Here is a 57,671-nt window from a genome sequence, read left to right as displayed (position 1 = left end):
GCACGATCGCGCTCTGCGCGGTCTGGGGCTCGATCGGCAGTGAGCCGGTGCGCGGCCCGCCCCCCGCGGTACCGGACGGGCCCCCGACCGGAGTGGCGGGCTCTGCCGGCGGGACCCGCCCTGCTGCCACTGCCTGCCCCCGACCGCCACCAGCGGCCGGAACCGCGCCGGGGTAGGGCGCCGGGCTCACGGACGGTACGGGACCCGCGGGACCTGACGGACCGGGCCGCCACGCCTGGCCTGGCTGACCGAAGTTCCCCGGCTGGCCGAAGTTCCCCGGCTGACCGGGCGGTGGCGCCTGGGCCGGGGCGCCGCCCGGCCACGCGGCGGCCGGCGGCGGGCCGGGCTGAGCCGGCGGGGCGGCGCCGGAGCCGTGGCTGGGCGCGGTGCCGGGGCTGACCGTCGCCGCGGGGGTGAGGGCCACCTCGGGGCCGTCCGCCGCTCCGAGCCGGAACCGCAGCTCCGCCGAGACGGGGGTGGTTTCGCCCATCCGGCGGCCTTCCTGCCACAGGCCGTTGGCGCTGGTGTCCCGCACCTGCCAGCCGCCGGCGACCGGCTCCAGCACCAGGTGGCTGCGGGACACCCGACCGTCGTTGATGACGATGTCCGACGTTCGGCCGCGGCCGACCACGCACGGTGCGTCGCCCGTCAGCGTCGTCCGACCCGCCGGGGTGATCACGCTCAGCGTGGTCCGGTCCACCTGTAACTCCTCTGGCCTGCCCGCTGTGTCTGCTTCCGCCTACCCGATCACAGGGATTCTCCACCGAACCGGGACTTGTCCGGAAGGCGACCGGGTGAAAGGGCCACCGCGAGGGCCGTCGGGACCGGAGGCCGGAGCCCGCGGTCGGGTCAGAGACGCCGGTAGCGGGCCTCGACGAAGGAGTAGGCGCCGAACAGGACGAGGCCGACGGCGGCGCACATCAGCAGCACCTGGCCGTAGGTCTGGTCGGCGATGGTCCGCAGCGTGCCGTCGAAGCCCTTGGCCTCGTTGGGATCGAAGTCGATCGCCGCCTTGACCACGAAGACGCCGGCGAGCCCGAAGACGATCCCGCGAGCGACGTATCCCACCCGGCCGATCACACGGGCGGCGCGAAGCACCGCCTGGCTCATCTCGCCGCGCTTCAGCTTCTCCTCGAACTTCGTCGTCATGCCCTTCACCAACATGCCGACGCCGACGACGACGACGACCAGGCCGACGGCGCCCACCAGCCAACGCCCGCCGGTGTGGTCCATCACCCGCGCGGTGTAGGGCGCGGGCTCGCCGGAGCCACCCGCGCCGGAATCAGAGCCGCCCGAGGCGAGAAAGGCAATGGTGCTGCCGGTGATGGCCAGATAGATCACGCCCCGCAGAAACGACACCACCCGCTTCGCCGTGCGCTTCCTCTCGTCGCTTTCGTCGCGGTGCCCGACCGCTCCCTCCAGCAGTCGCCACAGCGCGTAGCCGGCGAAACCGACGGCGACCAGGACCAGAAGCGCTGTGCCGAAAGGCTTGTCCGCGATCTCGCGCAGCGCGCCCGGCCGGTTCGCCTGCTCGCCTGAGCTTCCGACGGCGATCTGGACGGCAATCACACCGATCAGCACATAGACGAGCCCGCGGGCGGCGAAACCGAGCCGCGCGGTGATGTCGACCGCACGGCTGTTCCGGGTTCGGTGGGCTGCGGACCCGCCCGCGGACGCAGCCGTGCGGCCCGCCCGGGCCACGCTGTCAACGGACACGTTCCCTCCTCGGCAATGCTGTACCGGGCACAATGCCCATACAGCGCCTGCCCGCCCGGAGGGCGACAAAACGGGTGGACGTCCTGCCTTTCGGCGACCGTCACCGCAGCGCGCCGCGGCGGTCACGCCGCGACGGCGACGATCACGGCATCCGATAACGCAGGAGAACCATGTCGCCGAGCTGACGGACCTCGGCGAGACGCAGCCGGTGGGCCGCGTCGAAAGGAAAGGAACCAGGCCCCACGAATGTGGGTGCCGCCGCGTCGCCGACGAAGAACGGTGCCACCACCAGGTGCAGTTCGTCGACCAGACCAGCGGTGAGGAACGCCGTGTGGAGGGTCGTGCCGCCTTCCACGAGCAGCCGCCGCACGCCCCGGCCGTGCAGGTCCCGCAGGAGGTTCTCCACGACCGGGTCGACGAGGTCGACCAGCGTGGCAGCCGTGCCAGGTGCTGATGGCACTGGTAGCGCCGGTACCTGCGCCGGGCGGGCGCGGTAGACGATCCGTTCCGCGCCGTCCAGGAAGAAGCGTGCCGCCGGATCGAGAGCGCCCTGCCCGGTGAGGACGGCACGCAGCGGTGTCGCCGGCCGCCCCGCGGCCAGCCGGGCCGCGCGCCGGTCCGCCGAGCGGACGGCCAGGCCGGGGTTGTCCCGCCGGACGGTCCGCGCACCGACCAGGATCGCGTCGCAACCGGCGCGGACCTCGTCCACGCGGTCGAGATCCGCCGGGCTGGACAGGACGAGGCGGTCCGGCGAGCAGTCGTCGATGCGCCCGTCGAGCGACATCGCACAGCTCAGCAGCACGTACGGACGCCCGGCTCCGGCCGGGGCCTCAGTCTCAGTCGTCGCCCTGCCCGCCGTCGTCGTCACCCGCCCCCTGGTCCTCGCCGCCGCCATCGCCGGCACCACCATCGCCGGCACCACTGCCGCTGCCGGAACCACTGCCGCTGCCGGCACCGCCGCCGCCAACCGTGCCCCCGCAGCGGTCGGCCACCCAGTCGGCCAGCTGTGCACGCGGGCTGAGCGCTGTCGGGTCCTCGGCGACCCGGCCGGCGAGATCCTTGATGTTCTGCTCGGGAGCGAGATCCCGGACGATCAGCGCCACCAGGCGGGCCGAGTCGGGATTCTGCTGGATCTCACTCGGCTCGACCCTGATCTGCGAGCACAGGACGGTCCCCCCGGCGGCGCGGGTCTCCTCGGAGACCTGGTCGCAGCCGGTGAGACCGGCCGCGCCTGCCGCGAACGCCATGGCGACGGCGAATCTCGGTCTGCCGATCAGCTTGCTCCCCGTGGGAGCGGACATCCGCCTCATGCCTCCGAGGATGTCACGCACCGGTCCGTGCGGGGATTCGTCGTAGGTGAGGACTACCGTCTGACGGTGTGCGGATCGCGACCTGGAACATCAACTCGGCCAAGGCCCGGCAGGCCCGCCTGATCGAATGGCTCGACCGGGCGAGTCCCGACGTGCTCTGCCTGCAGGAGACCAAGCTGTCGGACGACGCGTTCCTGGAGCTCTTCGACGAGGACCTGTTCCGCCGCGGCTACCGGGTCGCCCATCACGGCGACGGCCGGTGGAACGGCGTGGCGGTCCTGTCCCGCGCCGGGCTGGAGGATGTGCAGCGTGGGCTGCCCGGCGATCCGGGCTTCCCGGAGCCCGAGCCGCGGGCGATCGCGGCGACCTGCGGGGGCATCCGGGTCTGGTCGCTGTACGTGCCCAACGGGCGCACCGTCGACGACCCGCACTACGCCTACAAGCTGGCGTGGCTGGCCGCGCTGCGTGAGGTGGTGCACGCGCAGGCGCCGGCGGGGCCGGTGATGACACTCGGCGATTTCAACATCGCCCCGACCGACGCCGACGTGTGGGACATCGCCGCCTTCGACGGCGCGACGCACGTGACCGAGCCGGAGCGTGCCGCCCTCGGCGCGCTGCACGACGTGGGTCTGGTCGACGTGATGCGCGCGCGGTGGCCGGTAGAGACGGTCTACACCTACTGGGACTACCGCCAGCTCTGCTTCCCCAAGAACTACGGGATGCGGATCGACCTGGCCCTGGCCACGGCCGATGTCGCGACCCGCGCGCGTGCCGTCTGGGTTGACCGGGCGGCCCGCAAGGGCACCGGCACGAGCGACCACGCCCCGGTCGTGGTCGATCTGGACGAGGCACCCGACGGCGATATCGGGCCGATGGTGCCACCGCCGTCGGCCCGTGGTGCCGGGTCCCGAGGTGGTTCCTCCCGCGCAGGAAGCGGCACCCGCCGCGGCACCGGCGCCTGACGGGCCTTTGCCGGGCGGGTGACCAGGCCGGAGGGCGGGTGTGGTCCCGCCCGGGGCACCCCGGCCGCGCCTGGGCGGGACCCCACCCGCGGGTGCCGTCGCCGGACCCGCGGGTGGGGGTGTGGGGGTCACCGGGCGCGCCCGGCCCACCGCGTCAGGAGGCGGTGGGCTCCCCGCCGGTGGGCTCGGCGCCATGCTGCGAAGCCCCGGCCTGGGGCGCGGCGGCGGCGGTCCCCGGCTCGTCCGCTGTCGCCGGCAGCGCCGCGGCCGCGGCCGTTCCGTTGACGGGGATCCGGGTGCTGCGCGGTGCCGCGGCCGCACCGGCCAGCCGCACGGTCAGCACACCGCGGTCATAGCGGGCGCTGATCGCTGTCGCGTCGACGTTCTCCGGCAGCGCGAACTCACGACGGAACGATCCGTGCCACCGCTCCCGGTGGACGCGCCCGTTCACCGTCTCCTCGTGCGCTGACGCGCGCTCGCCGCGGACGACGAGAGCGCCGCGGTCGATCTCCACCGTGACGTCCTTCTCGACGTCGACCCCCGGCAGCTCCAGGTTGATCAGGACGTCGTCACCCGCCACCAGGACATCGGCGGACGGCACGACGTTCTGCGGCCGGGGGGTGGCGCGCAGCGGACGCACCGAGCGTTCCCGCGAGCCCCACGAGCGCCGGACGATCTCGTTGAACTCGCGGTCCATGCGCTCGAACGCGGCGAACGGGTCCCACAGGTAGGTGCTCATTGTCGTATGACTCCCCTCTGGGCGGTGCCTTCGCTGTGAAGCCTCTCGTTGTCTCGGCCCTACCGGCCCGCCCGAACAGTTCATGAGTCTAGGAGACTCAACCTTATGAAGGCAAGAGGACTAAGCAAGATGCATGCCTGCCTCACGCTGAACCATGCTCCGACCTGACGCCGCTTCGCGATCGCAGACACGGCCTGCCACCGCCCCGGCCAGGCGCTACGCGGCCGCGGGTACGCCAGGGTCATCCGCGTTACGGCGTGGACGTCCGGCAAACCTCACACCACGGTGAGAAACGCCACCCCGCCGGCGCCGCGGGGCGGGACCTCGGTCGGGCGAAACCTCGATACCGGGCCCGGACAAGTGCCGTGACCTGCGTGGATACGCGAAGGCCCCGCCAGGAGATCGTTCCTGACGGGGCCTTCGGCTGTTGCCCCGGAAGTGCCGGTGCGACGGCGACGCCGCGGTCACCGCTCTGCTCCGGCGGTCACCGGTCCAGTGGTCACCGGTCCGCTCCGGCGGTCACTGCCCGGCGCGAGCCGTCAGCGCGCATCCGCGCCGGTGACCACCACGACACGAGGCACAGTCCGGGCAGCCCGGACAGCCCGGGTGGTCCGGGTGGTCCGGGTGGTCAGCGCGGGTCCGGGGCGTAGTTGACCGTGACGTCGGTGAAGCCGAGAGCACCGAGAAGCCCACGCAGCATGGCTGTCGTGTTCGTCCTGGCGAGTTCGAGCACCTGCCCGTCGGCCTGGGCCGCCTCGGCGATCTTGCCGGCGGCCGTTCGGTAGAGCTCGGAGTCGTTCCCCTGCCCCCCGAAGAGGCCCCCGATGCGGTCCAGGGCGCCGCGTTGGCGGGCCACCACGTAGCTCCTGTCCAGGTCGAGGTTCGGATCCGACAGGGTCGGCGCGGGCAGCGTGATGGTCACCGAACGCCGGTCCTCCGAGACGCTCACGGCGTTGTCGCCGAGCGCGCCGAAGTCCACGACGGCGTCGATGCTGCCGACACCGACGAACAGGGTGCGTTCGCCGCGCAGCGCGGAGGGGATCCAGCGGCTGTCGTCCTCGAGGTCCACGACGACCTCCATGTGGGCGCTGCCCGCGTGGTACTCACTGAGATCCTCCAGCGACCGCAGCACGGCGGGTGAGCTGCGGTCGATGGTCCGCTCCTCGAACGGGTTGGGGATCGAGGGTCGCCAGCCGGTGATGAGGGCGAGGCCCGACAGCACGAGAACGGCCAGCACGACATAGGCGATCAGGCGGACCGGGCTGAAGCGGGACCGCGGGGCGCGGAAGCGCCGCGTGCCGGAAGGCTCGTCCCGCACGCTGGTACCGCCCCGCTCGGGGGCGGTCGCGCCCTTGAGCGCGGAACCGGACTCGTCAGTCATGGCGGATATGTACCCGACGAAGATTCCGTGACGCATCGACCGCGCCATCGCTCCGCCGACAGTGCCAATTGCCCGATTTGCGCTACTTTTCCTCAGCGATTCGTGCGCGCGATGACGATCGCGGTGCGGTCGTCGCTCGGGCGGCCCGAAGCGTGCCGGCGGACCACCTCGAAAGCGTCGTCCAGAAGCTCGGTCGGTCCGCGGTGCGCGTCCCGCAGCAGCTCGGCGACCAGGCGGTCGACGCCGAACTGCTGGTTCTCCTCGTCGCGAGCCTCCACCAGGCCGTCGGTGTAGACGAACAGGACGTCCCCCGGCTCGAGGCACAGGGTGTCGGTCCGCCACGCCCCGTCGGCGGCGACCAGGCTCGACATCATCGGCCCGGTGGAGGCCAGCAGGGTCACCTCGGTGCGCCGGCCGCCCCCCGACCCCGACCCGGTGGCGGCCTGGACGGCGTCCACAGCCGCGCCCGCCCCGGCCCGGGCCGTCGTGCTCGCGGCGGTGCCCCCGGCGCCCGCGCTGCCCGCGCTGCCGGTCAGGGGCGCCGCAGCCGCTTCCCGCTCCGGCGGCACGGTGGTCAGGACGGCGTGGCCTCCGGTGTGACCTCCGGCGTGGCTGCCGGCTCCTGGCGCGCGTTGCGTCGCCGTGCGCCGCAGCAGCAGGACGTCGGGATGGCCGGCGTTGGCGATGCGGACCTCGCCGTTGGTCGGGTCGACCACCGCCACGACGGCGGTGGCGAACATCTCGTCCGTCTCGCCGAGACTGCTGACAACCCACTCGACCGCCTGGCCGGGATCGGCACCACGGGTGAGCGCTGCGTCCAGCAGCTGTTTGAGACGCAATGCGAAGACACCGGCGACCGCACCGTGGCCGGAAACGTCGCCGACGACGATGCCGACCCGCCCGTCAGGCAGCTGAAAGGAGTCGTACCAGTCGCCGGCGAGCTCGCCGCGCGCCGGGTCCACCCGCCCCCGCAGCAGCAGGCCCGGTGCGCGCAGGACGGACGGGGTGAGCGCGTCCCGCAGGGCCATCACGGCGGGCCCCTCCTGCGCCAGCGCCTCCCACGACCGCTCGTTCTGCCGCACCAGCTGGACGAGCTGGGCGCGCATCGCCTCGATGTTCCCGCCGAGTTCGACGATCTCGGACGGCCCGACCGCCGGGATCCGGGTGTCGTAGCGCCCGGCGGCCACCGCGTTCACCGCCCGCCGGAGCGCGTCGATCGGCCGCAGCAGCCAGCGACGCAGCACGTTCATCACCGTGAAGACCACAGCGAGGATCACGACCGCAGCGCTCGCCAGCGAGCTGAGGAGCAGGACGGCGGCGCTCTCAAGCCGCCCGGACGCCGTCGTCTGCTCGGCGGCGATCGCCATCCCGAGGTCCGCGACCCGGCCACGCAGCTCGTTGAACCGCACCCGACCGCTGGATTTCTCGATCTCCCGCGCGCCCCGCACGTCGCCGGCCTCCATCGCGGTGACCTCCGGCTCCGCGACGTCGCTGCGCCAGGCCTGGTAGGCCGTCCCGACCGCGGCGGTGTCCCTCAGCAGATCGGGAAAGTCCGCCAGCAGCTGCTGCAGGCGGTTCATCTGCTGCGGGATGGTCCGGTCGGATTCGCTGTACGGGCCGAGAACGTTCGGCTGTTCGGTGATCAGGTAGCCGCGGACAGCGCTCTCCTGATCGACGAAGTCCGCAAGGAGCAGCGCCGTGGTCGTCGCCGCCGGGTCGAGACGGTCACCGCGCTCGGCGGTCGCGTCGCTGGCCCGGAGCGCGGCCACGATCGCGAGCGCGAGCATCACGGCGACCGCGAGCGTCGAGACGGCGACGAGCACGCGGATGCCGCTGCGCAGGCCCGCCGACTCCCCCACGGGTCTCCCTCCGGCGCGCTGCCGCGCACATCACCACGACCACAGCAGACTCACTGTCCCTACGGGACATTGTCGTCCAGGTCGAATGACACCCCGCCATCGGCCGCCCGGAGGGCAATCTGCCCGAGCCGGGCCCGCCACCAGCCGATCTGTTCCCACCCCGAACCGGCACGGCGCTGCGGCCACCATGCCCGAAACACCTCCGCACGACCCGGCCATCTGGCGCCGCTGCCCCGAAGGTGCTCATGCCGGGCCTCGGCGCGCTCCGGAGCACGAACCGGAGGGCTGCGGCCGGGCGGGGCCTGTCTGGTCGTCAGCCGGCCGACTGTCGCCGGACCAGTCCTCACCAGGCCCGCCGTCGGCAGGCCGGATCACGGAAACCGAAAGGTCCGGGAACGGTTCGGCCCACGGGCGTGGTCGCACGGGCCGCGGGCCGCTGCGGTAGGCCCGCGCCCGCACACCCCAGCCGACGATCATCGCGAGCGCGGCACCCAGGAGGGGACCCGCCAGCTCCCGCCGCAGCGGATGCGTGGTCGGACCTGCGCCGCCGAGCAGCACCCGCCCGGCCGCCGCACCGGCGAGAGCACCGAGGACGCCCAGGACAGCGGCTGTCCCGAGGGTCAGCGGGCGGCGCCCGGGAAGGAGCGCGCGGGCCGCGACCGCCACCGGAAGCCCGACCGCGAGTGAGGTGAGCACGAACCAAAGCATGGGGCGCCCCCCGCCGACCACTGCCCGCCGCGGGACGCGGCCCGGGCATACCGAGGTCGCGCTGAGATACCCGAACGGCATCGACGGAAAACCACAGCCCCGTGATGTCGGATGAGCCACACCTGTGGCCGGCACGGAACCTCCGACCGGGCTGGCACTAACGCAGAGCGCAGGGCTGTGCAGGCGAATCCGGCTGCGGAAAGCCACCCGAACAGACCTGGCCGAAACAGGGCGAGGCCCCTTAATCAGCCCGCTCCGGCCGCCCCGTTCTTCACGTATGTCCGTTCAACACCGCGCCTCCGCGCGAGCGCCCCTGTGCTATTGCGGGCCGCCCGGCAGGACACCGTCCGGAACATTCGGCTACCGTGCGTTCGTTCAACGATCCGAGGGTCACACAAAGGCACCCCTGAACCCGGTCTGCCGATGAGGCACGCGCCACGCCGGTCACTCTCCGGCGCAGGGCTTCTTTCCGCTCCGGCGACTGCTGCGGTTAGCGGGTGGTGAGACCGGCTGCGCCGCCTCGGTTCCCGCCAGCTCCGACAGAGAACGCCGGCGTCACGCCGCCGGAGCCCGCGAGCCGCCAGACATCAAGCGAAGGAGACCATTCCGACGATGCCCACGACCGCGACAGCCAGGCCATGACGTCAGGTATCCCCGCGATGCCGGCGCAGAACCGGCACGCCCCTGCCGGCCCGGTGACGGATACCGGCCACGCCCAGGGCCACGGCCAGGGCCAGGGCCACGGCCAGGGCCACGGCCACGCCGGGCCCGTCCTGCCGGTCGCCCCGTTGGCCGGTGATCTGCCCGGCAGCGCGAGCTCGGTGCCGCAGACCGCTCCGTGCCAGTCGCAGACCGCGGGCCGGCCGGGTACCCGGCCCGGCATCCGGCAGCGGCCGGGCGGGTCCGAACCCGCGCCCGCCGACGCGGCGGTGTGGACGCGTGGGCTGACCAAGCAGTACGGGCAGCGACGCGTGGTCGACCAGCTGGACCTGCTGATCCCCGCGGGGGCGCTCTCCGGGTTCGTCGGGCCCAACGGCGCAGGCAAGTCGACGACACTGCGCATGCTGCTCGGGCTGGTCCGCCCGAGTGCGGGCAGCGCCCGGGTACTCGGGGAGCCGGTGAGCGCACCCGACCGGTATCTGGGCCGCACCGGTGCGATGATCGAGGGACCGACGTTCCATCCGGGCCTGTCCGCGCGGCGCAATCTGGAGCAGCTCGCGCTGTTGCGCGGTGTGGGCACCCGTGCCGGCGGCGCGCGCCGCAGCCAGCGGGGCCGGCGCGCCCGGTGGGAGCGGATCGACGAGGTTCTGCACCAGGTCGGGCTGACCAGCCGCGCGGACGACCCGTTCGGGTCGTATTCGCTGGGCATGAAGCAGCGGCTCGGTATCGCCGCCGCGCTGCTGCCGCGCCCGAAACTGCTGATTCTGGACGAGCCGACGAACGGGCTCGACCCGGCCGGCATCCGGGAGATCCGCACCCTGCTGAGGGATCTCGCCGGGACCGGCATGACCGTCTTCGTCTCCAGCCATCTGCTGTCCGAGGTGGAGCAGATCTGCGACCACCTGGTGATGATCCGCAGTGGTCGGATGCTCTTCCAGGGGCATGTCGCCGACCTGTTGGCGGCAGAGGACCCGCGCATTCTGCTAGTGCCTGAACGCGATGACGACGCGGTCCGACTGGCGGGGGTTCTCGGTTCCGCCGGGCTGCGCATCGAGATCGAGATGACGGACGAGTCCTGTTTCGTGCCCACGCTGGTCGAACGGCATCCGGTCGTGGTGGCGCACGCCCCCGGAGGGCTGGCGGCGGACATCAACCGGCTGGCGATGCGGGCCGGCATCACCCTCCGGTCGATCCGGACCCATCGGCCGAACCTGGAGGAGACGTTCCTGAAAGCGACCGGGGATGTCGACGGCGACCTGACCATGCGAGGCGGTGCCACATGATCAATGCATTCCGGGCCGAATGGGTGCCGCTGCTGCGCCGGCGCTTTCTCGTCGGCACACTGGCGGCGGTCTCCGCCGTGGCCGCGCTGGGGGCAGTGCTGACGATCTTCTCGGCGGGCCGCACCGACTTCGACGGTGACCCGGTGACGGTCTCCATGCTCGCCGCGCCGGCGGGAGTCGCCGAGGGCCTGGTGTCGGTCACGATCCTGCTGGGCGTCGTCGCCCTGTCGGTGACGGCCGCGGCGCTCGCCGGCGAGTACTCCCGCGGGACGCTGCGGACCCAGCTGATCGCGCAGCCGCACCGGCTGCGCCTGCTGGGTGGCAAGGCACTGGCACTGGCACTTTTCGTGGTACTGGTGGTCGCCGTGGCAGCGTTCGTCGCGGTGGCTCTGTCGTTCGCGCTGGCACCGGTGAAGGGCGTTCCGACGGATCAGTGGCGGACCTGGGAGGGAATGGCGACAGTCGGCCGGAGCCTGGTCAATGTGTCACTCGGGTCCCTGGGGTACGCCGTCGTCGGCGCGCTGGCCGCCGTGGTGCTGCGCTCGCCGGCCGCGGCGATCGCCGTCGGGCTCGCCTACGCCCTGCCGGTGGAGATGCTCGTCGGACGGATCTACGACCCGGCCGGCGGCTGGCTGCCCGCCCACCTGATGGAGATCATGGCTGTCGGCGGGACGGGCCACGCCACCCCGTGGGCGGACGCCGGCCTGCGGGTGCTGGCCTTCTGCGCGGTGTCCGTACTGATCACGGCAGTGCTGTTCCGCCGCCGTGATGTCACCGCCTGACCGGGCATCACCGCCTGACCGGGTGCCACCGGCCTGACCGGGTGCCACCGCCTGCTGCGCGGCTCAGTCCTCCAACAGGACGTCCAGGTTCACCCGCAGCAGCCACTGGTCGAGTTTGAACGGCGGGTAGGGCCAGGGAATGCCGTCCAGCACCAGCTGGTTCACCGGCAGCCACAGGATGCGCCGACGGGCGTCGATCGCGCCGCGGCGCAGGCCGACATAGCGGGTCGCCGGGCCGCGCAGGCGGTCGAGGCCCACGTCGAGCGGCTCGAGCATGCGGAACGTCATGCGGGCCCCGGTGCCTGCGGGTCGCACCGCTGTGACCGTGCCGTTCAGCCCGGCCAGCAGGACGGCTCCGGTCTCGGGGTCGATGGTCAGGCTGCGGACGAGCCCGCCACGTTCGGTGCCGGGGACGAGGAAGTCCGGCCGGTTCTCGGCGCCCCAGGTCTCGACGGGCCAGTTGCCGGTGGCCGGGGTGCGGGTGACGAGGCCCCGCTCCCGGCCGAGTTTCGGATAGACGGCGAGGGTGTCCGCGCGCAGGCCGTCGGCCCTCGTCCGGGCGACGTAGAGGGTGCCGTCGGCGCCGAAGGCGGCGGTCTCCATCCGGGACCGGTCCTGCACGGCGCGCACGGCCGTGCTCTTCGGCGTGATCCGTCCGGTCGAGGCCTGGTAGGAGAACTCCTGGATCGGAAACGGCAGAGTGGCGTGGTTCGCGTCCCGGCAGTCGCTGATCAGGACGAAGCGCTCGTCGTCGACCTCGCTGGTCGGGTCGGCAGCCACCTCCCGCGGGTTGACCACGAGGGGGACGCCCAGTGGCCGGACCTGCGGATACTGCCAGTAGGCCCGCACACGCCCGTCGAGGTCGAGCACGATCAGGGCCCCGTTGTCGGTGCCGCCCTGCCCGGTGCCGAGGTACTGCGCGACCACCAGATGCCCGCTGCGTGGGAGCCGGGCGATGGATGTCAGGCCGCGCGCCGACCGTGGCTGGCCTCCCTGGCCGGGCGGGAACGCGTTGGCGGCGACCCAGGGCTCGACGGTGGCCGCGAGCGCGTCGCCGGTGCGGGAGAGCCCGGGGTCGTAGACCCAGTTGCCGCCGGCGCCGGCGCGGCCACTGATCCCGCCGGCACCGTTGCGGCGCAGCTGCCCGAAGGCCGGGAGCTGGCCGTAGCTGCGGACGTCCCAGAAGTAGTAGGGGATCAGCGAGACGAAGACTGCCCGCTCGCCCTGCTCGCCGGCCGGCGCGGGCACGACGACGACGTCCGACACGTCGCCGCCGCCGATGCCGGAGAAGAGCGGGTCCGGCCGCGGCTGGGTCTCCCGGCCGGTGGACGACGGGATGGCGAGCCGGGTGAAGCTGCGCTCTTCCGGCTCGAACAGGCCCAGTTCCATACCGGTGCCGGTGAGCTTGGACTGGTCGTCGGTGAAGGGGGTGGTCCCGATGAACACCGTCCCGTCGGCGGCGACCGCCGACATGAAGGCGGCCTGGCCCGGGCCGAAGCCCCAGCCGGGGACGTCCACCGTGCTGATCGGCGACGAATCGTCCAGCTCGCCGAAGCTGCCCGGAGCACCGAAGATCGACAGCAGGCCGCGAGGGATCTTGCGGGACGGGACGGGCGGCACGGGAGTGGATCCCCCTCCCGGGCCGGCCTGGTCGGTCGGTGCCGACGGCCAGGGCTGATCGTCCGGGCCGCCCGCGGTCAGCCGCCAGGCGGCAGCACCCCCCGCGGCGACGGCGGCCAGGCCGCCGGCGCCGGCGATCAGGCGACGGCGACTGACGCCGCTGTCCGTCCGGCCCGGAGGTCTCGCCGGTGGCCAGTGTTGCGGCTGAGCCTGTGACCGTCGCGTGGCGGCGGGGCCGAACTCGTTCGTCGCGTCCGGGTCACGGTGGGCGGCGTCCGTGGATTCGGGCATCAGACCAGGTCGACCATGGGCCGCCGGGACCCGGCGGCCGGCGCCGGCGGGACGACAGAGGACAGGGGCCGGGGCGGACCGCCGCCGCCTGGCGGGCCTGGCGGGCCTGGCGGACCTGGCGGGCCTGGCGGGCCCGGCGGGCCCGGCGGGCCCGGCGAGCGCTCGACAAGCAGACTGATGAGAACCACGTGGTCTCCGTTTCGTCGGGAACGCCGCTCCCACAGTTTCTCTGGCGGTGGTGCATACCCGGGACAACGGGTTCCAGGGCCGACATCCGGTCAGCGATGGAACGGCGGCGATGAGCGCCTGGTCACCAGACGCCGGCGGGCCGTACCCCGCCGGCACCGCTGCCGGGTGGGGCCTGCTCCGGGCGGATGCCACCCGCGCCGTCCCTTGCTCCTGCAGCCTGCGCCACTCCTGCAGCCTGCGCCCGCCCCACTGCCGGTGACGACGCGGGCCTCCCCGTCGCGGACGGCGGGACCGCACCGGCCGCCGCCGGAGCCGGCGAGGGCGTCTTGGTGACGGGGGCGGACCCGCGCGCGTCGGCCCGGTGCACGAGGTGCACGACCACACCGAGCGCGACAGCGGTCACGGCCTGGCTGGCCAGCACCATCACCGCCGTGCGCATGGCGTCGCCGCCGGCACCGCCGATGGCCGCCGCCGACCCGCAGGCGCAGACCGCCAGGACCACGACCACCCGCCGTTGGGCCGCTCCGAGCAGGTAGGTCGCGAACATCAGCGTCACGGCCAGGCAGGTCATGCCGAGCGCCAGGATGGACAGGGCGGACGACGCGCCGGCCAGCTCCGAGCCGAAGACCAGCGACAGCAGGGGTTCGGCCGCGACCGCGCCGGCGGCGGCGAGCGCGAGGCCCGGTGCCACGACGAGGGCGAGGGCTACACCGAGCGCGGCCGCGGCGCCGTGGCCCTCGGCACGGCGCCGCGCGGCCTCGGGCAGCAGGAAGTTCGCCACCGCCAGGCCGATGAACACCGGCACCTTGCACGCGGTGGCGATCGCCGCGTACTCGCCGGCGCCGTCGTGGTTCAGCCAGCCGACGATCACGACGTCCATGTTCTGCAGCAGGGCCAGCGGGATCAGGGCGCCGAGCGCGACCCAGGTGCTGGCGAGCAGCCCCGCCCGGCGGACGACCTGTGCCTGACGGATCGTCAGCGGCCCGGTCGAGGCCAGGGCCGCCGTGCTGGCAGCGCGGCGGGACACCGGCAGGGCCCGGGGCACCTTCGCGAGGCCCTTGCGGGCATGGTCGGTGGCCAGCGCGGTGCCCAGCACGAGCCCGAGGCCGGCTCCGTTCACCCCGAGGCCCGCGACGACGAGGACGACGATGAGGCTGACCCGGATCGCGGCCTCGACCATGAAGTTGGCCGCGAGCCGCTGGTAGGCCCCGCGGGCCTGGAGCACGCCGCGTTCCACGCACAGCAGCGTCCACACCGCCGCGCCGATGACGGCCTCGGCGACGGCCAGGGGATGCGCGTAGGAGAGCAGCATGGCCGCCGGGCGGCAGACCACCATCGCCACCACCGCGGCGATGAGGACACCGACGAGACACCGGCGGCGCAACCGGCGGATCCAGGCCCACTGCTCGCGCCGGCTGTCGCCGTCCGCCGCGGTCTCCTTCTGCACGACCGCGATGAGCAGCGCGTTGCCACCCACCGAGAGCACCATGAAGATGCTCACCTGGACGACCACCGCCCCGTAGGCCGACGGGTCGAGAACCCGCGCGAGCACGAGGTTCATCACCAGGTTGAGTCCGTTGGCTGCCGCGCCGGCGACCGCGAGCGCAGCCGGCCCGGCCACCAACCCCGCGATGGTCGCCCGAGCGCGGGTCACCATGGGCCTCTCCCGGTTCCGGTCGTCGGCTGCGCGGCCGGGTGGCGCACCACCCGGGACGTGAGGCAGGTCACCGGCGATGATGACATGAATTGTCGCAATGGTACGGCTCTGGCATCACCGGCGGGGTCCTGGCCACGTTCAGGGGCACCGAGAGTGGGGCCCGGGTCGGACCGCGCGCGCCCGGGACCGGTCGCGGCCGCGACGAGAGCTGTCAGTAAGTTCTCGGCAGACAGCCGCCGACCGAACCGGTGAGGAGAGTGATCCGGTGACACGAGTTCCGGGGTCCGGTGATCCGGTGACGACGGCCGCGCGACGGCCGCTCCAAGCCCTGGCAGGTCGCCACCTGGTCTTTCTGAACTGGCGGGACAACGAGCATCCGCAGGCCGGCGGAGCCGAGCTGTTCTGTCACTCCATCGCGGAGCGGTTCGCCGCGGCCGGGGTCCGGGTCACGCTGCTCACCTCCCGCCCGCCGGGGGCCGCCGCGGAAAGCCACGCGAAGGGTGTCGCCGTCCGCCGGGGCGGTGGCACCTTCGGGGTATACCCGTCGGTGCTCGCGCGCCTCGCGCGGATGGCCCGCTCGGCCGAGGGCGTCGACGCGGTCGTCGACTGCCAGAACGGGATCCCCTTCTTCAGCCCGCTGGTGCTCCCGCCGCGGATCCCGGTGGTGCAGGTGCTGCACCACGTTCACCAGAAGCAGTTCCCGCTGTACTTCCCGGGCCCGGTCGCCCGCGTCGGCCAACTCCTGGAAGCGCCGGGCAGCCGCTGGATCTACCGGCGGCGACCGGTCGCCGTGGTTTCTCCGTCCACCCGGGACGAGGCCCGCGGCGTGCTGGCTCTGCCCGGCGCGCGCTTCCTCGTCCCCAACGGCGTGGCCGCCGGCAGCCCCGCCTCAGCGGGCACCCCGGCGGGCGACCCGCTCCCGGGCGGCCACGCCGAACTCCCGGAGCGGGCCGTGCGGCCGACCATCGTGTGCGTCGGCCGGCTCGTCCCGCACAAGCGCCTGCACCTGCTGATCGAGACGCTCCCCGCGCTGCTCGCGCGGCACCCGGGCCTGTGCGTGCACCTCGTCGGGGACGGTCCGGACCGCGAGCGGCTCACCGGCATCGCCGAACGGCTCGGGCTCACCCAGGGAGACAGCTCCTCGGACGCGGTCATCCGGTGGCACGGCTTCGCCAGCCCCGAGGTCCGCGACGCCGTTCTCGCCTCGGCCTGGCTGACGGTGAACCCGTCCCACGGTGAGGGCTGGGGCCTGTCGGTGCTGGAGGCCAACGGGCTCGGCGTGCCCGCCGTGGCCTTCCGGGTGCCAGGCCTGCGCGACTCCGTCCGCGACGGGGTGACCGGCTGGCTCGTGGACGAACCCGGGCACCTGGTCGATGCCATCGACCGCGCGCTCGGCCTGCTCTCCGATCCGGCCCGCGCCCGCACCCTGCGTGCGGCGGCCCGCGACTGGGCGGGCGGTTTCAGCTGGGACGGCAGCGCCGACCTGCTCGCCGGTGTCATCGCCTCCGAGCTCGACCTCCTCGGTGGGGGCCGCGCGCTGTCGGAACCGGGGCCCGGTGAGCCCCCTGCCGGGCGCGGCCGGCGGCTCGCCCTGTCGGCGCGTCCGGGCGCACGCACGGCGGCAGGCCCGGGCCTGCCGGCTCGCGACCGGCGGCGCGCCGACGACCAGACGACACTGGTCGAGTTCGAGCTGGCGGCCGGCGCCGAGCCGCCCGTGTTCCGTCGCACGGACCTGCTGTTCGAACTGTCACCGTCGACCGCCGGCATCGGGCAACCGGGTCTCCACCCGGAGGAGCCGGGCGCAGGCCCGGGCACTCGACGACTGGTCGCGCTCTTCTACGGAGCGGACAACACCGGTGCCCGGGCGGCGCTCGCCCGCCGTGGGCTGCGCCCAGCCACCCGCCCACGCCCCGCCACCGGCGAGGATCTGCTGCTCGCGGCGGCACGTGCGCGCAGCCACGCCAGCACCTAGGAGCGGGCCTCCTCGGTGATCAGGGCCAGGCTCTCCCGGTAGATCTGCGCGAACCGGGCCACTCCGGCCGGGTCGAACAGGTGCCGGTGGTGGCAGAAGGTCAGGCGCAGGCGGTCGCCGTTGCCCGCGACGCAGATGATGAGGCCCTGGGGCATGCCGCTGGTGCCGACGAAGGACAGGCCCGAGATCCGTGGCCGGTCCGGCTCCGGCACCGCGTCGACGTCGACCCGCCCGATGTTGCTCACTGCCAGGCTCGGGGTGAGGAACGGGCGGGCCGCCGTGACGGCGCAGTGCAGGACCGCCGTCCGCAGCGACCGGGGAACGGCTGCCGTCGCCGTCCTCACGGCCACGGTCATTCCCGCCCCGGCCCACCCGGTCGGCCTCTGCTTGGCGGCGCGGGTCTGATCGACCACCGCGCCGGACAGCAGCGGCGCCGCCGCGCGTTCGGCGGCCGTCGATGTGATCATCACCTGGCCGGAGCGGTTTCCCAGGTCACCGCTCGCCCGCGAGCCCTCGGACGCCGGTGCGAGGGGCATCCGCACCCGCAGCGTCCGGCTGCGGCGGCCGTGTTCGGTGTTCCAGCGTTCGGCGGCCAGATGCGCGGCGGCGAGCAGCAGATCGTTCACGGTCATCCGCCGGCCGTCGGCCAGCGTCACCGGCCCGGGGACAGGCAGGTCCATCGGGTGGATGCCGTACCCCTGCGCGAGAGAGGGACCGCACGGGACGAGGTGGCGCATCGTCCAGCGGCGGGCCGCCCGTGGGCGGGGCGCCGCCTCCGACCCCGCCCGCGTTCCCCTGCCCGCACCCGCCGGGCTGGCCGGGCTGGCTGGGCCCACTGCCCCGTCCGCGCTCGGGTCCGCGCCTTTCCCGGAGCCTCGCACGGTGGCTGCCGGCAGGCGGGAGTCCACAGCGCAGCCGGCGATGATCTCCTGGAGAAGAGCCAGGACGCTCACTCCGTCAAGTGCCGCGTGGTGGGCGACGAGGCCGATCGCGTCGCCGGTCGGGCGGTGCGCGAGCAGCAGACGGACCGGGGGCTCCGACCGCAGGTTGAACGGGCGGGAGCACAGGGATTCCAGCGCGCGCCAGATGGCCGGGTCCATGCCCTCCTCGTCCTGGGGGCCGGCCTGGATCTCGTGGATCAGGTCGGGGGGCATACCGGATTCGGCGGGGAAGTCCCAGCCGGTGGCGGTACCGAAGCCGCCGGCGATACGCGCCCGGGCGATCGGGTGGTTACGCAGGGAGCGGTAGAGCGCGCCACGCAGCCGGGCCGTGTGGACGGCGGCGTCCGTCTCGGCGAGGACGCCGACGGTGAGGGGCGATCGGCGGCGGTCCGAGGCGAGGATGAGCTCCTCGTCAAGCTCCAGCGCCCGTCGTTGTCGGACCACCGGCGTGGGCGGCTTCGGCCGCGCCGCGGTGGACGTCCCGGGTCGCCTGCCGCCGCCGGATCCAGGCGTCGGACCAGATCCGCCCTGCGGGTCGGGACAGGTCGCCCCTCTCCGGGTCTCGCCGGGGGTCGGGCGGATGTCCACCGTCGCATGCAGGTGCCTTGTTTCAAGGCCGCCGCGACGCGTTTCCACACGGGCGGAGCCGAACCCGGTGCGCAGCGTGCCTTTGCCCGAGGGAGACATTCACCTGCCCTTTCAGATCAGTGTGCGATCACACCCCGCGGCGTCCGGAGTACCCGCGGTGCGGGAGCGCCCGCGGGAGCGGGATCGTCTCCGCGCCGTTCAGGGCGTTGTCGGAGACGTGCCGGGGCTCGCGCGGGGGCGGTTCGACCTGGCGCAGCGCGAGGGCGGAGATGGTCGCGGCGAAGGCGAGGGTGCCGAGGACCTGCGCCGGCGTCCCGAACGGGCCCTCGCCGGTGAACGGGAGCGCCTGGGGAGCAGTCGACACCACGATGCCGGCGCCGATCATCCCGACCACCGCCAGGAGGCCGGGCACCCAGCGCAGCCGGCGGGCGACGAGCACGATCACCGGGACGACCAGCGCCATCGGGCCGGCGACCAGGAACACGGCCGCCGTCGCGAACGCCAGGCCCGCCCAGGTCATCGGCAGGCGCACGGCGAGGCGGCGGCTCAGCCGGGTCAGCCGGTCGGCTGCCTGGACGCCGTCCGCGCCCCCCCGCGCGCCGTCCACCCCGCCGCGGGGGCGGTCCGCACCTCCGGGAGCACCCTCGGGAGCACCTTCGAGGACACCACCGTCGAGGGCGTACCGGCGGCGGGCCCGGGCGGTGTCGGGGACGACGGCCACCGCCACGAGAACGAGCACCAGCCCGAGCCCGACGAGCAGGTTGCGGCGGTAGGACTGGCCCGGATGGTTCTCGATGACGACCGTGCCGCCCTCGCCGGCCGGGACGATCCAGCCCTGGGCCCAGCCGTCGAGGCGGACGGCGGTGAGCGGCCGGCCGTCCAGGGCCGCCGTCCAGGAGGCGTTGGCGTTCTCCCGCACGGAGACGAACGAGGCGGCGCCGGCGCCGATCTCGATGGTGCGCTTCTCCGCGTCCCAGCTCCCGATCGCCGTCGACCGCGGCTTCTCGGTGCTGCCGACGGCACCGTTGCCGACCAGGCTGATGGAGTCGACGACGATGGTGGAGCCGCCGAGGTCAACCGTCAGCAGGTGGGAGCCGGCACCGAGCGCGATCTGGCTGTTTTCAGTGCACAGGCTGAGCCGGAACGGCCGCGCGGTGGAGATGTTGCTGTAGACGCCCTCGATCCGCAGGTCGTGGCGGACGCCGTCCACGATCAGCGAGGGGCCCCTCCCACAGGGGATGATCAACGGCGCGTCGGAGGTGTTGACAGCGGAGCCGGCGGGTGGCGGCAGCGCGGTGGCGGTGCCGGCGAGGGTGAAGGTCATGGGGCGGGGAACCTCGAACCTCCGCCCGAACGTGAGCTCCTCGGAGCCGCCGAACGGCTGCAGCGGGTCGACCCGGTAGCGCTCGAACGAGTAGGCGACCAGGCCCTGGCTCGGCGCCTGGAACGCGCTGATCAGGTCGGACGGTGTCTGCGCGTAGCGGTGGAAGCTCGCGCCGGGGATGTCGATCTCCCGCAGGCCCGCCCCGAGGGTGGGATCGCCCTCGTTGGTGACCTTCTCCAGGGTGATGCGGAACCAGCGGCTCTCCCCCGGCGGCACGGCGAGGCGCTGGATGTCCTCGATCGGTCTGGTCGGCGTCACGACGGAGCCGTTTTCGGTGGTGACGCGCAACGCGTGCACCTCCGGGCGCCAGTCGCCTTCCGCGAGCACCCGGATGTCGATGTACGGCGCGGCGAGTTCCCGGCCCACGTCGAGCTGGATCCACTCGCCCTGTGAGGTGGCGCCGCGGTGCCGCAGCGCCGTCCAGGAGGTCGAGGTCTGCCCGTCGACGGCCGCCTGCGGTGCGAAGTCGGGAGCGGCGAGCAGGTCGAAGCCGTAGGAGGAGGCGGTGACGGACATTCCGTCGGTGAAGCCCGCGACGGTCTGGTGGCCGGCGACAGGCCGGTCCGTCCACTGGCTCGGCGGTTCCGCCTGACCCACGACGTTCTCGTCCGGGCCGAGCAGATAGGACGTGGCGTCGCGGATGATCCCGAAGGTGAAGTCACGCCGGGTGTTGGTGTCGGTCACCGCCAGCGCGGTCGTCGGCATGATGATCTCGGACGCCGGTGGCGGCGCGGTGATGGGCGCGAGAGTCGTCGTGGAGTTCGTTTCGCCCGCGGCGGCCGAGACCTGCTCGGCTTCGGCGAGGTCGCTGGCCAGGACGACGGCCCGGTCCGAGCCGACCAGGCCCTGGTCGGCGAGCTGGACCAGCGCCTCCGGACCGCCGGAGACGACGACGCCGGTGTCGAGCGGGTAGGCCTGGACCAGGCGGGCGCCGCCGGGTACCGTCCAGACCTCCAGGGACGGCACCCGTTCCTCCGAACGCCGCAGGGTGTCGATCAGCCGTGCCGTGGAGCCTGTGCGGGCCTCGATGGTGGGGCCGAACGTCGCGACCCGCTCCAGGCCCGAGCTCTGCAGCGAACGACGCAGCTGGTCGGTGGACGGGGGGATGTCCCAGTCCTTGATCTCGATGTCGTTGCGGATGAGCACCGTCCCGATCCCGGCGCGGGACAGGGTGGCGGACAGCCCCGGGGTGTTCCCGGTGGCCATCATCGTCTCGATGCCGTCCATGAGGCGGGTGGTACCGACGCCGCCGAGCGGGATGAGGCTGCGGGCGCCCCACGGCGAGCTGGCGAGCCACTGCAGCGGCTCGTCGAGCGGGCGTCCCCACCGGTACTCGGCGAACGGAGAGCCGGGGAGCACCAGCGTGCGCCCGTTCTCCGGATGCTCGGCGAGCCAGTCCGCGGCCTGGGCCCAGTACTCCGGGACTTCCTTGAACGGCCTGGGCTGCAGGCCCTTGCCCTCCAGCAGAGGCAGCATGGCGACGACGAGCGCCGCGGCGGAGATCAGGGACACCAGGACCGGTACGACCCGGCGGCGCCCCGCCGCCGCCCGGCCCTCGGCACCTTCCGCGCCCCGCCGCGGGTTCGCCCTCCCGGGCGGGCGTGCCCCGTCCGCGTCCGTCGATCCGGCGCGGCCCGGACGCCAGGCCAGGGCCACCGCGAGGAGGTGCGCGAGTCCCAGCGCCAGCGGCAGCCGCACGACCGGCTGGAACTTGTAGACGTTGCGCAGGAACCCGAACGGCTCGGTGAGCAGCGCACGCAGGCCGTCCGCGAACGGACTGCCCGGGGTGCCCGAGTACGAGGACGAGACCGCGACCACGCCCACCGTCAGACTGACCAGCAGGAGACGGCGCGCAGGCAGGTCACGCCGGGCCAGGCCGGCCAGGCCGAACGCGGCGACCGTGGCCGAGGCGACGACCGCCGCGGCGTTGGAGACGTACTCCCGGGCCGCGGGCAGCCACGGCGTCGGCAGCGAGAGGTAGGCCATCCAGTCCGCGGCGCCGCGCAGAGTCTCCCCGACCGACGTCGTCGACGTGGTCGTCTCCGCCGTCTCGGTGAACGGCAGGAAGTTGATGCCGTAGCGGCCCTGTACAGCGAGCGAGAGCAGCCACCAGGCGGTCGCCAGCACGACGCACAGGCACCACCAGCCGCGCAGCGCCCAGGCGCGGCGGCTGCCGCCGGCGAAGACCAGCAGCACGGCCGGGCACAGCAGGACGCAGAGGGTGACGGTCGCATTGATGCCGCCGGTACCGAGCACCGCCAGCCCTGACAGGGCGGCGGCGCGGCGCGGCGAGAGCCGGTTCCGGGCCAGCTTCCCCGCCTGTTCGCCACCGTCGTCACGATGGCCGGTGTCGCTGCCGCCGGCCCCGTCTGGGCGCAGCGCGAGGATCAGCGGAATGATCATCCAGGGCAGCATCGCCGCGCCGGCCAGCGCGACCGACGACGCGCCGATCTTGCCGAGGAACATCGGCGACAGGGCGTAGCTGAGGCCGGCGAGGATGCGGGAGGCATGGCCGCCGATCCCGAGCACCTCGGCGAGCCGGACGGTCCCCCACGCCGCCAGCGTGAGCAGGATGGCCATCCACAGCCGCTGGCTGATCCACGGCGGGACACCGAGCAGATCACCGAGCCCGAAGAACGGGCCCATCGGAAACAGGTAGCCGGCGTACTGGTTCGGCAGAAAGCCGAAGTCGGACGTCGAGTTCCACAGGTGGGTGGCGGCCTTCATGAACTGCCACGGCTCGAGCGAGACGTCCAGCTTGGTGTCGGCGGTGAGTTTGCCGGGTGCCTGGAGCAGGAACAGTGCGAAGAAGCCCACGAACATCGCGGCCAGCGACCAGCGGGACGCCCGTCGGCCTTCCGGACGCCCCGCGTCGGGGCCCGGACGGCCCCGGCCGCGGGCGGGAAGCGCAGGGTGACCGCGACCGCGGGACTCCGCGGGTCCGGGGCCGCCTGCCGGCCCGAGCAGACCCGGCCGGACGGCGCTACCGGCGGGGTTCGGAGAAATAGGAGACTCCAAGCGATGGTCGGGACGGACCCGACCTTCATACATCGTCACGTACGGCGAGCAGAGACCGGCACAGCCGGCGCTTGTCCCCCGATGCCGGCTGGCCGGAGCGGTCGAGCCGATCGCACGCTGTCCGCCTTCCGTGGTCTCATACGCGCCAGACGTGTCCGCCTGGCTGCGCTCACGACCACGATCACGAGGAGTAGGGACCAGGGATTTCCTCAAGGGTGCCGGGCGGGATCAGCCAGCCGGACGCCCGCGCCAGACCGCCTGCGCCGGGCAGCACGGGGCCGGTCGCCATCGCAGGACCGGACGGCTTCGGGGGACCGGATGGCCTGGTGGGCCTCGGAACCGCTGCCGTGGGCGTGGGGGCGGGCGACCTGACGCCCAGCGCGGCGGCCGCGGGAGCGGCCGGCAGGGCAGTCGGAGCGACCGGCAACGCGACCGCGGCAGCGGCCGGAGCAGCGGCAGGCGGCCTCTCGGCCGGGGCGGCGGAGCGGTCAGGCAGCGCCGCGGACGGCTGCGACGGCAGCAGCTGCCCGCCGGGCTCGACGGGCCGTGGGGTGACCGCGCGCCCGAGGAGCTCGGAGGCGTCGAGCACGTTCAGCTCGCCGAGACGCTGCCGGCCGTCGGGCACCGGTGGCAGGCCGGCCCGGTTGCGGTAGCGGCGGGCCCGCACGACATCAACCAGCATCGCCGGGGTGTGCCGGGACATCCGGAACGTGCCTCCGGGTGTCTCGCTCCAGCGCACCGGTACCTCGGCGATGCGGTAACCCATCGAACGCGCGATCGAGAGTACCTCGACGTCGAACCCGAACCCGGTCGACCGGGTCAGGCTGAACAGGATCTTGGCTTCGGCATGGCGGAAGGCCTTGAACCCGCACTGGGTGTCGGCGACATCCAGTGCGACGAGCGAACGGGTGAGCTGGTTGAAGGCCCAACTCCCGGCCTTCCGGCCACTGGTTCTGGTCACGCCGGCGCCGATGCGTCGCGAGCCGAGCGCGACCTCCGCGTGCTCGAGCGCGGCGAGCAGCAGCGGCAGGTCGTTGAGGTCGGAGGCGCCGTCGGCGTCCATGAACACGATGGCCTGGCCGCGGGCCGCGGACACACCGGCCCGGACGGCAGTGCCCTTGCCGCAGTTCCAGGGCAGCCGGACGACCCGGTGGTGCGGGTCGCCGCCGAGCAGGTCCTCGGCGACACAGGCGGTGCCGTCGGTGCTGCCGTCGTCGACGACGATCACCTCGGCCATCTCGATCCGGCCCACGGACGCCAGCAGGCGCGGCAGCGACTCCGGCAGCCGAAGCCCCTCGTTGTAGGCAGGAATGATGATGCTCACGGGCACGCGATCCACTACTCACCCCTCGGCAGCGACGGCAGGTGCGATGACCGGAGCCTCATCGGATGGTTCCTGTCCGTGGCGACCAGTCTGAATCGCCGAGTTTCGGGGGAGTTGCGATGACTGTCAACTTCCTCCCGCCTTAGCACGGGTTGCGCATCCAAGAACCACTGGGCCACCCAGTTACCGGCCACGCCTGGACGACATCCACCGCGAGTTGACATTCAGCATACGGAAGGCCCTGGTGACCAACTCCGCGGACAGGCTGCACTTTGTTCACCAGCAACAGCGGGACCGGGAATTCCACACCCAAAGAAGCCTCCCTGCTACGCATCGCCATAGGCACCTCCCGAGAGCTCTCGACCCGTCACCTGGCGGGGACAAGCCTGGCGGCCATCGACATCGAGGGCCCGTTGGCATTCTTGACGTAGACACTGGCACGACCCGCCAGCGGGTGGGCCGCCCGCAACCCGCCGGCCCGGGGCCCGAACGCCGTCCGGAGCAGTACCGACGCCAGTCCGGGCGGGCCGTCGCGGCGCCCCGGGAAGGCCGCCGGGACAGGCCGCCACCAGCAATTCTCCCGGACGTCCGCGAGGGTTGCGCGGGGGGTTCCCCTACGGGCAGAAATGCAGGTCGTCACCACGGCCACGGAATGGCACCATCGAGTACTCCGCGGGTCGCGCACCGGTCACCACGGAAGAGTGTCGTCGCCCCGTCGGCACGATCCGGCCATTCACCGGGCAGTCACGGATAGTGTCGGCAGGTGACAGCCGTCGGCCAGGCGACGGCGGTCGGCCGGGCGACGGCGGTCGGCCAGGTGACGGCGGTCGGCCGGGTGACGGCGGTCGGCGCTGCCGCCGCAGGCCGGGGCCGGTCTCCGGAGAGGAAAGGGAGGCCCATGCCACGCGACGAGCAGCATCGCGCGGACGCGATGCTGCGCGGGCTGGTCGGCGGGGGCCGCTCGCGGCTCAGTCTCAGCGCCGCGATGCGCGCCCGGGACGTCTCACGCCTCACCGAGGAGGATCTCGCCTGGGCCGAGGAGACGGTCGTGCTGCGCCATGCCCATCCGGCCCAGCCGGCGTCCGAGCCGGCCGCGGAGGAACAGCCGCAGCCGCCCCGTGAGCCCCCCACAGCGCCACTCTCACGGCCAGGCCGGCGTCGTGCGGACGCCAGGGCCGGGCGCTCCCGGCGAGGCGCCTCCAGGCCCGGCGGTCAGGACGCCGGTCGGGGCGGTCAGGACGCCGATGTGGACGGGGACACGCCCGGTAGCTCGCCGGAACGCTCGTAGGCCGAGATCATCCGGATCCGGCGCAGGTGTCGCTGTTCGTCACTGAACGGTGTGGTCAGGAAGACCTCCACCAGTCCGGTCGCCTCGGGCACGGAGTGCATCCGGGCACCGACGCTGATGACGTTCGCGTCGTTGTGCTGGCGGGCGAGGGTCGCCGTCTGCTCGCTCCAGACCAGGGCCGCCCGCACGCCGGCCACCTTGTTCGCGGCGATGACCTCGCCGTTGCCGGAACCGCCGATGACGATCCCGAGGCTGTCGGGCTCCGCCGCGGCCGCCGCGGCGGCGGCCATCACGAACGGCGGGTAGTCGTCGTCGGGGTCGTACTCGACAGGCCCGTGGTCGACGGGCGTGTGGCCGAGCTCCGCGAGGCGGGCGAGCAACGCCTCCTTCAGGTGGAACCCAGCATGATCAGAACCGAGATGGACGCGCATGATGCGCCATCATGCCCGGTCGCCGACGACCGCCGCACCGCCGGTGACGAACCCCTCCCCCGACGGGTGCGACGGGCTTCGGCGGATCAGTCGAAGATCGGTCCCTGGTCGCGGGTGCGCTTGAGCTCGTAGAAGCCAGGGGTCCCGGCGACAAGCAGCACGCCGTCCCAGAGTCGACCCGCGGCCTCACCGCGCGGCGTCGGGGTGACGACCGGCCCGAAGAACGCCGTACCGGCCACGGCGATCACGGGAGTACCGACGTCCATGCCGACCCGGCCGATGCCGTCCTCGTGGCTGGCGCGCAGCTGCTCGTCCCATTCGGTGGAGTGGGCGGCCGCGGCGAGGGCGGGGTCGAGACCGATCTCGGCGAGCGCGGCGGCGAAGGTCTCCTCGGTGAGCTCCGCCTCCTCCAGGTGCCGGCGGCGGCCGATCGCCGTGTAGAGCGGCAGCAGCACCTCGTCACCGGCGGTGGCCGCGGCGGCGATGCAGACCCGCACCGGGCCCCACGCCTGCCGCATCGCCTCCCGGTACGCCTCGGGCACATCCCGCCCGTCGTTGAGAATCGCCAGGCTCATCACGTGCCAGCGGGTGCGCACGGGACGGACCTTCTCCACCTCCAGCATCCAGCGGGACGCCAGCCAGGCCCACGGGCACAGCGGGTCGAACCAGAAATCCGCCTCGACCACCGGATCGTCTCCGGCGGAGTGGGAATCACCGGTGGCGGCACCTGCCGAGATCGTGGTGTCGACTGTCATCGCATCTCCTGAATCGCTGGCCGGTCAACGTCCGCTGGCGGACAGAGACAGGGCGGACGAAACAGACCGGCCGCCCTCGCTGCCCCCGTGCAGCGTCAACCATCCGCAGGCAGTGGTTCCTTCCCCTCCGCGGAAAGATAGGTCGCCACCCGGTTCACCACCGCGACGAAGGGAACAGCCGCGATGGCGCCGGGGATGCCGGCGAGCACCCCGCCCGCCGACAGCGCGATGACGATGGCCAGCGGGTGCAGCCGCACCGCCCGCTTCATGACCAGCGGCTGCAGCAGGTGGCCCTCGATCTGCTGGACCGCCAGCACCACCCCGAGAATGATCAGCGCGTCGCCGAAACCGTTCGACACGAGGGTGACGAGAACGGCCGCGATGCCGGCGACGGTCGCCCCGATGATGGGGATGAAGCCCCCGAAGAACGTGAGCAGTGCCAGTGGGGCCACCAGCGGGACTCCGACCGCGACCAGACCGACGGTGATGCCGACCGCGTCGACCGCGGCGACGAACACCGTCCCGCGGATGTAACCGGTGAGCGTGGACCAGGCCTCCCGGCCGGCACCGCGCACCCGGTCCTCCGCGCCGGCGGGGAAACGGGTGACGATCCAGCTCCAGATCCGCTCGCCGTCGTACAGGAAGAAGAAGGTGGAGAACAGCGCGACGAGAATGCTCGTCAGCACCTCCGCGGCGACCGACGCGGTCGACAGCACGCCGTTGACCACCCGGCCGCGGTTGTCGGTCAGGCTCTTGCGGATGTCGTCGACGAGATCGTCGATCTGCCCCTCGGAGAGGTGGAAGGGCCCGTCCGTCAGGTAGTCGCGGACCTGGTCGACGCCCTCGCTGACCTGGTCGGCGACGGCCGGGATCTCGTTGGCCGCGTTGAAGCCGACGGCGACACCGGCCCCTGTCACCAGCAGGAAGAACACCAGCAGCGAGGCGAACGCCGCACCCAGCCGCGGCATGCCCATCCGCTGGAAGCGGTGCGCCAGTGGATGGATCAGGGCCGCGATGAGCAGGCCGGCGATCACCGGGATCACGACTACCCGCACCCGCCCGACGATCATGGCCATGACGTAGACCGCGGTACCGATGACAAGCAGCCGCCAAGACCACGCGGAGGCGACCCGCAACGACACGGGGACGTGCTGCTCGGCACGGCGTGCGGTCGAGGCGGGAACGGCGGACTCCGTCCCGTTCCCGGCTGCCCGCTGGCCGCGGACGGGCACCCGCCCCAGGCCTGCGACCCGGCGCACCGCCCACCCCCTCGCTCCGGCGCGCGCCGGTTGCTGATGGCCGACTGCCGACGGCTGACGAACGTCGGGACATCTCCTCCGGACATCCAACCCGACAGGACGGACACAGTTCCACCAAGGTCTGGAACACGCACGCTCCGTAGGCAGGCGGGCGACACCCGGCGCATCGCCCGCCCGGTGTGTCACCCGCCCGGTGTGCCGACTGCCCGGTGTGCCCGACTCGCTGTGGTGGGGCGGGGGCCGTCCCGGCGGAGGCTCCCGATGATCCCCGAAGCGCCACGAGGCGCCATGAGGCCCGGTGGTGGTCCGCGGCGTAACCCGGACGTGGTCGGAGCCCACGCGACCGCGTGGGAGACTGGTGCGCGACGTCACGTCATGCCCGTGCGCTCGCGCGGCGGGGCCACCGGGCACCACGCACTCCGGTGGCACCACGCATTCCGGTGGCACCACGCACACCGGGGGCACCACGCACACCGGGCGCGCCGCCCGTTGCCCCGCCGATTCCGCGACGTTTCTGCGAAAGGATCCGGGTGCCTCACAACCTCACCCGCGACGAGGCGCGCGAACGCGCCCGCCTGCTGGCCGTCTCCGCCTACGGCGTCGAGCTCGACCTGACGGTCGGTGACGAGACCTTCCTGTCCAGCACGACCGCCTCGTTCACCTGCACCGAGCCGGGCGCGTCGACCTTCGTCGAGCTGGCGGCGCCCGCGGTGCGGGAGATCGTCCTCAACGGCCGTTCCCTCGACCCGGCCGCTGTGTTCGACGGATGGCGGGTGACGCTGCCCGACCTGGCCGCGACGAACGAGCTGCGCGTCGTCGCCGAGTGCGCCTACTCCCGCACCGGCGAGGGCCTGCACCGCTTCGTGGACCCGGTGGACGGTGCCGTCTACCTCTACACCCAGTTCGAGACGTATGACGCACACCGTATGTACACCTGCTTCGACCAGCCCGACCTGAAGGCGGCCTTCACCCTCGCGGTGACAGCACCGGCGGGCTGGAAGGTCATCTCCAACAGCGTCGTCACCGGCACGGCGGAGGTCGCCGGCGGCGCGGCGCGGACGTCCTTCGCGCCGTCCCCGGTCATGTCGACCTACATCACCGCGCTGGTCGCCGGGCCGTACCACGAGGTGCGTGACCACCACGACGGGATCGATCTCGGGGTGTACTGCCGGCGCTCGCTCGCCGAGTTCCTCGACCCGGACGAGATCTTCCAGATCACGAAGCAGGGGTTCGACTTCTACCACCGGGTCTTCGACTACCGGTACCCGTTCGGCAAGTACGACCAGCTCTTCGTGCCCGAGTTCAACGCCGGCGCGATGGAGAACGCCGGCTGCGTGACCTTCCTCGAGGAGTACGTCTTCCGGGCGAAGGTCACCGAGGCGCGGCGCGAGCGGCGGGCCGAGACGATCCTGCACGAGATGGCCCACATGTGGTTCGGCGACCTGGTCACGATGCGCTGGTGGGACGACCTGTGGCTGAACGAGTCGTTCGCCACCTACATGTCGGTGCTGGCACAGGTGACGTCCACCCGTTTCACCAACGGCTGGACGACCTTCGCGAACGCGGAGAAGGGCTGGGCGTACCGGCAGGACCAGCTCTCCTCGACCCACCCGATCGTCGCCGACGCGCCCGACATGGACGCGGTGCGCACGAACTTCGACGGCATCACCTACGCCAAGGGCGCCTCCGTCCTCAAGCAGCTCGTCGCCTGGGTGGGGCAGGAGGAGTTCCTCGCCGGCCTGCGCAGCTACTTCCGCCGCTACGAGTACGGCAACACCTCGCTGCGGGATCTGCTCGTCGAGCTGGAGCAGGCCAGCGGGCGCGACCTGGCTCCCTGGTCGGCGGACTGGCTGGAGACCACCGGAGCGAACACGCTGCGCCCCCGCTTCACGACGGACGCGGCGGGCCTGTTCACCTCGTTCGAGGTCCGCCAGGAGCCGGCAGGCGCCCCCGCCACCGCGTCGCAGACGCTGCGCCCGCACCGGGTCGCGATCGGCCTGTACGACCGGGACGCCCAGGGCGCGCTGGTCCGGCGCGAGCGGGTCGAACTGGATGTCGTCGGCGAGACCACCGAGGTCGCGAAGCTGGTCGGCGTCCGCCAGCCGGACCTCGTCGTGCTCAACGACGACGACCTCACCTACGCCAAGGTGCGCCTCGACGAGCGCTCGCTGGCCACCCTCACCGAGTCGATCGGGACGATCTCCTCCTCGCTGCCACGGACCCTGTGCTGGGCGGCGGCCTGGGACATGACCCGCGACGCCGAGCTCGCCGCCCGCGACTACGTGCGGCTCGTGCTCTCCGGCATCGACGCCGAGGACGACATCGGCGTGGTTCAGTCACTGGTCGCCAAGGCGGCGCTGACCGTCGACAGCTACGGCGACCCGGCGAACCGGCCGGCGGCGCTGCTGGAGCTGACCACCCGGGCCGAGGAGCTGATGCGCGCTGCCGAGCCGGGCAGCGACCTGCAGCTCGTCTTCGCCACCGCCTTCGCCCAGACCGAGGACCCGGAGCAGATCACCCGGCTACGGGCGATCTTCAAGGGCTCGGACGTCATCGACGGGCTGGTGCTGGACACGGAGCTGCGCTGGACGCTGCTGACCCAGCTGGTGGCCCGCGGCGTCCTCGGCGACGCCGAGATCGACGCGGAGCTCGCCCGTGACAGCACCGCGACCGGGGAGAAGCGCGCCGCCGCCGCCCGCAGCGCCCGCCCGACCGCCGAGGCCAAGGCCGCGGCCTGGTCGGCGGTGATGGACTCGGACACGCTGTCGAACCACCTGGCGGTCGCGACGATGAGCGGCTTCTGGATCAGCGACCAGCAGGAGCTGACCCGGCCGTACGTCGACCGGTTCTTCGCCGAGATCGGCGGCATCTGGAAGACGCGGTCGTTCGACTCGGCTCAGACGATCACCCAGATGCTGTTCCCGTCCGGGGTCGTCGAGCAGGCCACGGTCGACCGGACCGACACCTACCTGGCGGAGCGGGAGCCGGTGCCGGCACTGCGCCGGGCGCTGATGGAGGGCCGGGACGGGCTGGTGCGGGCGCTGGCCGCCCGGGCGAAGGACACCGCCGCCGGCGCGGCGCGCGGCTGAGCCCCGCGCCGGTCACGACACCGTTCCCACTCTGCTCCCACTGCTTTCGCTGCTCCCGGTCGCCGGCGGTCCGCTGACAGCGGGCCGGCGGCGACCGGCGGTGGCCGACCGGCCGGTCAGCGTGACCGGTCGACCGACGTGCCCTCGCGGCCAGGGCCGCCGCGGCTCAGCGGCGGGTGGCCGCGGCTCAGCGGCGGGTGGCCGCGTGCATCGACGGAGCGCCAGCCGCGTCGGCGAGCTGCCGCAACCCGGTGATCACCCCTCCGACGAGGTCGCCGAGAGCGAAGCTGGACGTCATCGCCAGGGTGGCCAGGCCGGCCGCCGCATCGCTGACGCGCTTCTTCGCGACCGGGGTGGTGACCACCCGGACGAACCGCTGGCCTGGGGAGACCGCGATCAGCACGGCCTCGTCACGGTCGAGATCGAGGTCGGCGAGGCTCCCCAGCAGCCGTTCGGCGGCGAGCTCCGGATCGCCGCCGAGCGGGCCGACCCGGACGGCGAACCGGATGCCGCTGGAGTTCTGCGCGGCGAGCCGGGCCCGTTCCAGCCGGTCGGTCTGCTCGGGGGTGAAGGCCTCACCAGCTGCCACTGGCACCACCCGCGCCCGGCGCGGCCCCCGAGCGCTTCTCGTCAAGGTCCTCCGGCTTCTCGCCGATCCAGGTCGTGTCGTGCTCCCACGGCTGACCCGGGCGGTAGCGCGACGGACGACTCAGGCGACTCGTCAGCGCGGTGAGGATGTACGCCAGCAGGAAACCACCGACGACCGTGCCACCGTAGATCGTCCAGGCGTGGACGGCCGACAGCGGGTCGGGGTCGTAGGTGGTCCCCACATCCTGCGCGGACGCGGAGACCGCCAGGAAGGGCACCGTGAACAGGGACAACGCGGCGACGGTGAGCGCGCGGCGCGCGGCGACCCGTCGGCCCGACCGGGAGGTCGAGGACAGGTCGCCGGCCGCGACCGACCGCCGGGACGTACGGCGCGGACGACGTGGAATCACGATCGGAAGGGTACCGGGAACCGGTGTCACCGTCCGTTCCCAGGGGTGCGAGGTAGCTCGCCTCCGCCGCCGACCGGCCCGGCCTCGTCGCCGCGACAGGCACCACAGCGGTTCAGGGGCGCCGGGGAGTGGGGCCCGCCTCCCGGTCGGCAGCACGCGGCCCGCCCTGCTCGGGCGACCCGGGCCCGGCCTCCCCGAGCTCGCCGAGGGCCGCGATGAGGCGCCGTGGCCGCGGGTCGGTGAGCAGCCGCTCGACGGTGACTCGTTCACCCGCCCCGTCGACGACCGGCAGCCGCCAGTTCGGGTAGCTGTCGACCGTGCCCGGCAGGTTCGGCTGGCGGGGGTCGCCGAACGCGTCCCCGGGGGCGAGCAGCACCACCCGGGCCCGTGACAGCCCGAGGAGCGCATGGAGCCCGAACGCCGCCTCGTCCCGCACCTCGGGCGCGAGCAGATCCCCGGCCCGCACCGCACCCGCCGCCGCCTTCGCCGCCGCTGCCGTGAGGAGTCCTTCGCCGGCGAGCAGACGCAGCAGGTCGGCACGTTCGGCGAGCCAGGCCGCGCGCTCCTGCGCTCCCGGCCGGGCGAGCAGCCCGCGCTCCTCCCGCACGCGCACATGCTCGCCGTCGAGGAACCCGGCGGCGGTCGGCAGGTCGTGCGTGGTGACGCTGGCCATGGACCGGACCCGGTACTCGCCGGGATGACGCGGCGCCCCGTCGTCGGACCGCTCGAACCACAGGACGGACGACCCGAAGATCCCGGCGTGGTCGAGCGCCTCGGCCACCGAGTCCTCGACGGTCCCCAGGTCCTCGCCGACGATCAGGGCGTCGGCGTTGCGGGCCTCCAGCGCGAGCAGCCCCAGCATCGCCGCCGCGTCGTACCGGACGAACGTCCCGGCGGCGGCGCCGGCGCCGGCCGGCACCCACCACAGCCGGAACAGGCCGAGGATGTGGTCCACCCGTACCCCACCGCCCCGCGCGAGGACCGCGCGGACCATCGCCCGGAAGGCGGCGTAGCCGCTCTCCGCCAGCACAGTCGGCCGCCACGGGGGCAGACCCCAGTCCTGGCCCTGCTGGTTGAACCCGTCCGGTGGCGCGCCCACCGAGGCACCGGTGGCCAGCACGCCGCGCATCGCCCAGGCATCGGCCCCGCCGGGCTCGACGCCCACCGCGAGATCGTGGACGATACCGACCCGCATCCCCGCCGCCCGGGCCGTCGCCTGCGCGGCGGCCAGCTGGTCGTCGCACCGCCGCTGCAGCCAGGCATGGAACGCGACGCGGCCGGCGAGCTCGGCGCGGGCCACCTCGACGGCGGGTCCGGCCGGGTCGTGCAGCTCCTCCGGCCAGGTGCGCCAGTCCCGCCCGTGCCGCTCGGCCAGTGCGCACCAGAGCGCGAAGTCGGCGAGCCCCCCGTCCGGGCCGCCGCCGCGGGCCGGCGCGGCGGTGGCCCCGTCGTCGGGCTCATGGTGGTCGGTGAACAGCAGTTCCAGCGCCGGCAGCTTCGCCCGCCACACCGCGTCCCGGTCGATCAGGCCGTCGCGGATGCCCTCACGACGGGCCCGCTCCGCGAGCCCGTCGACCTCGGCCCGCACCCCGGCGGAGGCGTGGACGTACTCCGGGAGCAGTTCGGGACGCAGGTACAGCGGCGAGACGAACCGGCGGCTCGACGGCGAGTAGGGCGACGGCTCGACGGGGAACGTCGGCGCCGCCGCATGCAGCGGGTTCACGAGCAGGACATCCGCGCCGTCCCGACCGGACCACTGCGCGATCATCGCGAGGTCGGCGTAGTCGCCGATCCCCCAGGAGCCCGCGGAGGCGAGCGCGTAGAGCTGGATCATCCAGCCCCAGGCACGCCGGTCCCCGGCGCCGTCCCGCAGGACGTCCGGAACCGCGTCCGGCACGACGATCAGCGGACACCGTGTCACGGTGGCACCGACGCGCAGCAGCAGGCGGTGGTCGCCCAGCGGCAGGTCCGCCGGGACGTCCACGGACGCGGCCCGCACCAGCCGGCCGTCGACGACCTCCTCGGCACCGGTCAGCCGGACCGCGGCGGGAACGGTGCCGCCGTCCGCAAGCTCCACACTCGCGGACGGTGCCGGGGAGTCGGCCGGCACGTGCGCCTCGACCGGGGCCGGGGCGGCGGCGCGGAGCACGGCGCAGCTCGGCAGCGCCCGCCGCCAGCGTGCGGCCCGGGCGTCCGCGAGCGCCCGCGCCGGATCAGCGGGGTCGACGCCGAGCAGGTCGAGCACAGCCCGGACCGCCTCGGGGGCGACTGTGACCAGCCCGCCGTCCTGGCCCTCGTAGGACGTCGCGACACCGAACTCCGCGGCGAGCTCCGCGAGATCACCGAGCTGCGCCCAGGCTCCGGCGGACGGCTGGCCCGCTCCTGCGGGGCCGGCGGGCGGGGCGGGCTGGCGGGAGCCGGCGGGGTGCTGTGGGTCTTCGGTCGCGGACGTCACGGGCCCGATACTGCCCGCTCCCCCGGCCGGGTTCGCGACCCCCCGGACCGGTCGGCCTTTCGGCCCCGTGTGGTAGGCACCGGGTCGCCACCGCCACCCGCGGACGGCCCCGCGGACGGCCCCGCGGAGACCGGCGGAGAACCGGGCGAGGTGCCAGGCCGGGGGGGCCGCGGATCCGACGAGTCGGCGGGGGCTGGCGGGCGCCGCCAGGGCGAGTCGGGTGCGGGAGGATCGTTCTGACCGGCATCGGGCCAGCTGGAGACGCCGGGCCAGCTGGGGGTGCCGGGGGCGAGCGGCAGGGTCAGCCGCAGGAGTGCCCCGCCGCCCGGCGTCTCCTGGGCCCGGACCGTTCCACCGTGCATCGCCACCGCGTCCGCCACGATCGCCAGACCGAGCCCGGAACCGGGCTTGCCGCGCGCCGAGGTCGCCCGGTAGAAGCGCTCGAACACCCTCGTCCGGTCACCCGGGGCGATGCCGGGGCCCTCATCGGCGACGGTCACCTCCCCGGCGCGGCAGGCCACCCACACCGTCGACGACTCGGGGCCGAACTTGACGGCGTTGTCGAGCAGGTTGGTGACCGCGCGTTCCAGCAGGTTGGGCCGCCCGTCGACCAGGCACGGCTCCGCGGTCACCTCGATGCGGATGTTGCGGCCCTTCGCCCGCCGCCGGGCCCGTTCCGCCGCGGAGCGCACCACCTGGGCCAGGTCGAGCCGCTCCACCTCCTCGGTCGGGGCCTCGTCCCGCGCCAGCTCGATGACCTCGGTGACGAGGTGGGTCAGCTCGCGCATCTGGGCGTCGACGTCGCGCAGCAGCGCCTCCCGGTCGGCGGTGGGCAGCGCCCGGTTCGTCGACGTCTCGGCCCTCAGCAGCAGCTCGATGTTGGTTCGCAGGCTGGTCAGCGGCGTGCGCAGTTCGTGGGCGGCGTCGTCGACAAGCTGGCGCTGCCGCAGCCGCGACGCCTCCAGGGCCCGCAGCATGCTGTTGAGGCTGGTGGCGAGTCGGGCGATCTCGTCGGAGCCGGTGACGGGGATGAGCGCGGAGAGATCCTGGGTCCGCGCGACCTCCTCCGCCGCCGCCGCGGCCGCGTCGACGGGCTTCAGCGAGCCCCGGGCGACGAGCCGCCCCGCGATCACCGAGCCGACGACGCCGACCAGGCCGACGATGAACAGCACCAGGCCAAGATCACGCAGCGTACGGTCGACGTCCGCGGTGGGCCGGGCGAACTGAAGGGCGCCGGTGCCGGTGAGCGGCGGCGGGTAGCGCAGCGGCACGGTGGCGACCCGGTAGCGCGCGCCGTCGACGGTGACCGTGTGCAGGTTCTTCGTGCGCAGCCCCCGAGCCACCTCGGTGTCCTGGACGTCGACCGGGATCGCGAACTTCTCCAGCGACGGGAAGGCGCTCTCCAGCGGCACGCCCTGGGCATCGAGGAACTGCACCTCCATGCCGAAGTTCAGTGCCCGCACACTGATCTCGCTGGCCTGCAGGTTCCCGGCCGAAGCCCGGGCCTGCTCGACCAGCTGGTCGTCGATCGCCTGGTTGAGCACGATCCGGGTGACGCCGAGGGCGACGCTGACGACCACCGCGACGGCGGCGGCGACGGCGACACCGGCCAGCAGCGCCATCCGGGCCCGCAGGGTGAGGCCGGGCCGCAGCCCCGCCCACCGGGCCGCCGGCAGCGACCGGGCGGCCTGGCCCACCCGACGCCCCTGGGCGTCGGCGCTGGCCTGCCCGCCCGTACCGATCACGCCCGGCCAGGCATCGGCCCCCTGGCCGGTCTGATCACCCGGGGCACCGGCCTGATCACCCGGGCCGGGCCGGTGTTCACGCCCGGTCAGCAGGAAGCTCACGCAGGACGTAGCCGACACCGCGGACGGTGTGCAGCAGCCGGGGCTCGCCGTCGGCCTCGAGCTTGCGCCGCAGGTAGCTCACGAACACCTCCAGCGAGTTCGAGGACGGACCGAAGTCGTAGCCCCAGACCTTCTCCATGATCGTTGACCGGGAGAGGACCTGCCGAGGATGGCTGAGGAACAGCTCGAGCAGCTCGAACTCGGTCTTGGTCAGCGTCAGCTCGCGGGCACCCCGCAGCACCTGGCGGCTCACCGGGTCGAGCCGGACATCCGCGTACATCAACTCGTTGGCGGTGCCGTCGTCCGCCTGGCCGGGGCCGTGGCCCGGGCCCCGGCCCGCGCCGGTGCGGGCTGCCAGCGCCGCCCGCCGGGTCAGCGCGCGCAGCCGGGCGAACAGCTCCTCCAGCGCGAACGGCTTGACGAGGTAGTCGTCGGCGCCGACGTCGAGACCGCTGACGCGGTCGGCGAGGCCGTCGCGGGCCGTGAGCATCAGGACGGGCACGTCGTTGCCGCGTGCCCGCAGCCGACGGCAGGTCTCCAGCCCGTCCATGCGCGGCATCATCACGTCGAGCACGACGATGTCCAGCTGCTCCCGGCTCACGACGTCGAGGGCGTCGACACCGTCGGTGGCGGTGCGCACCTCGTACCCCTCGAAACGGAGCGACCGCTCCAACGACTCCCGGACGGCGTCGTCGTCGTCCACAACCAGTACCCGCACGGCTCCAGTCTGCCTGGTGCCCCCGACAGTTCCAGGCTCCGGGGGCCCGTCTCAGCAAGACCTTGCGGGATCCTCAGCCCAGCTTCAGACAGGCCGCCCGCACCCGCCCGAACCAGGCCCGGTCAGCGCGAACCGGCGCCTCCCCCCAGCCCGCGGCCGGAGCCCGAGGAGGCACCGGCCGACGACTCACCGGCCGACGACGGAGCCGGCGCGGGTGGGTCGATGCGCGGCGCCGACTGCTCGCCGGCGCCCTGGCCCGCCCCACCGGGCTGGCTCGGGACGCCGCCGGTCTCGTCCTCCGACTCGGCGGGCTGATCGTCGTCGTCGTCGACCATGACGACCTCGCTGCGCTGCACGGTGCCCAGATCGATCCCCGCCATGCTCAGCGACGACCGGACGCGCTCACGCAGCTCGCGCGCCACGTCCCACTGCTTGAGCGGCTGGGTCTTGATCGCGATGCGCAGCGTGTACCCGTCGGCCGTCATCGTCTCCATGCCCCAGACCTCGGGCTCGGACAGGATGAGGCTCGCCCACTTGTCGTCCTTCCACAGCTCGTCGGCGGTGGTGACCAGGATCCGCTTGGCCGCCGCGACCTCGGTGTCGTAGTCGAGCGGGACGTCGAGAACAGCGCGGGCCCACTGCTGACTCTTGTTCCCGACCCGGGTGATCTCACCGTTGCGGACATACCAGACCGTTCCCTCGACGTCGCGCAACCTGGTCATACGCAGGCTCACGGCCTCGACGGTGCCGGAAACCGGCCCGACATCGATCACGTCACCGACGCCGTACTGGTCCTCCAGCAGCATGAACGTTCCCGACAGGAAGTCGCGCACCAGATTCTGCGCGCCGAAACCGACCGCGATGCCGAGGACGCCGGCGCTGGCGACGATCGGCGCGAGATTCAGCCCGATCTCACCCAGGATCGTCAGAAAAGCGAGCCCGAAAATAAAGATGGACGTCACGCTGCGCAGCAGGGAACCGACGGTTCCAGCGCGCTGGCGACGCCGTTCCAGCAGCACGGTCGGATCACCGAACGCACCGAGCAGCGTGTTGGAGCGCAGGCCGCGCAACGGCCCACCGCTGCGCCCGGAGGCCGCTCGGCCGGTGGCCCGCCGGATGAATCTGTGCAGCAGCGCCCGCACCACCGCGGCGATCAGCAAAATCAGAAAAATCTTTACGGGAGTGCCGAGGAACACCTCGGCACCCGACGCAAGATAGTTACTGTGCGTAACATTATAGACGGTGCGACAGGTGATGCTGGCGTCCGTGCCGCAGGCGTCCCGCAACGCGTTGGCGACACCCTCGATCGAGACGATCGGGTCCATCGTCGCGTCGGGCGACAGCGACACCGAGGGGATCGGGGTCGGGGAACCGCTGGGGGCCGAGGTGGTGGGGGCGGCGCTCGGGGTCAGGATGGCGCCGAGCATCGGGATCACCGGCTGGGCTACCACGGGCAGCCCCACCTCCGCGACGGTACGTCACATTCCCACCGGGAACAACCCGACGCGACACGCGTCGAGCCGTAGACACTAGATGGACACAACGTCGGCCATCCTCCGTAACAGATCTCTTCGTCAGATCGACGCCGGATCGGCGCCGCGGACCCCGCGATGTCGCCGCCGCCGCGGGCACCAGGGGCACCGCGGACGCCGTGGGCGCCCCCGCGCCGGCGACATCCGCCGCGCCGGCACCCCACCCCCCGACAGGCGACACCCCTGGCCGGCCCGAACCCCGACGGGACGCACCCCGACGCGAGACAGCGGCCGGCAGGCACCGGCGCGGAGCAGGATCGGCCGCCGGCACGCACCCGCCGAGTCGACCTTGACAGTGTCACCCATCGCCCACACGGACGGCCGAGGGCCCCGGCGCCGACCACGCACGGACACAGCCCTACTTCTCGTCACTTGGTGTACTCGAGCGGTCACGACACATCACCTGATGGGCTTGTTGTTGGTCACAAACCCACCCGGATATGCACATCGGCGCTTTGCCCGGGTGGATGACCATGCAAACAGGCTCGCGTTCCGCCGCAGAAGAAGGTTGACTGTCCATTGTCACCGGAGACGCTGGGTAGGACGGTCCGCTAGGGCCCTCGGGTGGGCAGGAGGTCGGCGCGTGGCAGAGGCGCTGGTTCTCAATGCCACGTACGAGCCTCTGTGCGTGGTGTCACAAAGAAGAGCACTGGTGCTGGTTCTGACCGACAAGGCCGTGATGGTCGAGGCCGCCGGTCAGGTACTGCGTTCGACGACGAGCTCGGTCGAGGTTCCGATCGTCGTCCGGTTAGCACGGTTCGTGCGCGTGCCCTACCGTTCACAGGTTCCACTCACCCGCAAGGGTGTGCTGGCACGCGACCATCACCGGTGTGTCTACTGCAACGCCCCAGCAACGTCGCTGGACCATGTCATCCCTCGCTCACGGGGCGGGCCGCACGTATGGGAGAACGTCGTGGCGGCCTGTGGCCGCTGCAACCATGTCAAAGCCGACCGAGCGGTTGCCGATCTCGGTTGGCGGCTTCGCACGGCACCCCGAGCGCCGAGCGGAGCCGCCTGGCGCATTCTGGGGTCCCGCAGGATGGACCCGCGGTGGTCCCGCTACCTCAGCACCGTGCCGGACATCTCGGAGGCCGCCAGCGCCTGAGCAGCGTCTGACCAGGGCCGGGCTCAGGCCTGAGCCCGGCCTGAGCCCACCGGTTGGCCGTCTCCTGACGGTAGCCGGCCACCCGGCGGGGCAGGAACCGCGGATGCGCATACTCGTCACCGGCGCCACGGGCTACATCGGCGGCCGGCTGGCCCCCCGCCTGCTGGGCATCGGCCACCAGGTCCGGTGCATGACCCGCGACCCGGCCCGGCTGGCCGAGGTCAGCTGGGCGCACCATCCCGACGTCGAGGTGGTCCGCGCCGACGCCCTCGACCCGGCCGCGCTGCGTCGTGCGCTGGACGGCGTCGACACCGCCTACTACCTGATCCACTCGATCGACAGCGGCGGCGACTTCTCCTCCGTCGACCGCGCCGCCGCCCGCGCCTTCGCCGACGCCGCCCGGAATGCCGGAGTCGGCCGGCTGGTGTACCTGGGCGGTCTGAGCCCGGCGTCCGGCGCCGGGATGTCGGAGCACCTGGCGTCCCGCCAGGAGGTGGCGCGGGTCCTGCTCGACTCCGGCGTGCCGACGGTCGTCCTGCGCGCGGCCGTCATCATCGGCAGCGGCAGCGCGTCGTTCGAGATGCTGCGTCACCTCACCGAGCGGCTGCCGGTCATGATCACCCCGCGGTGGGTGCGCACCCGCATCCAGCCGATCGCCGTCCGGGACGTCCTGTACTACCTGGTCGGCTGCCTGGACCTGCCCGCCGGGACGCACCGCTCGTTCGACATCGGCGGGCCGGACATCCTCACCTACGCCGAGATGATGCAGCGCTTCGCCGCCGTCGAGGGCCTGCGCCGGCGGGTCATCATCCCTGTCCCCGTGCTCTCCCCCGGCCTGTCGTCGCACTGGGTCGGGCTGGTCACGCCGGTTCCGCGGGCCATCGCGCGCCCGCTCGTCCGCTCGCTGCGCACGGAGGTCGTCGCCGCCGAGCACGACATCGCCGCCTGGGTGCCGGACCCGCCCGACGGGCTCGTCCCGTTCGACACCTCGGTGGCCTACGCGCTTGCCCGGGTGCGCGACCGAGCGGTGGAGACCCGCTGGTCGACGGCGGTCTGGCCAGGCAGCCCGATCACCACGCCGTTCCCGGAGGTCCTCGCCCGCCTGCGCGGCGACCCGGGCACGTCCCGCCCTGCACCGCCCGGCGAACCGGTGGTCACCGACCCGGCCTGGGCCGGCTCGTCGCTGTACACCGACGAACGGTCGCGGGCGGTAGACGCACCGGCCGACCGGCTGTGGGCCGTCATCGAGGGCATCGGCGGCGAGAACGGCTGGTACAGCTGGCCGCTCGCCTGGTCCGCCCGCGGCTGGCTCGACATCCTCGCCGGCGGGGTCGGGCACCACCGCGGCCGCCGCGACCCACGCCGGCTGCGCACCGGCGAGGCGATCGACCTGTGGCGCGTCGAGGAACTGGTGCCCGGCCGGCTGCTGCGCCTGCGGGCCGAGATGAAGCTGCCCGGCCAGGCCTGGCTGGAGCTGCGCGTCGACCCGGACGGCAGCGGCCCGGACGGCAGCAGCCCCGGAAGCGGTGCCGGTGGCCGGCACCGGGTGATCTACCGGCAGCGGGCGCTGTTCCTGCCCCACGGGCTGCCCGGGCACCTCTACTGGAAGGCCGTCAGCCCGTTCCACTCGGTGGTCTTCGGCGGCATGCTCCGCACGATCGTCCGCCGCGCCGAGACCGGGGCGGCACCCCCCGGACCCCCGGAACGGCCGCACGAGGCGTCGCACCCCCAGGAGGCGTCGCACCCGCACGGGACGTCGCACCCCCACGAGACGTCCACCGCCCTGCCTCAGGGATGATCGCCGCCCGGCACCTCCATCTCGAACCAGACCCGCTTGCCGTCCGGGGTCGTCTCCACACCCCAGGCCTGCGCGAGCGCCTCCACGAGCAGCAGGCCCCAGCCGTGCTCGGCATCCATCTGGTCGGTGGACTCGTCGCCGGGCCGGGGCAGCGCCGAACCCTCCCTGTCCTCGACGCTGATCCGCAGTCGCCCGGGCTCGAGGGTCGCCCGCAGCACCAGATCGCTGCGCGCGTGCAGGACCGCGTTGGTGACCACTTCGCTGACCAGCAGGATGGCGTCGTCGAGGGAGCCGATCCCGGCGTCGTGCAGCGCGCCCCGCACCGCCACGCGGGCATGGCTGGCGGACGACCCCACCGCCGGCAGTGCGAGCTCCAGCAGTGGCGGCCGGACCGGCCGGGTCACCAGGACCAGCAGCGCGATGTCGTCGTCCGTGCGGGGCGGGAGGTCGGCCGCGAGCAGGCAGCGCTCGAGCAGCGTGCGCGCGGTCTCCTGGATGGGGCCGGGGCCGTCGCAGGTCACCGCGTCCGGGCCGGACCAGCTGCGGGCGGCGAAACTACCGGTCCGGCGGCGGTCGCCGCTCGTTCGTGGCCTGCGGTAGCCACCGCGGCGGTCCCGGCCGGACCGGCGCTCCCGGATCCGCCGCTCCGGCGCGGCCAGCGACGGCCCGGTCGGCGGCTGTGCCGGGGAGGGACCGGCTGACGGCACGGCAGCCGACGGGGCAGCGGGCGCTGCAGGCGCTGCGGGCACGTCGACCGCTGCAGGCACGTCGACCGCTGCAGGCTCGTCACACGCCGCGTCGAGGTCGCGCGCGGCCCGTGGACGGGTGATCTGTTCGGCCAGACCCGACCGGAGGTGCTCCAGCCCGTCGGCCACCGGGCGGCGGCGGGACTCGACCAGCCCGTCGGTGAACATCACCAGTGCCGAGCCGGGCGGCAGCGCGACCGTCGTCTCCGAGAACTGGTCCTTCTCGCCCGTACCGAGCGGGAGGCCGGGTTCGAGCACCAGATAGTCCGGCTGCTCGTCCGGCAGCACCAGCAGCGGCGGCGGGTGGCCGGCGCTGGCGATCGTCGCGCGGCCCGAGTACGGGTCGTACACCGCGTACATCGAGGTGGCCATCTGCAGCCCCGGCAGCGAGTCGACGACCCGGTCCAGCCGGGCGAGCAGCTCCGCGGGCCCCCAGTCCTCCAGCGCGTAGGCCCGCAGGGCGGCCCGCAGCTGGCCCATCACCGCTGCGGCGTGCAGGCCCCGGCCCATCACATCGCCGATGGCGACGCCGACCCGACCGCCGGGCAGCACGATGACGTCGTAGAAGTCCCCGCCGACCTCGGTGCCGGCCGTGCCCGGCCGGTACTCCATCGCGATCTCCATGCCGTCGAGGGCGGGCGGGTGCGCGGGCAGCATCGACCGCTGCAGCGTCAGCGCGGACTCCTCGACCTCCTGGAACAGCTGCGCGTTGTCGAGGGCGGCCCCGCCGCGCCGGGCCAGCTCCTCGACCAGGTGGACGTCCAGCGCCGTGAACTCGTGCGGGCCTGCGCGGCCGACGGACAGGGCTCCCAGCACATGCCCGCGGGCGCACATCGGCACGGTGATCGTCGGGCCGGAGGGGAGCTCCCAGAACGTCTCATAGGCCGAGCCGACGAACAGTTCCCGGGCGACACGCTCCGTGTAACACGGGATGTAGTGCGACTGGCCGGTGCGCACGACGATGCCCGGTGGCGTGTTCTGGTCGAGTGTCGGCGGCCGGAGCTGGACAGCGGCCCGAAGGAAGTCCGCGGACTTCGCGTCGAGGAAGGACGAGCCGGCCATCCGGATCACGTCACCGTCGCCGCGCAACCAGACGACGGCTCCCGTGCCCAGCCGGGGCACCGCCAGCGCCGCGATCATCTCCATGATCCGCTGCGGGTCGAGCGAGCTGCTCAGGACGAGGCTGGCATCCGCAAGGAAGGCGAACTGGTCGAGTGTCGTCCCCGCGGAGACGTGTGAGCGGCGCCGCCGAGCGGCGGTCAGCTCCCGGATGATGGCCCGACCGACCGAGGCCGTCGTCGCGGCCCAGCCCTCGGGTCCGTAGCCGCCGCCTGTCGCGGGGACGGCCCCGACCCGCGGCTCGCTGCCGGCTCGCGGCTCGCTGCCAGTGCCCGCCCACGGCCCGGTGCCGGCAGGCGGCTCGTTTCCGGGAGGCGGACGAAGGCCCGCTGCCGAACCGGCGACGGCCGCCGAGCTGAGGCCGGTCACCGCTGCCCACCGCCTGCCGTGAGGACCGTGGGGACGTTTGGCCACCGGGTCACATCCACCCCCAGGAAGCATTCCATAACGGACAGTGACGTCATCCACCAGCGGAGTGTAGTTCGCTAGTCGGATATCGCGCCCGTCGAGCCGCACGGCGGACACCGTCAGTAACGGTGTCATCCGTTTACTTCGCGCAGGTGGAACGGGTTTGATACCGCCATGGATCCCGTTGCCACCGACCCCGCGGACCCGCCTGCCCCGGCCGGCATCCCTACGGGCGCAGCGCTCCGCCAGCCCGGCGGCGGTGCCGCGCCCTGGTGGCGCGACGCCGTGATGTACGAGGTCTACATCCGCAGCTTCGCCGACACCGATGGTGACGGCGTCGGCGATCTCGAAGGCATCCGCCGCCGGCTGCCCGATCTCGCCGACCTCGGCGTGGACGGCGTCTGGATCACCCCTTTCTACCGCTCCCCCATGGCCGACCACGGCTACGACGTCGCCGACCACACCGACGTCGACCCGATGTTCGGCACCCTCGCCGACCTCGACGCCCTGCTGGCGGACGCCCACACCGCCGGGCTGAAGGTCGTCGTCGACCTCGTCCCGAACCACTCCAGCAGCGAGCATCCGGCCTTCCAGGCGGCGCTGGCCGCCGGGCCCGGCTCCCCCGAACGCGAGCTCTACCTGTTCCGGGACGGGCGCGGGCCCGGCGGTGCCCGGCCGCCGAACAACTGGATGTCGGTGTTCGGCGGACCGGCCTGGACCCGCGTCCCGGACGGCCAGTGGTACCTGCACCTGTTCGCCCGGGAGCAGCCCGACTGGAACTGGCGGCACCCGCGGGTCCGCGCCGAGCATCGCGAGGTCCTGCGGTTCTGGCTCGACCGCGGCGTCGACGGCTTCCGCATCGACGTCTCGCACGGACTGGTCAAGGACGAGGCGCTGCGCGACCACCCCGACCCGGTTACCGCGTCCGCGGATCACCCCACTCCCGACCAGGTCGACGCCGGCTTCCGGGAGGTGCTCGAGCCGTACTCGTGGGATCAGGACGGCGTGCACGAGATCTACCGCGAGTGGCGGGCGCTCCTGGACGAGTACGACCGCCGGGACGGGCGGGCGCGGATGCTCGTCGGCGAGACCTGGGTCGCCGATCCGGAGCGCCTCGCCCGCTACGTCCGCCCGGACGAGCTGCATCTGACGTTCACGTTCTCGCTGCTGTTCGCGCCGTTCTCGGCGCCGGCCTGGCGCAGCGCGATCGACGCCGCCCGGGCCGCGACCGCCGCCGTCGGCGCCCTCCCGACCTGGGTGCTCGCCAACCACGACGTCGTCCGGCCGACCGGCCGCTACGGCGGCGGCGACGTCGGCCTGCGCCGCGCCCGGGCGGCCCTGCTCGCGCTGCTGGCGCTGCCCGGGACGGCCTACCTCTACCAGGGCGACGAGCTCGGCCTGCCGCAGGTCGACGTCCCGCCGGAGCAGCGCCGCGACCCGATCTGGGAACGCTCCGGCCACACCGCGGCCGGCCGGGACGGCACCCGCGTGCCCATGCCGTGGTCCGGGCAGGAGCCGCCGTACGGCTTCACCGACGACGGGACGGAGCCCTGGCTCCCCCAGCCGGCGGACTGGGGTGACCTGACCGCCGCCGCCCAGTCCGTCGACCCGATGTCGACGCGGGTGCTCGTCCGCGGCGCGCTGGCGCTGCGCCGGGCGCTGCCGTTCCTCGGCGACCCGGGCGACCCGGACGCCCCCCGGCCCGGCTTCCGCTGGCGCGACGGCCTGCCCACCAGCTGCCTCGCCTTCGACCGGACCGTAGGCGGACCGGCGCTGACCTGTGTGATGTCCACCGAGGAGGAGGTCCACCTGGCGCTCGCCGGGCGCCTCGTCCTGGCCAGCAGCCCGGTCGGCTACGACGGTGCAACCCTCGTGCTCCCGCCGGACACCACCGCGTGGGTCATCCCCCGTTCGGGTTGACCCGGCCCGGTGAGGTGCCTGCCGCGGGACGTCCGCCGCCGGCCGCCCGCTCACCTGGACGACCCGGGAACGTCCCGCCCCCATCCGGGCGGGGCGGAAAAGAGGTCCGGCCTCGGGTCGGGAGAGCGCCGTCCGGTGGCGCAGAATGGAGGCGTGAACCAACCGTCTCCCGCGCGCCCACGCGCGGACTTCTACGAGGCCGTCGGCGGCGAGGCGACGTTCCGGACGCTGGTGGCGCGGTTCTACGAGGGTGTGGCCAACGACCCCGTGCTGCGCCCGCTGTACCCGGAGGACGAGCTCGCCGCCGCCGAGGAACGCCTACGGATGTTCCTCATCCAGTACTGGGGCGGGCCCACCACCTACAGCGAGCAGCGGGGCCACCCCCGCCTGCGGATGCGGCACGCGCCGTTCGCGATCGGCCCGGCCGAGCGGGACGCCTGGGTCCGAATCATGAAGTCCGCGGTCGACAGCCTGGACCTCCCCCCCGAACTGCACACCCAGCTCTGGGACTACCTGCTGGGCGCCGCCAACTCCCTGCAGAACCGCCCCGGCTGACCCGGCCCACGGAAGAGATCCACAACGAAAGAGATCCACAACCCAACGGAGCCGCCCCGGCCGATCGGCCGGGGCGGCTCCGTTGGTTGGGCGAGGCCGACGCAGGTCGCGCGGGTCGCGCGGGTCGCGCGGGCGCCGGCGGCAGGTCAGTCGCGGGTGAGCTTGCGGTAGGTCACCCGGTGCGGGCGGGCGGCGTCCGGCCCGAGCCGCTCGATCTTGTTGGCCTCGTAGTCGGCGAAGTTGCCCTCGTACCAGAACCACCGCGCCGGGTCGGCCTCGGTGCCCTCCCAGGCGAGGATGTGCGTCGACACCCGGTCGAGGAACCACCGGTCGTGGGAGATGACCACCGCGCAGCCGGGGAACTCCAGCAGCGCGTCCTCCAGCGACCGCAGCGTCTCGACGTCCAGGTCGTTCGTCGGCTCGTCGAGCAGCAGGACGTTGCCGCCGCGCTTGAGGGTCAGCGCCAGGTTGAGCCGGTTGCGCTCGCCACCGGAGAGGACCCCGACGGGCTTCTGCTGGTCCGGCCCCTTGAACCCGAAGGACGACACGTACGCCCGGCTCGGGATGTCCGTCCGGCCGACCACGATGTGGTCCAGCCCGTCCGAGACGACCTCCCAGACGTTCTTCTTCGCGTCGAGCCCGGAGCGGCTCTGGTCGACGTAGGCGATGTCGACGGTGTCGCCGATCTGCAGCTCGCCGCCGTCCGGCGTCGCCTCCCCGACGAGCATCGTGAACAGGGTGGTCTTGCCGACGCCGTTCGGGCCGATCACGCCGACGATGCCACCGCGAGGCAGGCTGAACGACAGGTCGTCGATGAGGACCCGCTCGCCGTAGCCCTTGGTCAGCTTCTTCGCCTCGAGGACCAGACTGCCCAGGCGCGGGCCCGGCGGGATCTGGATCTCCTCGAAGTCCCGCGGCCTGGCCTTGTCCGCCTCCGCCGCCATCTCCTCGTACCGGGACAGCCGCGACTTGCTCTTGGCCTGCCGCGCCTTCGGGTTCGAGCGGACCCACTCGAGCTCCTGGGCGAGCATCCGGCGCCGCTTGTCGTCCTTGCGCCCCTCGACCTTCAGCCGGGCCGCCTTGTTCTCCAGGTAGGTGGAGTAGTTCCCCTCGTAGGGGTGGGCGCGGCCGCGGTCGAGCTCGAGGATCCAGCCGGCCACGTTGTCCAGGAAGTACCGGTCGTGCGTGACGGCGAGCACCGCCCCGGCGTAGCGGGCCAGGTGCTGCTCCAGCCACGCGACGCTCTCGGCGTCCAGGTGGTTCGTCGGCTCGTCGAGCAGCAGCAGGTCGGGCGCCTCCAGCAGCAGCTTGCACAGCGCCACCCGGCGCCGCTCACCACCGGACAGCGCCGCGACGTCCGCGTCGCCGGGCGGCAGGCGCAGCGCGTCCATCGCCTGGTCGATCTGGCTGTCGAGCTCCCAGGCGTTCGCCGCCTCGATCTTGTCTATCAGGGTGGCCTGGTCGGCGAGCAGCGTGTCGAAGTCCGCGTCCGGCGCGGACATCTTCTCGTTGATCGCCTCGTACCGGGCGAGGATCTCGCGGATCTCGCGGACACCGTCCTCGACGTTGCCGCGGACGTCCTTCGTCTCGTCGAGCCGGGGTTCCTGCGCCAGCATCCCGACGGTGTAGCCGGGGCTCAGGATCGCATCACCGTTGCTCGGATGGTCGAGCCCGGCCATGATCTTGAGCAGCGACGACTTCCCGGCGCCGTTCGGACCGACGACGCCGATTTTCGCGCCGGGCAGGAACGACAGGGTGACGTCGTCGAGGATCACCTTGTCGCCGTGGGCCTTGCGGGCCTTGCGCATCTGGAAGACGTACTGCGCCATGTGTCAACCCTAGGGCATGCTGCCCAGGTACCGGACGGCGGTGATCCCGCGCCCGCCCGCGGGCCAGTCCGGCCGACCCCGCCGGGCCGCGTTCGGACGAATCCCGAGCGGGTACGACCCGAAGTCGGATGAACACTGTCAGCACACACACCAGTGCCAGGCCACCCGCACCCGGGAGGCGACATGCGCGCGGATGACCAGCGGGTCGGGCTCGCCGCCGAGGCGTTCAGCTTCGGCTACCCCATTGTCTGTGCGATCCGGCAGATGATCCGGACCGCCCGCGAGGGCAACGGCCCGATCCGGCCGGCCGGCTTCAACGCCTTCGCACACCAGACCGACCCACCCGGTCCGGACTCGTCGTTCCTGAACGTCAACCCCGACATCCTGTTCTCGTCCGCCCAGGTCGATCTCAGCGCGGGTCCGGTGCTGCTGCACGTCCCGCCCACCGGCGGGCGCTACCACCGCCTCGCGTTCTTCGACCCGTGGCTGAACACGTTCGCCTACCTGGGCAGCCGCGCCACCGGTGACGAGGGCGGCGAGGTCCTGCTCCTCCCGCCCGGCGGCTTCGGCGACAGCGACACCGCTGGGGCTGGGGCTGGGGCTGGGGCGAGTGTGGTGATCGAGGCGCCGGCGCGGGTCTTCAGCATCGTCGCCCACTTCGCCTACCGGGGGCCCGATGATCTGCTCGCTGTCCGCGCCCTGCAGGACCAGCTGACCCTGCGGCCGGTCGACCCGAACGCCCGCCAGCCCGAAGGCCCGCCGGACCGTTCCAAGCAGGTCTGCGACGACCTGCGTTTCTGGGAGGAGTTCCGGACCTGGATGCGCGCCTTCCCCCCGTCCCGGCTGGAACAGGCCTACGCCCGCAGGTTCGAGATCCTCGGCCTGCTGTCCGACCCGTCCCCGTACATCGACCCGGACCCGCCGCTCGCCTGGTCGCTGCGCAGCGGCCTGCGGACCGGGCGCGACGAGCTGGAACGGCTCGCCGACGCCGGTCGCCGCGCCCACCAGGGCTGGGTCAGCACGCTGCACGAAGCCGACTTCAACCTGGACCGGGCTGGCCCCGGCGTCCTCGACGACCGCGCCTGGGAGATGCCCGACCGGGCTCAGGCCCGCATCGCCCGCGCGATGGCGGCCCGCCGGCCGCTGGGCCTCGTCCACGCCTACGAGGCGACGGCCGCCCACTGCGCGGTGGACGTCGACGGCCACCGCCTCACCGGCGCCCACAACTACCGGCTGCGGCTGCTGCCACCGCCGGTGGATGCCTTCTGGACCCTCGCCATGTACGACGAGCCGGACGGCTATCTCGTGGACAACCCCCTGCACCGCTACTCGATCAACAGCCAGGACGACCTCGTCCGCGACCCCGACGGATCGGTCCCGGTGCTGATCCAGAGCGACGTCCCGGCACCGGCACCGGCGCCGTCGCCGTCGTCGTCAGCCCCGGCGGCGAACTGGCTGCCGGCCGCCCGGGAGGACTTCCGGCTCATCCTGCGGATCTACCGGCCGGGCGGCGAGGTGCTCAGCGGCGCCTACTCCCCGCCCCCGATCCACCGCGTCGGCTAGACGGCCGACGGCCAGAGCGCCCTCTGGCCAGACGGCACTCTGGTCATCGGGCAGGCGTCTCAGGAGAGGGTGATCCGAATCGGGAGGCGGCGGCCCTCGCCGACCTCGTCGACGTGGGCGCTCGGCGCCAGCACCGCCACGTCACCGCCGCGCTCGACCAGCACCGGCAGCACCTGCCGGTCGACGGTCCGGGCACGACCCCCGGACGCGGGCGTGACCACCAGCGACACCGTGATCGACGTCCCGGCACCCGACACTCGGGTGATCTTCGGGGCGGCGAGCGGATCACCGGGGTCCCGGCCGGTGGGCGCGCCCCGTGCCTCCCCGCCGCTGAAGGTCACCGCGTCGACGACGTCACCGGCGTCGACGCCATCCCCGTCGATGATCAGCCGGGCGCGGGACGGGCCGTCCACCGAGACCTGGTAGGCCAGCCGGGTGCCGCCCGCCTCGACCAGCAGCTGGGCCGACCGCGTCCCGGCCGGCGGGGCGTCGACCGTGACCTCGACCTCCGCCGTCCGCCCGGTGGCCAGCGTCAGCGCATCCACCCGTGAGCGGGTCACCGACCCCGGCGAGCGGTTGTACGCGGCCGGCATCCGCAACAGGTACGGCGTCCGATCGGGGTGGTCGGCGACAACGGTCAGGTCCGCCACCCCGCGGGAGACCGCGAACAGCAGGTCGCCGGTCCCGTCGGCCCCGCGCAGGTCGGGACCGTTCGCGGTCACCGCGCTCGGATGCCCCAGGTAGGGCGGACTGGCCGCCACCAGCACCAGCGACCGGCCCGGCAGGCCGTGCAGCATCCCGGCGAGATCACGGTCGTGACCGGTCATCGCCGCGTTCGCGTCGACCGCCCCGACCAGGATGAACGTCGTCAGCCCGAGGACCCCCGCGCCACCCGCCCCCGTGCAGGCCCACGCCGCCCGACGCCGCGACCAACGCGCCAGGTCGGTCACCCCCCGGGCACCCAGGTGCACCAGGCCGATCAGCACCGGAATCATGTAGAACGGCCCGACGTAGCGGATCCCGCCCCACAGTTCCGCCGCGTTCCACGCCCCCCAGAACCCGAGGTAGCCGACCAGGAACAGCAGCGTTCCCAGCCCCAGCGCGCAGGCCGGCCCGTCGAACCTGCGCCGCGCGGCCGCGACGACCGCGGCGACCGCCAGCAGCACCCCACCGCAGGCCCAGCCCCCGAGCAGCCACAGATGGTCACCGACCGAGGCCAGCCCGTCGCCGAGCCCGAAGTCGTGCCCCCCGTCGGACGGGTAGAGCCGTCGCCGGCCGAAGCCGAGCTTGTCGTCCGGCTCCAGCAGCGCGAACGGCAGCTGGAACGGACTGCCCGTCGCCGCCGCGTTGTACGCCAGCAGAATCCCGGCGGGCAGCACCAGCCCCACCGCCGTCCACCGCGCCGCCCACCCGAGGCGCCCTGCGCGCCGCGCCGTCACGCCGGCCCAGACCGCCACCGGTGCGAGCAGCAGCACCACGTCGTACGGACGCACCGCCGCCGCCACCCCGACCGCGAGCCCCGCCCCGGCCAACGCCAGCGCACCCTGCCCGCGCCCCGCACGGCGCATACCCCTGAGCAGGCCGAGGAACGTCAGCTGCAGCAGGACGAGCACCGGCAGGTAACTCAGCACCAGCGCACTCTCGATGATCACCAACGGCGAGAACGCCATCAGCGTCGCCGCCAGCGCCGCGACCCTGCGATCACCGGCCAGCTCGACGCCGAGCAGGTAGGTGACGATCACCACGGCCGCCGCGATGACCGCCAGCACCGGCGAGATGCTGCCGGCCACCACCAGTCCCAGCGCGAACAGCGCCGGCACGAACGGCGTGTACTTCAGTACGAAGTGGCCGTCCGACACTGCGGCCAGCCACGGCGCGTAGGACGCGGCCGGGTCGGGCGCCGTGGGGAACAGGTGGCCGCCCGCCAGCGCGCGGGCCTGGGTGAGGTAGATGACCTCGTCGTTGTTGACCGACAGGTAGGGAAACAGGTGGTGCCGCAGGAGGACGGCCGCCGCGGCGCTGAGGACCGCGAGCACCGCCACGTACCGGCCGGCTGCGCTGACCCCCAGGGCCCGCCGCCACACCCCGCCGAACGCCCGCCCGGCCGCGGAGACCTCGGGGCCCGCCACCGCGTCGACACCGGACTCGGTGCTGGACTCGGCGCTGGGGCCGGCGCTGGACTCGGCGCTGGCCTGGGACACCGGCCGGCCGATCGCCTCCTGCCGCGGGACCTCACCGCCGGCCTCGCCGGACAGGTCGTCCAGTGCCGAACCCGCGCCGCCACCGGCTTCGTTCGCCCTGCTCACCCTCGGCACGGTACCGAGCGGATCCGACGCCGATGATGCAGGTGGCCCCATCGGTCACAGCATGTCGGTCGGAGCCGCCCCACCCTCGACAACCAGCCTGCCCAGGCCAGGCCCGCGATCGCCCCGTGCCGGCCTCTTCGTGGAGTGCTGGCCGCGCGACTGCCCGCACCGGGCCGGAGACCTCGGGCAGGCTCGCTCCGGCTCGACCTCTCCTCAGCCGATGGCACCTCCCAGCCCGCGCAGACGGCGCTCACCCACGACGTCCGCGAGCCCGATGGGGCGCTCCCCCACGGCCCGGTTGGCCCGCGGCACCAGGTGGAACGGGCCCCGCGCCGCCCGGGTCGACAACCGCTGCGCGGCCTCGCCTCCGGACCGGTGTCGCGGCTCGACGGACCGCAGCGCGTCATCGAACAGCGCCCTGAGCCGCGGAACGGCCTCGGTCTCAGCCACCGGGGCACGGCCGGGACCACCCCCGAGCACGGCCTCGACATCGACCGCCGCACCCACCTCGACGCCGGAGCCGGCTCCCAGCTCGACGAGACGGAGCCCCTGGCCGGCCAACTCGACGGCGCGGGTGCCGCTGACACCGCCGGTGCCGAGCATGTCGTCGGTGACGGCGATCGCGCCGGGGCTGGCCAGGGCCGACCGCAGGCCGCTCTCAGACGGGGCCGCCGGGGCCGCACCGGACGTGGGCTCGGCCGAGCCGCGGACCGGCATCGCGCCGGAACCCACGGGGCCGTCCGGAACGCCGCCTCCGCGGCCGTCGTCGGCGACGGGAACATCGCCTGACACCGCCGGGTCATCGTCGCCCTGCCCGGCCCCGCCGAACCCGACGCCGTCGGCGCTGAACGGGTCGCCGGAGATCGGACCGGGATCGGCGAACGGATCCCCCGCTGCCAGCCCGTCGGCCGGGGTGGTCGACGATCGCGCCGTCCTGCGGACCTCCACGGGTCGCCAGGTGAGCTCGGCCGCGACGGCCTCCGCGTCGATCTCGTAGCTGACCCGCCGGTCGCCGTCCTGCGTCTCGAAGTTGTTCTGCCGCAGCCGGCCGACGACCAGTGCGCGGTCGCCCCGGGACAGGCTGGCCGCCACGTTCTCGGCCAGCTGCCGCCAGCAGGAGATCCTCAGATACAGGGTGCTTCCGTCGACCCACCGCTGCTCGGTGCGGTCGAACCGGCGAGGCGTCGACGCCAGGCGGAAACCGCAGACGGAGACGCCGCTCGCGGTGATCCGCAGGACAGGGTTCTCGACGAGGTTGCCGATCAGCGTGATCGCGTTGTCGGGCATCTGAGCTCCTTGGAGAACATCTCGGGGGCAGGGAGACGGTCCAGCGGACGCCGGCCGATCACCGGGCGCCCCCCGCACGTGGCACGGAGGGCCGACGGAGTCCGGTCGTGCGTCCACGCCATGACTTTGCGCCACCGCCCCCGGGATGGGAACCGGTTCTTCGCCCGCTGTGGATAACTCCGTTCCGTCCACAACATGGCGACGGACCGTGCTTCACCGGCGGTCACCTGCGAGCATCGACACTGTCTCGACCGGTCACCCGGCGTGCACGGAGCCGATGACGTCCCGACACCCGGGCTGCGAGGCGGGCAGTCGGCGTCAGCCGGGTAGGTCTCCGGGCGACGGCCGGGCGTCCCAGCCCGCGGCCCGCGCTCCGCGGGGGCGCCCGGGAACATCCGGACGGCGGATCAGGGTTGCTGCCTGGCGGGCCGACGCACAGCGGCGGCCCCCGTACACAGACGGAGGAAGGCACTGCATGTCGACACAAGCGGCTAGCCCAAGCGTGAACGCGGCTGCGAGCGGGACGTTCCTGCTCGGTGGTGATCTCCCGGTGAACCGGCTCGGCTACGGCGCCATGCAGATCACCGGCCCGGGCATCTGGGGCCCACCCGCCAACCGGGACGAGGCGCTCGCCGTACTGCGGCGAGCCGTGGATCTCGGGGTGAACTTCATCGACACCGCGGACTCCTACGGCCCGGAGGTCAGCGAGGATCTGATCGCCGAGGCGCTCTATCCCTACCCTGACGGGCTGGTGATCGCGACCAAGGGCGGGCTCACCCGCCAGGGGCCGGGCCAGTGGACAGCCGTCGGCCGCGCCGAGTACCTGCGCCAGCAGGTCGAGATGTCGCTGCGGCGCCTCCGCATCGAGCGCATCGACCTCTACCAGCTCCACCGCATCGACCCGAAGGTGCCCGTGGAGGAGTCGATCGGTGAGCTCCGGGCGCTGCAGCAGGAAGGGAAGATCCGCCACATCGGCGTCTCCGAGGTCAGCGTGGCCGAGCTCAGGCAGACCCGGTCACTGGCCGAGATCGTCAGCGTCCAGAACCGGTACAACCTGGCCGACCGCGCCGCCGAGGACGTCCTCGTCTACGCGGAGCGTGAGGGCATCGGGTTCATCCCCTGGTTCCCGATCGCGACCGGCGAGCTCGCCCGGCCCGGCGGAGTCCTCGACGAGGCCTCGAAGCGGCACGGCAGCTCACCGTCGCAGCTCGCGCTCGCCTGGCTGCTGCGCAGGTCACCCGTGATGCTGCCGATCCCGGGTACCTCGTCGGTCGCCCACCTGGAGGAGAACGTCGACGCCGCAGGCGTCACGCTCACGGACGCAGAGTACGAAGACCTGGTCAAGGTCGCCGGCTAGGCACGCCACACCCGGCCCGAAACAGGCCGGCGCCAGCACACCCGGCAACGACCGGCCGTCGGACAACGAGGTTCGACCGACGGCCGGTCAGCCGGCCACCCGCCGGTCGATGCGGCAGCATGTGGGATCGTGGGCCCGCGCCTCGACGCGGGCCGCTACCTCCGATGACCCGGGGCTGTCTGCGGCATCAGGTGACATGTGGTGGACACTGTCCATCCCACCCGGGATCCGTCCGCGGACCCCACAATGGAGCAGCGCGCCCGTAGCTCAGCGGATAGAGCGAGTGCCTTCTAAGCACTGGGTCGCAGGTTCGATCCCTGCCGGGCGCACAAAACACCCGCCCTGACCTGCAGGTTTGCACATCACGACCATGCGGTGCGAGTCGAGAAGCGCTGCGCCACAGGGGAAGGATCACCTCCCACCGGCGCACCCAGCCAAGCCCCCGCCGCCCCGTGACCTGCAGCATCAGCCCAAAACTGGCCGTCGGTGCGACGCACAGCGCGCAGACAGCTGATAACTTTCCTACTTTTACCGGCCGTAGAAGATCGCGTAGACCGCGGAAGATCACGCAGAGAGGACGCCAGAGCAGCACCCCGGGAGCACACCGCTCGACGCCTCACATCCCTGGGCCGCGGCGCCCTCCCCGGGCCGGCCGCCATCTCCGGGCCCCAGCCAAACGCCGTACGAGCACGGTCTGACCCGGGCTGTCCTGGTGGCACACTGTCCGGGTGAGCAACGGGGGCAACACGCACAGCACCAACGGCGGGGCGGGCTGGGACTTCTTCGTCTCCTACACCCAACCCGACCGGCCCTGGGCCGAATGGATCGCCTGGACCCTCGAAGAGACCGGCTACCGGGTCCTGATCCAGGCCTGGGACTTCACCCCCGGCTCGAACTGGGTCACCGGCATGGACCAGGGCGTCGCCGCCGCGAAGCGGACGATCGCCGTCCTTTCCGCCGCCTATACCCACTCCGTGTACGGCGCCGCCGAATGGCAGGCCGCCTGGGCCGCCGGGGTCGACCCGGTCGAGGTCGCCGGGCGGCTGCGGGTGAGTACGAAGTCGGCTTACCAGTGGAAACGACGCTGGCAGGCCGGCGGCGTCGCGGCGCTGGCGTCGCGAGGGCCGAGTGGGGCGTCGTGCCGGCTGTCGGACCGTCAGCTCGATCGGCTACGGGTGGAACTGGACCGCGACCCGGCCGCGCACGGCTGGCCCGACCAGCGCTGGACCCTGCACCCGCACTCGTGCCCGTCGGCTACGCCCGTGGCGCGATTATCGGCTCGAGTAGTGCGGCGAGTTCGTCGGGTTCGAAGGTCATCCGGTACCGGTGACAGGCGGCGTCGTTGTCTTCCTTGTCAAGATCTTCCCAGGCGATAGTCCACCCTGCGCCCGCCGCAAGCTGCCGCAGGAACGCGCGCTGGGACCTGCCGTTACCTTCTCTGAACGGATGAATTGCGTTGATTTCACCGTAGAGTGTGGCGAAATCAAGGGTGAATGGTTCTTTCCTGAGCCCGACGAGATGGCGATTCTCCGCCAGTCCAGAGAAGATCTGGTAGAGCTGTGCCTCAATGAAGGGGGCGTTGCAGAAAGGGTGGCCGCCTTTGGCGAGGTTCACGGTGCGGATTTCGCCGGCCCACGGGTAGACATCACCGAAGATCGCTCGATGGAAACTCCGGAGGTGCTCGGTCTCGTATGCGCCCGGGAGAAGTGATGCTGCCAAGTCGGCGTAGCGCATACCTGCGACCCGATGCTCGACGTCGGCAAGCTCACCGGGATCACGAATGCCCAGCCGGTTACGTAGACAGCCGGTTCCTGGCCAGCAGTACGGGTCGCTCACGGGTCGGGGTTGTGCCTCCGGTAGCGGGCGAGGATCTCCGCGACAGCGTCATCGGCCGTGCGCTCTCCTGATGCTACCTGCCGGAGGCGATCTTTGTCCTCGTCGGAGAAGGTGTACCCCTCGAGTCGCGCGCTACCGACGGCCGCCGAGACCGCCTCGTCAGGAGACAAGCGAAGTCGGGTGTAGTACTTCACCATGGTCCTTGGATCGATTGGCTCCTCGGAACGTGCGCCGTCAGGCAGTCCCGCTCGGGCCAGTCGCCAGGGCGCCTCGGCGTGCGTAATTCGCGATAGATCGCCACCGCTGAAGGCGCCGTACTGCTGCAGCACCCATTCGATGGTCCGAAGCGCCTCGGGTCCAAGGCGGCTCGGGTCTCCGGAAGGCCATGTGTCCACGGAGAAACGGCCGCGGCTTCTGTCGTACAGATTCGGCACCACCGGACCGTTGGCCCAGGCCTGAATCTCGTCGTCAAAGAGATTCACCCGGTGTCTTACGAGATGCCAGGCCTGCGCGTAGTAGGTCAACTTCTGCAGGCGCCACGTGTCCATCATCCCGAGGCGGGAGAGGATCAGTGCGGCGACATCGTGGACGTTCTCGGCCATACCTCCACCTCCCAGGGGATGCCGGCATCAGCGGGCATCTTATACTGATGGATTTTACGTGCGCTGGGCGGTCGACGCCTCATCTTCGGTTGCGCCCTGTGGCCTCATGGGGCTAGATCCGGTCGCCGAGGCCCAGACGCTCGTGCTCGTTCTGGGCACGTCGGCTCCGCCAGGCCGGGCCGTACAGCCGGACCATCGCCGTCGGGTTCCAGCCCATGTGGTCGGCGAGGGTCTGCTCGCCGCCCTATCTGTCAGCATGAGGTGAGGCAGGTTCCAGCCGTTATCTTGTGACNGGGCGGGTAGGGAGGACGACGATCGTGGTGGTGTCGGTGACGGCCGGGCGGGATCTGGCTGATGATGATCGGGTGGGAGATCGGGAGGGTGGCCGGCCGCGGCCGGATCCGGAGGTCGAGCCGAAGGCGCGGCGGCGGTCGTTCACGGCGGCGTACAAGCTGCGGATCCTGACCGAGTACGAGGCGGCCGG

General features: G+C 72.9%; 40 protein-coding genes, 1 tRNA gene and 1 pseudogene (1 of these 42 running past the window's edge). 14 read left to right on the top strand and 28 right to left on the bottom strand.

Annotated elements, in window-relative coordinates; all coding sequences use genetic code 11:
- The 4 genes from B207_RS0102010 to B207_RS0101995 all read right to left on the bottom strand — a co-directional run.
- On the bottom strand, nucleotides 1–700 hold the start of the coding sequence (locus B207_RS0102010; protein WP_018634837.1) for an ATP-binding cassette domain-containing protein. 2,024 nt of this gene lie to the left of the window's left edge; the window shows 700 of its 2,724 coding nt (coding positions 1–700); the start codon lies at nucleotides 698–700; its stop codon lies beyond the left edge, outside the window.
- 149 nt (nucleotides 701–849) lie between these two features.
- A complete protein-coding gene (locus B207_RS0102005) occupies nucleotides 850–1,716 on the bottom strand; it encodes a DUF1206 domain-containing protein (RefSeq protein ID WP_018634836.1) in 867 nt (288 codons plus the stop codon).
- Between the two features lie 142 nt (nucleotides 1,717–1,858).
- The gene (locus B207_RS0102000; RefSeq protein WP_018634835.1) at nucleotides 1,859–2,584 is read right to left on the bottom strand and encodes a RibD family protein; all 726 of its coding nucleotides are present in this window, start codon (nucleotides 2,582–2,584) and stop codon (nucleotides 1,859–1,861) included.
- A complete protein-coding gene (locus tag B207_RS0101995; protein ID WP_230204789.1) occupies nucleotides 2,553–3,017 on the bottom strand; it encodes a hypothetical protein in 465 nt (154 codons plus the stop codon). Before B207_RS0101995 ends, B207_RS0102000 begins: the two co-directional genes overlap by 32 nt.
- 77 nt (nucleotides 3,018–3,094) lie before the next feature.
- Between B207_RS0101995 and B207_RS0101990 the strand changes: the two genes are divergently transcribed.
- Nucleotides 3,095–3,988: an exodeoxyribonuclease III gene (locus tag B207_RS0101990; protein WP_018634833.1), complete on the top strand. Its 894-nt coding sequence runs from the start codon at nucleotides 3,095–3,097 to the stop codon at nucleotides 3,986–3,988.
- A 154-nt stretch (nucleotides 3,989–4,142) separates the two neighbouring features.
- Here the strand turns inward: B207_RS0101990 and B207_RS0101985 are convergent, their stop codons facing one another.
- The 4 genes from B207_RS0101985 to B207_RS40440 all read right to left on the bottom strand — a co-directional run bounded on the left by B207_RS0101985 (nucleotide 4,143) and on the right by B207_RS40440 (nucleotide 8,675).
- Nucleotides 4,143–4,727, bottom strand: coding sequence for an Hsp20/alpha crystallin family protein (locus tag B207_RS0101985; protein ID WP_018634832.1), 585 nt, complete (start codon nucleotides 4,725–4,727; stop codon nucleotides 4,143–4,145).
- Between the two features lie 628 nt (nucleotides 4,728–5,355).
- Nucleotides 5,356–6,108, bottom strand: a complete 753-nt coding sequence (locus B207_RS0101980) for a DUF4230 domain-containing protein (RefSeq protein ID WP_026310569.1) — start codon at nucleotides 6,106–6,108, stop codon at nucleotides 5,356–5,358.
- 92 nt (nucleotides 6,109–6,200) lie between these two features.
- Nucleotides 6,201–7,967, bottom strand: a complete 1,767-nt coding sequence (locus tag B207_RS0101975; RefSeq protein ID WP_018634830.1) for a PP2C family protein-serine/threonine phosphatase — start codon at nucleotides 7,965–7,967, stop codon at nucleotides 6,201–6,203.
- Between the two features lie 243 nt (nucleotides 7,968–8,210).
- On the bottom strand, nucleotides 8,211–8,675 hold the full coding sequence (locus tag B207_RS40440) for a hypothetical protein (protein WP_018634829.1): 465 nt from the start codon (nucleotides 8,673–8,675) through the stop codon (nucleotides 8,211–8,213).
- Nucleotides 8,676–9,313: 638 nt separating this feature from the next.
- Between B207_RS40440 and B207_RS32130 the strand changes: the two genes are divergently transcribed.
- Both B207_RS32130 and B207_RS0101960 read left to right on the top strand, forming a co-directional pair.
- Nucleotides 9,314–10,618, top strand: a complete 1,305-nt coding sequence (locus tag B207_RS32130; protein ID WP_230204788.1) for an ABC transporter ATP-binding protein — start codon at nucleotides 9,314–9,316, stop codon at nucleotides 10,616–10,618.
- Nucleotides 10,615–11,400, top strand: coding sequence for an ABC transporter permease subunit (locus tag B207_RS0101960; protein ID WP_018634827.1), 786 nt, complete (start codon nucleotides 10,615–10,617; stop codon nucleotides 11,398–11,400). Before B207_RS32130 ends, B207_RS0101960 begins: the two co-directional genes overlap by 4 nt.
- Before the next feature lie 63 nt (nucleotides 11,401–11,463).
- On the opposite strand, the gene B207_RS0101955 is transcribed toward B207_RS0101960, so the two are convergent.
- Together B207_RS0101955 and B207_RS0101950 are read right to left on the bottom strand one after the other, a co-directional pair.
- Entirely contained in the window at nucleotides 11,464–13,311 is a 1,848-nt protein-coding gene (locus tag B207_RS0101955) for a hypothetical protein (protein WP_018634826.1), read from the bottom strand.
- A 310-nt stretch (nucleotides 13,312–13,621) separates the two neighbouring features.
- On the bottom strand, nucleotides 13,622–15,157 hold the full coding sequence (locus B207_RS0101950) for an MATE family efflux transporter (protein ID WP_018634824.1): 1,536 nt from the start codon (nucleotides 15,155–15,157) through the stop codon (nucleotides 13,622–13,624).
- A 265-nt stretch (nucleotides 15,158–15,422) separates the two neighbouring features.
- Between B207_RS0101950 and B207_RS0101945 the strand changes: the two genes are divergently transcribed.
- Nucleotides 15,423–17,129, top strand: a complete 1,707-nt coding sequence (locus B207_RS0101945; RefSeq protein ID WP_018634823.1) for a glycosyltransferase family 4 protein — start codon at nucleotides 15,423–15,425, stop codon at nucleotides 17,127–17,129.
- Here B207_RS0101945 and B207_RS0101940 read toward each other — a convergent pair.
- The 3 genes from B207_RS0101940 to B207_RS0101930 form a co-directional block, all read right to left on the bottom strand.
- Nucleotides 17,126–18,514, bottom strand: a complete 1,389-nt coding sequence (locus tag B207_RS0101940) for a hypothetical protein (RefSeq protein WP_018634821.1) — start codon at nucleotides 18,512–18,514, stop codon at nucleotides 17,126–17,128. The two genes, B207_RS0101945 and B207_RS0101940, sit on opposite strands and share 4 nt — an antisense overlap.
- 271 nt (nucleotides 18,515–18,785) lie before the next feature.
- Complete coding sequence (locus tag B207_RS32125; RefSeq protein ID WP_018634820.1) at nucleotides 18,786–22,865, bottom strand: alpha-(1->3)-arabinofuranosyltransferase domain-containing protein; 4,080 nt, start codon at nucleotides 22,863–22,865, stop codon at nucleotides 18,786–18,788.
- A 376-nt stretch (nucleotides 22,866–23,241) separates the two neighbouring features.
- Nucleotides 23,242–24,384: a dolichyl-phosphate beta-glucosyltransferase gene (locus B207_RS0101930; protein ID WP_018634819.1), complete on the bottom strand. Its 1,143-nt coding sequence runs from the start codon at nucleotides 24,382–24,384 to the stop codon at nucleotides 23,242–23,244.
- A 763-nt stretch (nucleotides 24,385–25,147) separates the two neighbouring features.
- Between B207_RS0101930 and B207_RS32120 the strand changes: the two genes are divergently transcribed.
- Nucleotides 25,148–25,672 (top strand): hypothetical protein, encoded by a 525-nt coding sequence (locus B207_RS32120; RefSeq protein ID WP_035739713.1) that lies wholly within the window; start codon nucleotides 25,148–25,150, stop codon nucleotides 25,670–25,672.
- On the opposite strand, the gene B207_RS0101920 is transcribed toward B207_RS32120, so the two are convergent.
- The 3 genes from B207_RS0101920 to B207_RS0101910 all read right to left on the bottom strand — a co-directional run bounded on the left by B207_RS0101920 (nucleotide 25,618) and on the right by B207_RS0101910 (nucleotide 28,117).
- Nucleotides 25,618–26,103, bottom strand: coding sequence for a ribose-5-phosphate isomerase (locus B207_RS0101920; protein WP_018634817.1), 486 nt, complete (start codon nucleotides 26,101–26,103; stop codon nucleotides 25,618–25,620). The genes B207_RS32120 and B207_RS0101920 overlap by 55 nt on opposite strands.
- Nucleotides 26,104–26,189: 86 nt before the next feature.
- Nucleotides 26,190–26,858 carry a mycothiol-dependent nitroreductase Rv2466c family protein gene (locus B207_RS0101915; RefSeq protein WP_018634815.1) on the bottom strand — a complete coding sequence of 223 codons (669 nt, stop codon included), beginning with the start codon at nucleotides 26,856–26,858 and terminating at the stop codon, nucleotides 26,190–26,192.
- 95 nt (nucleotides 26,859–26,953) lie between these two features.
- Nucleotides 26,954–28,117, bottom strand: coding sequence for an AI-2E family transporter (locus B207_RS0101910; RefSeq protein WP_018634814.1), 1,164 nt, complete (start codon nucleotides 28,115–28,117; stop codon nucleotides 26,954–26,956).
- 530 nt (nucleotides 28,118–28,647) lie between these two features.
- Here B207_RS0101910 and pepN point away from each other — a divergent pair.
- Entirely contained in the window at nucleotides 28,648–31,206 is a 2,559-nt protein-coding gene (gene pepN / locus B207_RS0101905; RefSeq protein WP_018634813.1) for an aminopeptidase N, read from the top strand.
- A gap of 187 nt (nucleotides 31,207–31,393) precedes the next feature.
- Here pepN and B207_RS0101900 read toward each other — a convergent pair whose 3' ends face one another.
- The 6 genes from B207_RS0101900 to B207_RS32105 form a co-directional block, all read right to left on the bottom strand.
- Nucleotides 31,394–31,795 carry a DUF5130 family protein gene (locus B207_RS0101900; protein WP_018634812.1) on the bottom strand — a complete coding sequence of 134 codons (402 nt, stop codon included), beginning with the start codon at nucleotides 31,793–31,795 and terminating at the stop codon, nucleotides 31,394–31,396.
- Nucleotides 31,782–32,234: a hypothetical protein gene (locus B207_RS0101895; protein ID WP_018634811.1), complete on the bottom strand. Its 453-nt coding sequence runs from the start codon at nucleotides 32,232–32,234 to the stop codon at nucleotides 31,782–31,784. Before B207_RS0101895 ends, B207_RS0101900 begins: the two co-directional genes overlap by 14 nt.
- 82 nt (nucleotides 32,235–32,316) lie before the next feature.
- Nucleotides 32,317–34,659: a 4-alpha-glucanotransferase gene (gene malQ, locus B207_RS32115; RefSeq protein WP_018634810.1), complete on the bottom strand. Its 2,343-nt coding sequence runs from the start codon at nucleotides 34,657–34,659 to the stop codon at nucleotides 32,317–32,319.
- Nucleotides 34,656–36,506 (bottom strand): sensor histidine kinase, encoded by a 1,851-nt coding sequence (locus tag B207_RS32110; RefSeq protein WP_018634809.1) that lies wholly within the window; start codon nucleotides 36,504–36,506, stop codon nucleotides 34,656–34,658. Before B207_RS32110 ends, malQ begins: the two co-directional genes overlap by 4 nt.
- Nucleotides 36,481–37,224, bottom strand: coding sequence for a response regulator transcription factor (locus B207_RS0101880; protein WP_026310565.1), 744 nt, complete (start codon nucleotides 37,222–37,224; stop codon nucleotides 36,481–36,483). Before B207_RS0101880 ends, B207_RS32110 begins: the two co-directional genes overlap by 26 nt.
- 122 nt (nucleotides 37,225–37,346) lie before the next feature.
- Nucleotides 37,347–38,651 (bottom strand): mechanosensitive ion channel family protein, encoded by a 1,305-nt coding sequence (locus tag B207_RS32105; protein ID WP_051102355.1) that lies wholly within the window; start codon nucleotides 38,649–38,651, stop codon nucleotides 37,347–37,349.
- A 688-nt stretch (nucleotides 38,652–39,339) separates the two neighbouring features.
- Here B207_RS32105 and B207_RS0101870 point away from each other — a divergent pair.
- Nucleotides 39,340–39,861: an HNH endonuclease gene (locus B207_RS0101870; protein WP_026310564.1), complete on the top strand. Its 522-nt coding sequence runs from the start codon at nucleotides 39,340–39,342 to the stop codon at nucleotides 39,859–39,861.
- A gap of 103 nt (nucleotides 39,862–39,964) precedes the next feature.
- Nucleotides 39,965–41,659, top strand: coding sequence for an SDR family oxidoreductase (locus B207_RS0101865; RefSeq protein ID WP_018634805.1), 1,695 nt, complete (start codon nucleotides 39,965–39,967; stop codon nucleotides 41,657–41,659).
- Here B207_RS0101865 and B207_RS0101860 read toward each other — a convergent pair.
- Nucleotides 41,650–43,893 (bottom strand): ATP-binding SpoIIE family protein phosphatase, encoded by a 2,244-nt coding sequence (locus tag B207_RS0101860; RefSeq protein ID WP_018634804.1) that lies wholly within the window; start codon nucleotides 43,891–43,893, stop codon nucleotides 41,650–41,652. The genes B207_RS0101865 and B207_RS0101860 overlap by 10 nt on opposite strands.
- 213 nt (nucleotides 43,894–44,106) lie before the next feature.
- Here B207_RS0101860 and B207_RS0101855 point away from each other — a divergent pair, with 213 nt between their 5' ends.
- Both B207_RS0101855 and B207_RS0101850 read left to right on the top strand, forming a co-directional pair.
- Complete coding sequence (locus B207_RS0101855; RefSeq protein ID WP_018634803.1) at nucleotides 44,107–45,852, top strand: glycoside hydrolase family 13 protein; 1,746 nt, start codon at nucleotides 44,107–44,109, stop codon at nucleotides 45,850–45,852.
- A gap of 135 nt (nucleotides 45,853–45,987) precedes the next feature.
- The gene (locus tag B207_RS0101850; RefSeq protein ID WP_026310563.1) at nucleotides 45,988–46,407 is read left to right on the top strand and encodes a globin; all 420 of its coding nucleotides are present in this window, start codon (nucleotides 45,988–45,990) and stop codon (nucleotides 46,405–46,407) included.
- 146 nt (nucleotides 46,408–46,553) lie between these two features.
- Here B207_RS0101850 and ettA read toward each other — a convergent pair whose 3' ends face one another.
- Nucleotides 46,554–48,236: an energy-dependent translational throttle protein EttA gene (ettA, locus tag B207_RS0101845; protein ID WP_018634801.1), complete on the bottom strand. Its 1,683-nt coding sequence runs from the start codon at nucleotides 48,234–48,236 to the stop codon at nucleotides 46,554–46,556.
- A gap of 183 nt (nucleotides 48,237–48,419) precedes the next feature.
- Between ettA and B207_RS0101840 the strand changes: the two genes are divergently transcribed.
- The gene (locus tag B207_RS0101840; RefSeq protein WP_018634800.1) at nucleotides 48,420–49,799 is read left to right on the top strand and encodes a DUF1254 domain-containing protein; all 1,380 of its coding nucleotides are present in this window, start codon (nucleotides 48,420–48,422) and stop codon (nucleotides 49,797–49,799) included.
- Between the two features lie 59 nt (nucleotides 49,800–49,858).
- Here the strand turns inward: B207_RS0101840 and B207_RS0101835 are convergent, their stop codons facing one another.
- Together B207_RS0101835 and ssb are read right to left on the bottom strand one after the other, a co-directional pair.
- The gene (locus tag B207_RS0101835; RefSeq protein ID WP_018634799.1) at nucleotides 49,859–52,105 is read right to left on the bottom strand and encodes a DUF7846 domain-containing protein; all 2,247 of its coding nucleotides are present in this window, start codon (nucleotides 52,103–52,105) and stop codon (nucleotides 49,859–49,861) included.
- A 213-nt stretch (nucleotides 52,106–52,318) separates the two neighbouring features.
- Nucleotides 52,319–53,392, bottom strand: coding sequence for a single-stranded DNA-binding protein (gene ssb / locus B207_RS41005; protein ID WP_018634798.1), 1,074 nt, complete (start codon nucleotides 53,390–53,392; stop codon nucleotides 52,319–52,321).
- Nucleotides 53,393–53,867: 475 nt separating this feature from the next.
- Here ssb and B207_RS0101825 point away from each other — a divergent pair, with 475 nt between their 5' ends.
- From B207_RS0101825 to B207_RS41000, 3 genes and pseudogenes are all read left to right on the top strand, one after another.
- A complete protein-coding gene (locus B207_RS0101825; RefSeq protein WP_026310561.1) occupies nucleotides 53,868–54,749 on the top strand; it encodes an aldo/keto reductase in 882 nt (293 codons plus the stop codon).
- Nucleotides 54,750–55,005: 256 nt separating this feature from the next.
- Nucleotides 55,006–55,078, top strand: a tRNA-Arg gene (locus B207_RS0101820).
- 399 nt (nucleotides 55,079–55,477) lie between these two features.
- A pseudogene (locus tag B207_RS41000) lies at nucleotides 55,478–55,981 on the top strand (TIR domain-containing protein); the annotation flags it as partial.
- Nucleotides 55,982–56,003: 22 nt separating this feature from the next.
- On the opposite strand, the gene B207_RS43125 reads toward B207_RS41000, so the two are convergent.
- A complete protein-coding gene (locus B207_RS43125; RefSeq protein ID WP_018634796.1) occupies nucleotides 56,004–56,483 on the bottom strand; it encodes a Fic family protein in 480 nt (159 codons plus the stop codon).
- A gap of 98 nt (nucleotides 56,484–56,581) precedes the next feature.
- Nucleotides 56,582–57,187 (bottom strand): type II toxin-antitoxin system antitoxin SocA domain-containing protein, encoded by a 606-nt coding sequence (locus B207_RS0101810; protein ID WP_018634795.1) that lies wholly within the window; start codon nucleotides 57,185–57,187, stop codon nucleotides 56,582–56,584.
- Between the last annotated feature and the right edge of the window lie 484 nt (nucleotides 57,188–57,671).

This window comes from Parafrankia elaeagni (assembly GCF_000374165.1).
Lineage (GTDB): Bacteria > Actinomycetota > Actinomycetes > Frankiales > Frankiaceae > Parafrankia > Parafrankia elaeagni.
This window is presented reverse-complemented; position numbering and strand designations above follow the sequence as displayed.

Coding starts and splice junctions, on each gene's coding strand:
- B207_RS0101950 (WP_018634824.1), bottom strand. CDS start 15,157: ATGGTGACCCGCGCTCGGGCGACCATCGCGGGGTTGGTGGCCGGGCCG.
- ettA (WP_018634801.1), bottom strand. CDS start 48,236: ATGGCGCAGTACGTCTTCCAGATGCGCAAGGCCCGCAAGGCCCACGGC.
- B207_RS0101960 (WP_018634827.1), top strand. CDS start 10,615: ATGATCAATGCATTCCGGGCCGAATGGGTGCCGCTGCTGCGCCGGCGC.
- B207_RS0101855 (WP_018634803.1), top strand. CDS start 44,107: ATGGATCCCGTTGCCACCGACCCCGCGGACCCGCCTGCCCCGGCCGGC.
- ssb (WP_018634798.1), bottom strand. CDS start 53,392: ATGCCCGACAACGCGATCACGCTGATCGGCAACCTCGTCGAGAACCCT.
- B207_RS0101825 (WP_026310561.1), top strand. CDS start 53,868: ATGTCGACACAAGCGGCTAGCCCAAGCGTGAACGCGGCTGCGAGCGGG.
- B207_RS43125 (WP_018634796.1), bottom strand. CDS start 56,483: ATGCGCTACGCCGACTTGGCAGCATCACTTCTCCCGGGCGCATACGAG.
- B207_RS32125 (WP_018634820.1), bottom strand. CDS start 22,865: ATGTTCGTGGGCTTCTTCGCACTGTTCCTGCTCCAGGCACCCGGCAAA.
- B207_RS0101980 (WP_026310569.1), bottom strand. CDS start 6,108: ATGACTGACGAGTCCGGTTCCGCGCTCAAGGGCGCGACCGCCCCCGAG.
- B207_RS32105 (WP_051102355.1), bottom strand. CDS start 38,651: ATGCTCGGCGCCATCCTGACCCCGAGCGCCGCCCCCACCACCTCGGCC.
- B207_RS0101955 (WP_018634826.1), bottom strand. CDS start 13,311: ATGCCCGAATCCACGGACGCCGCCCACCGTGACCCGGACGCGACGAAC.
- B207_RS0101995 (WP_230204789.1), bottom strand. CDS start 3,017: ATGTCCGCTCCCACGGGGAGCAAGCTGATCGGCAGACCGAGATTCGCC.
- B207_RS0101915 (WP_018634815.1), bottom strand. CDS start 26,858: ATGACAGTCGACACCACGATCTCGGCAGGTGCCGCCACCGGTGATTCC.
- B207_RS0101840 (WP_018634800.1), top strand. CDS start 48,420: ATGCGCGCGGATGACCAGCGGGTCGGGCTCGCCGCCGAGGCGTTCAGC.
- B207_RS40440 (WP_018634829.1), bottom strand. CDS start 8,675: ATGCTTTGGTTCGTGCTCACCTCACTCGCGGTCGGGCTTCCGGTGGCG.
- B207_RS32130 (WP_230204788.1), top strand. CDS start 9,314: ATGACGTCAGGTATCCCCGCGATGCCGGCGCAGAACCGGCACGCCCCT.
- B207_RS0101865 (WP_018634805.1), top strand. CDS start 39,965: ATGCGCATACTCGTCACCGGCGCCACGGGCTACATCGGCGGCCGGCTG.
- B207_RS0101985 (WP_018634832.1), bottom strand. CDS start 4,727: ATGAGCACCTACCTGTGGGACCCGTTCGCCGCGTTCGAGCGCATGGAC.
- B207_RS0101810 (WP_018634795.1), bottom strand. CDS start 57,187: ATGGCCGAGAACGTCCACGATGTCGCCGCACTGATCCTCTCCCGCCTC.
- B207_RS0101920 (WP_018634817.1), bottom strand. CDS start 26,103: ATGCGCGTCCATCTCGGTTCTGATCATGCTGGGTTCCACCTGAAGGAG.